At 31.7% G+C, this 57,139-nt stretch carries 63 protein-coding genes, 3 tRNA genes and 1 pseudogene (2 of these 67 only partly in view); 53 read left to right on the top strand and 14 right to left on the bottom strand.

Features of this window, described 5'->3' with window-relative positions:
- On the bottom strand, positions 1-822 hold the 5' end (the start) of the coding sequence (locus ACFQZW_RS13115; RefSeq protein WP_298264063.1) for an ATP-dependent Clp protease ATP-binding subunit. Its footprint begins 1,719 nt before the window's first position; the window shows 822 of its 2,541 coding nt (coding positions 1-822); the start codon lies at positions 820-822; the stop codon falls past the left edge of the window.
- Between the two features lie 259 nt (positions 823-1,081).
- On the opposite strand from ACFQZW_RS13115, the gene gyrA reads away from it, so the two are divergent.
- Both gyrA and ACFQZW_RS13105 read left to right on the top strand, forming a co-directional pair.
- Positions 1,082-3,595 carry a DNA gyrase subunit A gene (gyrA, locus tag ACFQZW_RS13110; protein WP_298286914.1) on the top strand — a complete coding sequence of 838 codons (2,514 nt, stop codon included), beginning with the start codon at positions 1,082-1,084 and terminating at the stop codon, positions 3,593-3,595.
- A gap of 10 nt (positions 3,596-3,605) precedes the next feature.
- Positions 3,606-4,886, top strand: coding sequence for a tetratricopeptide repeat protein (locus tag ACFQZW_RS13105; protein ID WP_298264066.1), 1,281 nt, complete (start codon positions 3,606-3,608; stop codon positions 4,884-4,886).
- Positions 4,887-4,937: 51 nt separating this feature from the next.
- Here the strand turns inward: ACFQZW_RS13105 and ACFQZW_RS13100 are convergent, their stop codons facing one another.
- Positions 4,938-5,708, bottom strand: coding sequence for a C40 family peptidase (locus tag ACFQZW_RS13100; RefSeq protein WP_386783596.1), 771 nt, complete (start codon positions 5,706-5,708; stop codon positions 4,938-4,940).
- Positions 5,709-5,724: 16 nt separating this feature from the next.
- Positions 5,725-6,903, bottom strand: coding sequence for an acetyl-CoA C-acyltransferase (locus ACFQZW_RS13095; protein ID WP_298288136.1), 1,179 nt, complete (start codon positions 6,901-6,903; stop codon positions 5,725-5,727).
- A 149-nt stretch (positions 6,904-7,052) separates the two neighbouring features.
- Between ACFQZW_RS13095 and ACFQZW_RS13090 the strand changes: the two genes are divergently transcribed.
- The 6 genes from ACFQZW_RS13090 to ACFQZW_RS13065 all read left to right on the top strand — a co-directional run bounded on the left by ACFQZW_RS13090 (position 7,053) and on the right by ACFQZW_RS13065 (position 12,396).
- Positions 7,053-8,450 carry an NAD(P)-binding protein gene (locus tag ACFQZW_RS13090; protein ID WP_386783594.1) on the top strand — a complete coding sequence of 466 codons (1,398 nt, stop codon included), beginning with the start codon at positions 7,053-7,055 and terminating at the stop codon, positions 8,448-8,450.
- A gap of 38 nt (positions 8,451-8,488) precedes the next feature.
- Positions 8,489-10,543 (top strand): HD family phosphohydrolase, encoded by a 2,055-nt coding sequence (locus ACFQZW_RS13085; protein WP_386783592.1) that lies wholly within the window; start codon positions 8,489-8,491, stop codon positions 10,541-10,543.
- Between the two features lie 101 nt (positions 10,544-10,644).
- Positions 10,645-10,728, top strand: a tRNA-Ser gene (locus tag ACFQZW_RS13080).
- A 21-nt stretch (positions 10,729-10,749) separates the two neighbouring features.
- A tRNA-Pro gene (locus ACFQZW_RS13075) sits at positions 10,750-10,824 on the top strand.
- A 42-nt stretch (positions 10,825-10,866) separates the two neighbouring features.
- A tRNA-Arg gene (locus ACFQZW_RS13070) sits at positions 10,867-10,940 on the top strand.
- Positions 10,941-11,124: 184 nt separating this feature from the next.
- Positions 11,125-12,396 carry a phage integrase SAM-like domain-containing protein gene (locus ACFQZW_RS13065; RefSeq protein WP_386783590.1) on the top strand — a complete coding sequence of 424 codons (1,272 nt, stop codon included), beginning with the start codon at positions 11,125-11,127 and terminating at the stop codon, positions 12,394-12,396.
- Here ACFQZW_RS13065 and ACFQZW_RS13060 read toward each other — a convergent pair.
- The gene (locus ACFQZW_RS13060) at positions 12,374-12,838 is read right to left on the bottom strand and encodes a DUF4468 domain-containing protein (RefSeq protein ID WP_386783587.1); all 465 of its coding nucleotides are present in this window, start codon (positions 12,836-12,838) and stop codon (positions 12,374-12,376) included. The genes ACFQZW_RS13065 and ACFQZW_RS13060 overlap by 23 nt on opposite strands.
- Positions 12,839-13,038: 200 nt before the next feature.
- Positions 13,039-13,461 (bottom strand): helix-turn-helix domain-containing protein, encoded by a 423-nt coding sequence (locus ACFQZW_RS13055; RefSeq protein ID WP_386783585.1) that lies wholly within the window; start codon positions 13,459-13,461, stop codon positions 13,039-13,041.
- Between the two features lie 194 nt (positions 13,462-13,655).
- Between ACFQZW_RS13055 and ACFQZW_RS13050 the strand changes: the two genes are divergently transcribed.
- From ACFQZW_RS13050 to ACFQZW_RS12850, 41 genes are all read left to right on the top strand, one after another.
- Entirely contained in the window at positions 13,656-13,988 is a 333-nt protein-coding gene (locus ACFQZW_RS13050) for a helix-turn-helix domain-containing protein (RefSeq protein WP_386783583.1), read from the top strand.
- On the top strand, positions 13,988-14,314 hold the full coding sequence (locus ACFQZW_RS13045) for a hypothetical protein (protein WP_386783581.1): 327 nt from the start codon (positions 13,988-13,990) through the stop codon (positions 14,312-14,314). The genes ACFQZW_RS13050 and ACFQZW_RS13045 overlap by 1 nt, the downstream gene beginning before the upstream one ends.
- Entirely contained in the window at positions 14,315-14,482 is a 168-nt protein-coding gene (locus ACFQZW_RS13040; RefSeq protein ID WP_386783579.1) for a hypothetical protein, read from the top strand.
- A 126-nt stretch (positions 14,483-14,608) separates the two neighbouring features.
- Positions 14,609-14,800, top strand: a complete 192-nt coding sequence (locus tag ACFQZW_RS13035; RefSeq protein ID WP_386783577.1) for a hypothetical protein — start codon at positions 14,609-14,611, stop codon at positions 14,798-14,800.
- Positions 14,801-14,868: 68 nt separating this feature from the next.
- Positions 14,869-15,225 (top strand): hypothetical protein, encoded by a 357-nt coding sequence (locus tag ACFQZW_RS13030; protein WP_386783575.1) that lies wholly within the window; start codon positions 14,869-14,871, stop codon positions 15,223-15,225.
- An 11-nt stretch (positions 15,226-15,236) separates the two neighbouring features.
- Complete coding sequence (locus ACFQZW_RS13025; protein WP_386783573.1) at positions 15,237-15,614, top strand: hypothetical protein; 378 nt, start codon at positions 15,237-15,239, stop codon at positions 15,612-15,614.
- Positions 15,614-16,417, top strand: a complete 804-nt coding sequence (locus tag ACFQZW_RS13020; RefSeq protein ID WP_386783571.1) for a hypothetical protein — start codon at positions 15,614-15,616, stop codon at positions 16,415-16,417. Before ACFQZW_RS13025 ends, ACFQZW_RS13020 begins: the two co-directional genes overlap by 1 nt.
- A gap of 1 nt (position 16,418) precedes the next feature.
- Positions 16,419-17,837, top strand: a complete 1,419-nt coding sequence (dnaB, locus tag ACFQZW_RS13015; protein WP_386783569.1) for a replicative DNA helicase — start codon at positions 16,419-16,421, stop codon at positions 17,835-17,837.
- Positions 17,837-18,166 (top strand): hypothetical protein, encoded by a 330-nt coding sequence (locus ACFQZW_RS13010; RefSeq protein WP_386783567.1) that lies wholly within the window; start codon positions 17,837-17,839, stop codon positions 18,164-18,166. The genes dnaB and ACFQZW_RS13010 overlap by 1 nt, the downstream gene beginning before the upstream one ends.
- A gap of 106 nt (positions 18,167-18,272) precedes the next feature.
- Positions 18,273-18,785: a P27 family phage terminase small subunit gene (locus tag ACFQZW_RS13005; RefSeq protein WP_386783565.1), complete on the top strand. Its 513-nt coding sequence runs from the start codon at positions 18,273-18,275 to the stop codon at positions 18,783-18,785.
- A 1-nt stretch (position 18,786) separates the two neighbouring features.
- Positions 18,787-20,538 (top strand): terminase large subunit, encoded by a 1,752-nt coding sequence (locus tag ACFQZW_RS13000; protein ID WP_386783563.1) that lies wholly within the window; start codon positions 18,787-18,789, stop codon positions 20,536-20,538.
- Positions 20,539-20,544: 6 nt separating this feature from the next.
- Entirely contained in the window at positions 20,545-20,802 is a 258-nt protein-coding gene (locus ACFQZW_RS12995) for a hypothetical protein (RefSeq protein WP_386783561.1), read from the top strand.
- A 296-nt stretch (positions 20,803-21,098) separates the two neighbouring features.
- On the top strand, positions 21,099-21,614 hold the full coding sequence (locus ACFQZW_RS12990) for a hypothetical protein (protein ID WP_386783559.1): 516 nt from the start codon (positions 21,099-21,101) through the stop codon (positions 21,612-21,614).
- 139 nt (positions 21,615-21,753) lie between these two features.
- Positions 21,754-22,485: a ParB N-terminal domain-containing protein gene (locus ACFQZW_RS12985; protein WP_386783557.1), complete on the top strand. Its 732-nt coding sequence runs from the start codon at positions 21,754-21,756 to the stop codon at positions 22,483-22,485.
- A 13-nt stretch (positions 22,486-22,498) separates the two neighbouring features.
- On the top strand, positions 22,499-22,714 hold the full coding sequence (locus ACFQZW_RS12980; RefSeq protein WP_386783555.1) for a hypothetical protein: 216 nt from the start codon (positions 22,499-22,501) through the stop codon (positions 22,712-22,714).
- A gap of 209 nt (positions 22,715-22,923) precedes the next feature.
- Positions 22,924-23,244, top strand: coding sequence for a hypothetical protein (locus ACFQZW_RS12975; RefSeq protein WP_386783552.1), 321 nt, complete (start codon positions 22,924-22,926; stop codon positions 23,242-23,244).
- Between the two features lie 163 nt (positions 23,245-23,407).
- Positions 23,408-23,761, top strand: a complete 354-nt coding sequence (locus ACFQZW_RS12970; RefSeq protein ID WP_386783550.1) for a hypothetical protein — start codon at positions 23,408-23,410, stop codon at positions 23,759-23,761.
- A 54-nt stretch (positions 23,762-23,815) separates the two neighbouring features.
- Complete coding sequence (locus tag ACFQZW_RS12965; protein ID WP_386783548.1) at positions 23,816-24,178, top strand: hypothetical protein; 363 nt, start codon at positions 23,816-23,818, stop codon at positions 24,176-24,178.
- Positions 24,169-24,435 (top strand): hypothetical protein, encoded by a 267-nt coding sequence (locus tag ACFQZW_RS12960; protein ID WP_386783546.1) that lies wholly within the window; start codon positions 24,169-24,171, stop codon positions 24,433-24,435. The genes ACFQZW_RS12965 and ACFQZW_RS12960 overlap by 10 nt, the downstream gene beginning before the upstream one ends.
- 155 nt (positions 24,436-24,590) lie before the next feature.
- Entirely contained in the window at positions 24,591-24,950 is a 360-nt protein-coding gene (locus ACFQZW_RS12955; protein ID WP_386783544.1) for a hypothetical protein, read from the top strand.
- A gap of 149 nt (positions 24,951-25,099) precedes the next feature.
- A complete protein-coding gene (locus ACFQZW_RS12950) occupies positions 25,100-25,372 on the top strand; it encodes a hypothetical protein (RefSeq protein ID WP_386783542.1) in 273 nt (90 codons plus the stop codon).
- Positions 25,373-25,453: 81 nt separating this feature from the next.
- Entirely contained in the window at positions 25,454-26,686 is a 1,233-nt protein-coding gene (locus tag ACFQZW_RS12945; protein WP_386783540.1) for a phage portal protein, read from the top strand.
- A complete protein-coding gene (locus ACFQZW_RS12940; protein ID WP_386783537.1) occupies positions 26,679-27,320 on the top strand; it encodes an HK97 family phage prohead protease in 642 nt (213 codons plus the stop codon). The genes ACFQZW_RS12945 and ACFQZW_RS12940 overlap by 8 nt, the downstream gene beginning before the upstream one ends.
- Before the next feature lie 2 nt (positions 27,321-27,322).
- Entirely contained in the window at positions 27,323-28,627 is a 1,305-nt protein-coding gene (locus tag ACFQZW_RS12935; protein WP_386783535.1) for a phage major capsid protein, read from the top strand.
- A gap of 91 nt (positions 28,628-28,718) precedes the next feature.
- Entirely contained in the window at positions 28,719-28,922 is a 204-nt protein-coding gene (locus tag ACFQZW_RS12930; RefSeq protein ID WP_386783533.1) for a hypothetical protein, read from the top strand.
- 6 nt (positions 28,923-28,928) lie between these two features.
- Entirely contained in the window at positions 28,929-29,510 is a 582-nt protein-coding gene (locus tag ACFQZW_RS12925; protein WP_386783530.1) for a head-tail connector protein, read from the top strand.
- The gene (locus ACFQZW_RS12920) at positions 29,510-29,842 is read left to right on the top strand and encodes a phage head completion protein (RefSeq protein ID WP_449284323.1); all 333 of its coding nucleotides are present in this window, start codon (positions 29,510-29,512) and stop codon (positions 29,840-29,842) included. Before ACFQZW_RS12925 ends, ACFQZW_RS12920 begins: the two co-directional genes overlap by 1 nt.
- The gene (locus tag ACFQZW_RS12915) at positions 29,842-30,339 is read left to right on the top strand and encodes a hypothetical protein (RefSeq protein ID WP_386783526.1); all 498 of its coding nucleotides are present in this window, start codon (positions 29,842-29,844) and stop codon (positions 30,337-30,339) included. The genes ACFQZW_RS12920 and ACFQZW_RS12915 overlap by 1 nt, the downstream gene beginning before the upstream one ends.
- A gap of 4 nt (positions 30,340-30,343) precedes the next feature.
- Entirely contained in the window at positions 30,344-30,691 is a 348-nt protein-coding gene (locus tag ACFQZW_RS12910; RefSeq protein WP_386783524.1) for a hypothetical protein, read from the top strand.
- Between the two features lie 5 nt (positions 30,692-30,696).
- The gene (locus ACFQZW_RS12905; protein WP_386783522.1) at positions 30,697-31,113 is read left to right on the top strand and encodes a hypothetical protein; all 417 of its coding nucleotides are present in this window, start codon (positions 30,697-30,699) and stop codon (positions 31,111-31,113) included.
- 72 nt (positions 31,114-31,185) lie between these two features.
- Positions 31,186-31,575, top strand: coding sequence for a hypothetical protein (locus ACFQZW_RS12900; protein ID WP_386783520.1), 390 nt, complete (start codon positions 31,186-31,188; stop codon positions 31,573-31,575).
- Between the two features lie 47 nt (positions 31,576-31,622).
- Positions 31,623-31,910 carry a hypothetical protein gene (locus tag ACFQZW_RS12895; protein ID WP_386783518.1) on the top strand — a complete coding sequence of 96 codons (288 nt, stop codon included), beginning with the start codon at positions 31,623-31,625 and terminating at the stop codon, positions 31,908-31,910.
- Complete coding sequence (locus ACFQZW_RS12890; RefSeq protein WP_386783516.1) at positions 31,910-33,916, top strand: hypothetical protein; 2,007 nt, start codon at positions 31,910-31,912, stop codon at positions 33,914-33,916. The genes ACFQZW_RS12895 and ACFQZW_RS12890 overlap by 1 nt, the downstream gene beginning before the upstream one ends.
- Positions 33,916-36,132: a hypothetical protein gene (locus ACFQZW_RS12885; protein ID WP_386783514.1), complete on the top strand. Its 2,217-nt coding sequence runs from the start codon at positions 33,916-33,918 to the stop codon at positions 36,130-36,132. The genes ACFQZW_RS12890 and ACFQZW_RS12885 overlap by 1 nt, the downstream gene beginning before the upstream one ends.
- Entirely contained in the window at positions 36,125-36,265 is a 141-nt protein-coding gene (locus ACFQZW_RS12880; RefSeq protein ID WP_386783512.1) for a hypothetical protein, read from the top strand. Before ACFQZW_RS12885 ends, ACFQZW_RS12880 begins: the two co-directional genes overlap by 8 nt.
- A gap of 12 nt (positions 36,266-36,277) precedes the next feature.
- Positions 36,278-37,414, top strand: coding sequence for a hypothetical protein (locus ACFQZW_RS12875; protein WP_386783510.1), 1,137 nt, complete (start codon positions 36,278-36,280; stop codon positions 37,412-37,414).
- Between the two features lie 2 nt (positions 37,415-37,416).
- Positions 37,417-39,909, top strand: a complete 2,493-nt coding sequence (locus ACFQZW_RS12870; protein ID WP_386783508.1) for a hyaluronate lyase N-terminal domain-containing protein — start codon at positions 37,417-37,419, stop codon at positions 39,907-39,909.
- 39 nt (positions 39,910-39,948) lie between these two features.
- Positions 39,949-40,143 (top strand): hypothetical protein, encoded by a 195-nt coding sequence (locus tag ACFQZW_RS12865; RefSeq protein ID WP_386783506.1) that lies wholly within the window; start codon positions 39,949-39,951, stop codon positions 40,141-40,143.
- A gap of 2 nt (positions 40,144-40,145) precedes the next feature.
- Positions 40,146-40,415, top strand: coding sequence for a hypothetical protein (locus ACFQZW_RS12860; RefSeq protein ID WP_386783504.1), 270 nt, complete (start codon positions 40,146-40,148; stop codon positions 40,413-40,415).
- Entirely contained in the window at positions 40,415-40,855 is a 441-nt protein-coding gene (locus ACFQZW_RS12855; protein WP_386783502.1) for a DUF5675 family protein, read from the top strand. The genes ACFQZW_RS12860 and ACFQZW_RS12855 overlap by 1 nt, the downstream gene beginning before the upstream one ends.
- Before the next feature lie 53 nt (positions 40,856-40,908).
- Positions 40,909-41,514 carry a hypothetical protein gene (locus ACFQZW_RS12850; protein ID WP_386783500.1) on the top strand — a complete coding sequence of 202 codons (606 nt, stop codon included), beginning with the start codon at positions 40,909-40,911 and terminating at the stop codon, positions 41,512-41,514.
- Between the two features lie 37 nt (positions 41,515-41,551).
- On the opposite strand, the gene ACFQZW_RS12845 is transcribed toward ACFQZW_RS12850, so the two are convergent.
- Positions 41,552-41,815 (bottom strand): hypothetical protein, encoded by a 264-nt coding sequence (locus ACFQZW_RS12845; protein ID WP_386783498.1) that lies wholly within the window; start codon positions 41,813-41,815, stop codon positions 41,552-41,554.
- Positions 41,816-42,373: 558 nt separating this feature from the next.
- Here ACFQZW_RS12845 and ACFQZW_RS12840 point away from each other — a divergent pair.
- The gene (locus ACFQZW_RS12840) at positions 42,374-43,567 is read left to right on the top strand and encodes an exodeoxyribonuclease X C-terminal domain-containing protein (RefSeq protein ID WP_386783496.1); all 1,194 of its coding nucleotides are present in this window, start codon (positions 42,374-42,376) and stop codon (positions 43,565-43,567) included.
- 186 nt (positions 43,568-43,753) lie between these two features.
- Here ACFQZW_RS12840 and ACFQZW_RS12835 read toward each other — a convergent pair whose 3' ends face one another.
- Entirely contained in the window at positions 43,754-44,071 is a 318-nt protein-coding gene (locus ACFQZW_RS12835) for a hypothetical protein (RefSeq protein ID WP_386783493.1), read from the bottom strand.
- A 606-nt stretch (positions 44,072-44,677) separates the two neighbouring features.
- On the opposite strand from ACFQZW_RS12835, the gene ACFQZW_RS12830 reads away from it, so the two are divergent.
- From ACFQZW_RS12830 to ACFQZW_RS12820, 3 genes and pseudogenes are all read left to right on the top strand, one after another.
- Positions 44,678-45,523 carry an RteC domain-containing protein gene (locus tag ACFQZW_RS12830; protein ID WP_386783491.1) on the top strand — a complete coding sequence of 282 codons (846 nt, stop codon included), beginning with the start codon at positions 44,678-44,680 and terminating at the stop codon, positions 45,521-45,523.
- 329 nt (positions 45,524-45,852) lie between these two features.
- Positions 45,853-46,083 (top strand): annotated as a pseudogene (locus ACFQZW_RS12825) (helix-turn-helix domain-containing protein); the annotation flags it as partial.
- Positions 46,070-46,300: a HipA N-terminal domain-containing protein gene (locus tag ACFQZW_RS12820; protein ID WP_386783489.1), complete on the top strand. Its 231-nt coding sequence runs from the start codon at positions 46,070-46,072 to the stop codon at positions 46,298-46,300. The pseudogene ACFQZW_RS12825 and the gene ACFQZW_RS12820, both read left to right, overlap by 14 nt.
- A gap of 263 nt (positions 46,301-46,563) precedes the next feature.
- Here ACFQZW_RS12820 and ACFQZW_RS12815 read toward each other — a convergent pair whose 3' ends face one another.
- The 7 genes from ACFQZW_RS12815 to ACFQZW_RS12785 all read right to left on the bottom strand — a co-directional run.
- Complete coding sequence (locus ACFQZW_RS12815; protein WP_386783487.1) at positions 46,564-47,058, bottom strand: hypothetical protein; 495 nt, start codon at positions 47,056-47,058, stop codon at positions 46,564-46,566.
- Positions 47,059-47,132: 74 nt separating this feature from the next.
- Positions 47,133-50,198, bottom strand: coding sequence for a hypothetical protein (locus ACFQZW_RS12810; RefSeq protein WP_386783485.1), 3,066 nt, complete (start codon positions 50,196-50,198; stop codon positions 47,133-47,135).
- A 19-nt stretch (positions 50,199-50,217) separates the two neighbouring features.
- Positions 50,218-50,802, bottom strand: coding sequence for a hypothetical protein (locus tag ACFQZW_RS12805; protein ID WP_386783483.1), 585 nt, complete (start codon positions 50,800-50,802; stop codon positions 50,218-50,220).
- A 9-nt stretch (positions 50,803-50,811) separates the two neighbouring features.
- Positions 50,812-51,555: a hypothetical protein gene (locus tag ACFQZW_RS12800; protein ID WP_386783481.1), complete on the bottom strand. Its 744-nt coding sequence runs from the start codon at positions 51,553-51,555 to the stop codon at positions 50,812-50,814.
- Between the two features lie 29 nt (positions 51,556-51,584).
- Positions 51,585-52,547 carry a DUF4412 domain-containing protein gene (locus tag ACFQZW_RS12795; RefSeq protein WP_386783479.1) on the bottom strand — a complete coding sequence of 321 codons (963 nt, stop codon included), beginning with the start codon at positions 52,545-52,547 and terminating at the stop codon, positions 51,585-51,587.
- Between the two features lie 68 nt (positions 52,548-52,615).
- Positions 52,616-52,750, bottom strand: coding sequence for a hypothetical protein (locus tag ACFQZW_RS12790; protein ID WP_298288074.1), 135 nt, complete (start codon positions 52,748-52,750; stop codon positions 52,616-52,618).
- Positions 52,751-52,900: 150 nt separating this feature from the next.
- On the bottom strand, positions 52,901-57,139 hold the 3' portion of the coding sequence (locus ACFQZW_RS12785; RefSeq protein WP_386783476.1) for a two-component regulator propeller domain-containing protein. Its footprint extends 219 nt past the window's final position; only the last 4,239 of its 4,458 coding nucleotides appear in the window; its start codon lies off the right edge, out of view; it ends in the stop codon at positions 52,901-52,903.

Genomic DNA, 57,139 nt, shown 5'->3' with positions numbered 1-57,139 from the left:
TAAACTTGCTAAATCTAAAGAAACAATTCGTTTGTTGAATAAAATTCTGGATACTTTACGTTGATTTATTCTTAAAGCTAAACCTTCTGCAATAGCAGACTTTCCAACTCCAGGTTCACCAATTAAAATTGGATTATTCTTTTTTCTTCGACTTAAAATTTGTGAAACGCGTTCTATTTCTTTTTTTCTTCCTACAACAGGGTCTAACTTACCTTCTTCAGCTAAGCGTGTTAAATCTCTTCCAAAATTATCTAAAACAGGTGTTTTAGACTTCTTAGGGGGTGTTTGACCTGACTTAGGTTGTTCAAAAGGATTTGGCTTTGATGTATCAAAATCGTCATCCGATGTGTTTTCAGCTTTTGGTAAATCAATTTCTTCATCCATAAATAATAATTTAAATTCAGCTTTAACATTTTCATAAGTTGCATCAAAATTATTAAGCAACTTAGTTGTAGGATCATTTTCATTACGTAAAATACATAAAAGTAAATGTGCTGTATTTACAGATGCACTTCTATATAATTTAGCTTCTAAAAAAGTAGTTTTCAAAGCTTTTTCGGCTTGTCTTGTTAAATGTAAATTTTTCTTTTCATTGGTAAAAAAAGTAGCAGAGTTTAAAGGACTTAAACCTTCAATTTTTTTGCGTAAATGATCAAGATTTATATCTAATGAATTTAAAATTTCTATAGCTTTTCCATCTCCTTTACGCAACAACCCCAACATGAGGTGTTCCGTACCAATAAAATCATGTCCTAAACGTAAAGCTTCTTCTTTACTATAGGCTATTACATCTTTAACTTTTGGTGAAAAATTATCGTCCATTTCTATGAGTTTAATATGTAAATTTAACTGATTTTTTTCTTTTTGATGCACAAAAACAAGACCACTTTTTTATAAATCAGTAAAATTGTCATATATGATAGCTTAAAATTATTGAATACCAGTCATTTACAGTTGTTTGGTGTGTGTGTATTATTGTTAATAAAAAATATAAAAACTACCTGACAAATAGGTTGTAAAAAAGTGAAAAATTGTATATTGCTTTGTTAAAAAAAGACAACTAAAATAAATTAAAAAACATATGGCAGACGGAGAAAAACTGATACCAATTAACATTGAAGATGAAATGAAATCTGCATACATTGATTATTCAATGTCAGTAATTGTTTCAAGAGCATTACCAGATGTACGTGATGGTTTAAAACCAGTACATAGAAGAGTATTATATGGAATGCATGAATTAGGAATAAAAGCAACAGGATCTTATAAAAAATCGGCTAGAGTAGTTGGGGAAGTTTTAGGTAAGTACCACCCACATGGTGATACTTCAGTATATGATTCTATGGTACGAATGGCTCAGGATTGGAGCGTACGCTATATGATGGTAGATGGTCAAGGAAACTTTGGTTCTGTTGATGGTGATAGCCCTGCAGCAATGCGTTATACAGAGGTACGTATGCAAAAAATATCAGAAGAAATGTTATCTGATATTGAAAAGGATACCGTAGATCATAAATTAAATTTTGACGATACCTTAAATGAACCTACTGTTTTACCAACAAGAATTCCTAACTTATTAGTAAACGGAGCTTCAGGTATTGCAGTTGGAATGGCTACAAATATGGCTCCCCATAATTTAACTGAAGTTATAAATGGAACTTTAGCCTATATTGATAATAAAGAAATTGAAATTTCTGAATTAATGCAGTACATCAAAGCCCCAGATTTTCCAACAGGAGGAATCATTTATGGCTATGATGGAGTAAAAGAAGCCTTTGAAACAGGTAGAGGTCGAATAGTGATGAGAGCTAAAGCGACCATTGAGGAAGTAAATGGGCGCGAGTGTATTATTGTAACCGAAATTCCATACCAAGTTAACAAAGCAGAAATGATTAAAAAAACTGCTGAACTTGTAAATGAAAAAAAATTAGAAGGCATTGCCAATATTAGAGATGAATCGGATAGAAATGGAATGCGTGTTGTATATGTACTTAAGCGTGACGCCATACCTAATATTGTTTTAAATAAATTATACAAATACACAGCACTACAAACCTCTTTTAGTGTTAATAATATTGCTTTAGTTAATGGTCGTCCACAACAATTAAACCTAAAACAACTAATTCATTACTTTGTTGAACACAGACATGAAGTAATTGTAAGAAGAACTGAATTTGAGCTTAAAAAAGCAGAAGCAAGAGCACATATTTTAGAAGGATTAATAATTGCAAGTGACAATATTGATGAAGTAATTAAAATTATCAGAGCATCTTCCAATGCTGATGAAGCAAGAGATAGTTTAATAACTCGTTTTGAATTAACTGAAATTCAGGCAAAAGCAATTGTAGAAATGCGTTTGCGTCAGTTAACAGGATTAGAGCAAGACAAATTAAGAGCTGAATACGATGAAATCATAAAATTAATAGCCGATTTAAAAGATATCCTAGGTGATGAATCAAGACGTTATCAAATTATTAAAGATGAATTAATTGCAATTAAAGATAAGTATGGTGATGAAAGAAGATCTGTTATAGAATACGCAGGTGGAGATTTATCTATTGAAGATATGATTCCTAACTCTCAAGTAGTAGTTACCATTTCACATGCTGGATATGTTAAACGTACCAACTTAGATGAATATAAAGTTCAAAATAGAGGAGGTAGAGGTCAAAAAGGAGCTACCACTAGAAATGAAGATTTTCTAGAACATTTATTTGTTGGAACCAACCATCAATATATGTTATTCTTTACTCAGAAAGGAAAAGTGTTTTGGATGCGTGTTTATGAAATTCCTGAAGGAGGTAAAAATTCTAAAGGAAGAGCCATTCAAAACCTTATCAATATAGAACAAGATGATAAAGTAAAAGCTTTCTTAGTTACTGAAGATTTGAAAGATGAAGACTATATAAATAACCATTATATTATTATGGCAACTAAAGGAGGTCAAGTTAAAAAAACTTCTTTAGAACAATATTCTCGTCCTAGAACAAATGGTATTAATGCAATTACTATTAAAGATAATGATGAATTACTTGAGGCCAAATTAACAACAGGAAATAGTCAAGTAATGTTAGCACTAAAATCTGGTAAAGCAATTCGATTTGAAGAAAGCAAAACTAGACCTATGGGAAGAAATGCTTCAGGTGTAAGAGGTATTACCTTAGGAAGTGAGAAAGATGAAGTAATTGGAATGATTGCTGTTGATGATAATGAAAGTAATATTTTGGTAGTTTCTGAAAATGGGTATGGAAAGCGTTCAAGCCTAGAGGATTATAGAATTACAAATAGAGGTGGTAAAGGAGTAAAAACAATTAATATTACTGAAAAAACAGGTGATTTAGTTGCTATAAAAAATGTTACAGATGATGACGATTTAATGATTATAAACAAATCTGGAATTGCAATTAGATTGGCTGTGTCAGATTTACGTATTATGGGAAGAGCAACTCAAGGAGTTAAACTTATTAATATAAAAGATAATGATTCTATTGCAGCTGTAGCAAAAGTAATGCACGAAGACGAAGAAGAATTTGATGAAACTGAAAATGGCACGGAAATTGAAAATAATAATGAAGAGAATACAAATCAAGAATAAAATAAATAAAATGAAGAAACAAATATTAATACTGTCTGCTTTTTTATTAAGTATGACTGTTTTCGGACAAAAGAATGAACTTAAAACTGCAGAAAAGGCAATTAAATCAAATGACTTTACTGCTGCTATGTCGGCTATAAATCAAGCTGAAGGGTTGATTGCCAATGCTGATGAAAAAACTAAAGCAAAATACTATTATTTAAGAGGTTTAGCATTGTACCAAAATGGTTCAAATCAAGCTGATTATGAAAAAGTAGGAGCTGCTTTTAATAAGTTAATTAGTTATGAAAAAGAAATTAACAAAGCAAAATATACCAACGAAGTTGCTGGTTTAATCAATACCTTAACATCTAATATTGCTACAGCAGCATCGTCAGATTATCAAAACGCTGTTACTACCAAGGCTCCTGAAGACTATTTAAAAGCTGCAAAAGGATTTGCTCAAGTATATGCATTAAGTCCAAATGATACCGTATTTTTAGATAACGCGGCACTACTTTACTATTTTGGGGAAGATTATGATACTTCTATAAAATCGTATCAAAAACTTTTAGATTTAAATTACACAGGTATTGCTACAGAGTATATTGCAACTAACAAGTCTGATGGTAAAGACGTTACATATGCAGATAAAAAAGCAATGGATTTGCAAGTAAAATTAGGTTTAGCTGAAAATCCAAGAGAGGAGAAAAAAGAATCTAAAAGAGATATGATGTTTAAATATTTATCTCAAAATTATGTGAAATTAGGAGACACAGACAAAGCTCTTGAAATTATTGCCAAAGGAAGAGAAGAATTTCCAAGTAGTTACTCTTTATTAATTGATGAAGCTAACATTCATTATCAAAAAGGAGATGAAGAAATGTTTAAGCAACGTTTAGAGGAAGCTATTGAGCTAAACCCAACTGAACCTACATTATATTACAACGTTGGTGTAATGAATATGAATCAGAAAAAAGTAGATGAGGCGATTAAATATTTTGAAAAAGCAATTGAATTAAAACCTGATTATGCTGATGCTTACAATAATATTGGAGCAGCTATTATTGATAAAGCTAACCCAATTATAGAAGAAATGAATAAAAGTTTATCAGACTTTGCTAAATATGATAAATTACAAGCAGAGCAATTAGAGATATATAAGAAGGCAGTTCCTTATTATGAAAAAGCTTTTGAATTGAATAAAACTAATATTGGAGTTGTTACAACATTAATGGGTTTATATGAAAACCTTGAAATGACGGATAAACTAAATGAAATTAGACCAGTTTATGAAGAATTAAAACAATAAAACTTAAAATTATTGTTATATAAAAAGCTCACTTTTAAGTGAGCTTTTTTATTATATAATCTTTTTTATAACTCTTAATTTATGAGTATGTCTTTTTGTGTCAATATTAAAAATGCCGCTATGATCTATTCTATCAATTCGAACTTTTCCATATGCATGAATGATATAATTATCTTTCATAATAATTCCAACATGAGTTATAATACCTTCATTGTTATCAAAAAAAGCTAAATCACCTGGTTCACTTTCTTCAATAAAGCTTAAAACTTCGCCTTGAGTAGCTTGTTGCGATGCTTCACGTAGTAATTTATATCCACAAAGTTTATAAACCATTTGTGTAAACCCGGAGCAATCAATTCCAAAAGGAGTTTTACCACCCCATAAATAAGGGGTATTTAAATATTTTTGGGCAAATTTAACAATGTTTTCTTTGGCTTTTTTCTTAGAATAAACGCAACCTTCATAAATAAAATTAGATTGATTAATTTGTAATTTTTGATTAGAGTAAAAAGGTAGGTTAGATCCTAAAATTACTGTGGAAAAATGATGGTTTTCATCTGTTGCAAAATCAATTAATTCACCAGCTAAAACAGTAGGTTCTTTTACTATATTATTAAATGTTTCTTCAGAAATTTCTTGATATTGTTTATGATCAATCCATCCTTCATATTTATCAAAAGTAAGACGTATTTTACTCCAATGTTTACGTATTTCTAAAATTTTAAAATAATCACCAAATAAAACCTGTGAAATCATTTCACTTGTATCGTCGGGGTCTATTCTAAGAGGCACAATACTTAAATTACAAATTCCGTAATTCATTTAAAATGTATTAAAATTATGAAATTCGTTCAATCACAATAGCACTTGCTCCACCGCCACCATTACAAATACCAGCAGCACCATATTTAGCATTATTTTGTTCTAAAATTGAAGTTAAAGCAATTACAATTCTTGCACCAGACATTCCTAAAGGATGACCTAATGATACGGCTCCTCCATTAACATTTACTTTTTCAGGGTTCAATCCTAAGATTTTAATATTCGCTAATCCTACTACAGAAAAAGCTTCATTTAATTCAAAATAATCCACTTCATTTTGTGAGATTCCAGCTTTAGCTAATGCTTTTGGTAATGCCTTAGCAGGTGCCGTTGTAAACCATTCAGGTTCTTGAGCAGCATCTGCATATCCTTTAATTTTAGCTAATGGTTTTAAATTTAATTCGTTTGCTTTTTCTAAGCTCATAAGTACTAATGCTGCAGCTCCATCGTTCAAAGTAGAAGCATTTGCAGCTGTTACAGTACCTTCTTTATTAAAGGCTGGACGTAAAGTAGGAATTTTTTCTAAAATTACATTTTTATATTCTTCATCTTCAGAAAAGATTATTGGATCTCCTTTTCTTTGAGGGATTTCTACGGGTACGACTTCGTTATTAAAGTTTCCTTTTGCCCAAGCATTAGCTGACCGTGTGTAAGATTCAATTGCAAATTTATCTTGATCTTCTCTAGTGAAATTGTACTCAGAAGCACATAAATCACCACAAGTTCCCATATGTTTTTTGTCGTATGCATCTGTTAAGCCATCAATTAATAAACCATCAACAACATTAATGTTTCCAAATTTGGTTGCTTTTCTTCCAGCAATATAGTGTGGAATACTACTCATGTTTTCCATACCGCCAGCAACAACAATTTCAGCATCACCACTTTTAATCGCTTGAGCTGCAAACATAATAGCTTTCATTCCCGAAGAACAAACTTTGTTGATAGTTGTACATGGAACCGTTTTAGGAATTCCAGCAAAAATTGCAGCTTGTCGAGCAGGTGCTTGACCTAAACCAGCAGAAACAACATTTCCCATAAATACTTCATCAACAAGTTTTGTGTCTAAGTTTATTTTATCTAACGCGCCCTTTATAGCTATTGCTCCTAATTTTGGAGCCGAAATATTGGATAAACTTCCTAAAAAACTTCCTATAGGTGTTCTTGCTACAGAAACAATGACAACTTCTTTCATAATTTTATAAACTGTTTTTTCAAATGCGAATTTAGGCATTTTTAGACAATTTTTTAGTTTTTAAAATAGAGTTTATTATTTGTAATAATTATTACTTTCAAAAGCTAAAGGTTTTATAATTTTCATGAACTATTCAAAATCTGATTATTATGATTGAAAATGGCACATTTAAAAAACATTATATAGCAGTTATTGGAGGGTCAATTTCTGGTTCTGAAGCAGCAAGTTTGTTGGCTAAAAATGGGTTTAGAGTGGTTGTTTTTGAAATGAATAAATTACCGTATGGTAAAATTGAAGATGGTTTGCCAAATTGGCATTTTAAGTTAAGAGATAGGCAAATTGAAGAAATTGATAAGAAACTTAACCACCCAAACATTAGGTTTGTTCCAAATACAAAAATTGGAGATGATATTGATTTTTTAGATTTGGTAAACAACTGGGGTTTTTCTGCAATAATTTTAGCAAATGGTGCTTGGGTAGATAGGAAATTTCCTGTTAAAAATATGGAGAGATTTAGAGATAGAGAACTAATTTATCAAAATTCATTGGTTAATTGGTTTAACCATAAACACGAGAGAAACTATTTAGGGAAAAATTATTTCATAAAAAATAATACAGTGGTTGTCGGTGGAGGCTTAGCTTCATTAGATGTAGTTAAAATTGTAATGATTGAATTGGTAAAAAAACAATTATACCTGAAAAAAGGAATTGATGTTGATTTATTTACCATAGAAAAAAAAGGAATTGATAGTGTTTTAAAAGAATATAATATTGACTTTGAGGAACTCAATATTGGTAAAGCCAAATTAGTATACAGAAGAACGGCAAGGGAAATGCCTTTAAAATCGTCAAATAGTGATAGTTTAGAAAGTATAGAGGCGGCTAAAAAAGTATCAGAAAAGTTGCTTAACAAATATGTTGAAAAATATTTATTTGAGTTTATTCCATTAAGTATTCCTTATGGTTTTACTGAAGAAAATGATAAATTAACAGGTGTAATTTTTCAAAAAGTGAAGCTTAATAATCATAAAATTGTCCCAATTGAAAATAATTTTTTTGAAATAAAAACCAATTTGTTAATTTCATCAATAGGAAGTATTCCAGAGCAGATAAGTGGGTTAGAGTACGAGTATTCTTCATTAAAAATGAAGGGAAACGGAGATTACCATGTAGCAGAATTTGATAATGTATTTGCCATAGGAAACGCAGTAACTGGTAGAGGAAATATACAAGAATCTAAACTACATGGAAAGCATATGACGGAAGTAATTATAGACAAACACTTAACAGAAGATAAATTTGAAGAGTGGTTGATAAATCATAACAATCAAATAAAGGCAAAGGTGAAAGAACAACTAGCCTCTATTGTATTAGAAGTTAATGACTTTAAAATTCAACCAAAATCAATTATTCAACAAATTTTAAACAAAACCTCTCAAATACACAAAGCTCAAAGATATACTACTTATAAAGATTGGGTTAAAAAAAATATACCTATTAGGTTGGAAGAAACTTTAAAAAATACTTATTCTTGCAAACACTTATAAAATAATATTGTTATTTTTGAATTGCAAATAACAACTTCGTGAAAAAACTCATCAATAAATTACTTGTAAATCATTCCTTAATTTATAAGTTGTTTTTATACATAGCAACTATCATACTGGTAGTTTACTTATTTCCTAAAGGAGGTCAGTTTAAATATGAATTTCAAAAAGGAAAACCTTGGCAGTATGAAAATTACTATGCACCTTTTGATTTTGCAATCCAAAAAACGGAGACTGAAATAGAGAATGAAAAGCAGCAAATCACTCAAAATTCAAAACATTTTTTTGAATATAACGAAGAAATTGTTGAACGTGTAAAAAATGAAGTCACCCAAAAATCAACCGAAGTTTTTCAAAACTCAGAATTATCACAAGAAGAAAAACTTGATTTAAACACTAGAATAGCAACAATACTTGCAACAATATACCAATATGGCTATATAGAAGCTTCAAGTGAATCGAAAATAGAGAAAGCAGCAATTACCTTACGCAAAGGAAATAAAATTGAGGAAATTCAGCCATATAAACTTTTTACTTCCTCACAAATATTAAATTTTCTGAATTCTAAAATTGGAACTCAACCCTATACTGAAGTGCAAAACCAGCTTCTCAATATTTTATATGATGCTATAAAGCCAAATGTAAGTTTTGATGAAGTTTTTACGCAAAAAACACTCGAAGAAAATTTAAATAAAATTTCATATACTAAAGGTTTGGTTTCAGAAAATGAACGAATTATTTTAAAAGGGGATATTGTAGAGGGTGAAAATTTAAGAGTATTAAATTCAATAAAAAATGAATTTGAATCTCAAATATGGAGTAAATCTAATTACAACTGGATTGTTTTTGGATACACTATTTTAGTTGCTCTCGCATTTTTAATGTTATTCTTATTTTTAAGAAAATATAGGTTAGATATTTTTGAAAATAATAATAAAGTGACTTTTATTTTTTTCAATATTATTTTAATAGTTCTTTTAATAACCATTATTGTAAAATATGATGCACAATACGTATATGTAGCTCCAATTGTGATATTACCGCTAGTTTTAAAAGCTTTTTTTGATGCCCGTTTAGGACTGTTTTCACATGTTTTAACCGTGCTTTTGCTTGGGTTTATTGTACCTAATAGTTTTGAATTTATTTTTCTTCAAATTATAGCTGGTATTGTAACCATTTTAACCATTTCAGAATTGTACAAAAGAGCTAATTTATTTATTTCGGTATTACAAATTACCTTTGTGTATTTTATAGCTTATTTTGCTTTTTCTATAATTCAAGAAGGTAATGCAAGTAATTTAAATTGGGAGAAATTTTTATACTTTGCTTTAAATGGTGCTGCTACTTTATTTGTTTTACCTTTAATTTATATATTTGAAAGATTATTTGGATTAATTTCTGATGAATCATTAAAAGAGTTATCAAATACCAATTCTAAATTATTAAGAGAATTGGCAGAAAAAGCTCCTGGAACATTTCAACATTCATTACAAGTTGCCAATTTAGCTGAAGCATCCGCAAATGAGATCCATGCCAATGCCATGTTGGTTAGAACAGGAGCCTTATATCATGACATAGGAAAAATGGATAATCCTATGTACTTTACAGAAAATCAATCTACTAATGTAAATCCTCATAATGAACTAACGCCTAGAGACAGTGCTCATATAATTATAAACCATATTATAAAGGGAGTTGAATTAGCTAAAAAACATCATTTACCAGATAGAATTATTGACTTTATTAGAACTCACCATGGAACCTCGTTAGTTTATTATTTTTATAAAAAGGAAGAAGAATATACTGGAGAAGATGTAGATGAATCTTATTTTCAATATCCAGGTCCAATTCCTTTTTCAAAGGAAACAGCTATTTTAATGATGTGTGATGCTGTAGAAGCCGCTTCTAAAAGCATTAAAGAGCCAACAGCACAAGCATTTGATGCTTTAGTGGAAAAAATTGTAAATAAACAAATGGAAGATGGGCAATTTATGAATGCAGATATTACATTTAAGGAACTACAAATAATTAAAAAGGTGTTAAAGAAGAAGTTAAAGAATATTTATCATTTACGAATTGAATATCCTGAATAAAATTGTATAAAATTTATGTAAAAAAAGTAAAAAAATGTTGTTTAAATGTAATTGTAATGTTACATTTGCACTCGCAAAAATAAGTTCATACACATATTTTAGGAGAGGTGCCAGAGTGGTAATGGAGCAGATTGCTAATCTGTCAACGCGTAAGTGTTGCCAGGGTTCGAATCCCTGTCTCTCCGCAAAAATTTAAAGAAATACTTCGGGGTGTAGCGTAGCCCGGTTATCGCGCCGCGTTTGGGACGCGGAGGTCGCAGGTTCGAATCCTGCCACCCCGACTACTTTAAATTTTAATATTTAAGAATTTAACTAATTCTGATGGTCGCGTAGCTCAGCTGGATAGAGCATCTGCCTTCTAAGCAGACGGTCACAGGTTCGAATCCTGTCGCGATCACTTCTTTATAAAGCCTTATAAACATTGAGTTTGTAAGGCTTTTTTATTGTTTTATATTTTTTAGTTTAGTTGCTAAAAGTGCTTAAAAGTGTACAAAAAGCAACAATTTTAGCACAAAAGTGTACGAAAAGTGTACAAATATTACTACCTTTTGTACTATATTTGTAAAACAAAACACTACAAAATGGTTGCTAAAATAATTTTATATACCAATAAAAAAAATAAAAATGGGTACCCAGTTGTATTTTATTTTAGCTATAAAAAGATAAGAAAACGTATTGCTTTAGGTTGGTATTTTTTTAAGCACCAATGGAATTTTGAAAAAGAAGAGCCTTTCCCAGATGCACCAAATTTTAATTTTGTTTATCCGCAATTATTGAATTATAATCATAAAATTAAGCATTTAATTTTTAAGTCTGAAACTAATTTAAGTGTTTATTTAGCTTTATTTAATAAAGATAAAAACGTTGAATTATTAGATTTAAAAAAACGAATGAATGAATTATTAAATGAATCTAATGTGGGTGTTTTAGAATTTTTTGATGTTATTATAGATGAAAAAATTAAAAAGGGTGAAAGCACTCGTTTTTATATAAAAACTAAAGATCAATTTAAACAATTTTTAAGTGAAGATACGCCGTTAAATTTAATAGATTATACTTGGATGCATAATTTTATTTTATATAAAAAAAAGCAAGGCACTGGAGATTCTGGTATAATGGCTTATTTACGCACATTGCGTGCTGTTTACAAAGAAGCTCAACGCAGACCTTTATTGAATATTAAAAATGAAAATCCATTTTTAGGAATAATTAAAACCATAGATTCTAATAAAATAATAGAGTTTACAACCGATGATTTTATAAAATTACTGCATTTTAAACCTCATAAGTTTACTCCAAAATCTATTCTTTTTTATAATACCAGAGTGGTTAATTTATGGTTATTTCAATTTGTAATTGGTGGCCACGATTTTATTGATATAGCACTGTTGAAGTGGCAAAATTATAAAAATGGACGTTTGCAATTTAAGCGATATAAAAATAGAAATAAACCTGGCGGTGGTGTTATGGTAAATAATGTAGTTATGCCATTTGCAAAATGGGTAATTGACACTTATGGAACTAAAGATAATGAGCGTATATTTAGTTTTATAACAAACCCTAAAAATGAAACGCAATATACTACTTATCGTAATAATTACAATCGTAGTTTAAAGGCAGTTAGTAAGCATTTAAAATTAACTACAGTAATTACAAGTAAAAGTACTAGATATATTTTTAGAAGTTATGGTGGAGAATTATTGTTAAATGATTTAGTTATAATGCAGCTTCAGGGCCATAAACCTAAACAAATAACTTTTAATTATCAAAATAGTTTGCCAACTGCTATTATTGACGTGCAACATCAACTTATTACAGATAAAGCAGGGGTTACCAAGAGTTTGAATTTATAGAGCTTATTTTATTTTCAAAACTTATAATTAAATTATTAATTTTATCTTTAATAGTTAATTTGTGTTGCTCTTTAAAAATATTAATAGCTGTTGTTGGTGTTATGTTAATTTTTGCTTTATTATCTTTTACTTCAATTTTAATTTTGGCAAAAATACGAGTATCATTTGTAATAATATCAGCAATTATAAGTTCGCCTTGTAATAAATATTTACCTATAACAATACCTTCTTCTTTATCGGTAAATTGAATAACGCTTTCTGCATCATTAAAAGTATCAACCATCCAATCGTTAGATATAACATAGAGTTTATCTTTTTTTAAATTTAAATTTTCAATAATTTTTTCTTGTGAAAACTCTTCTGCTGGCACTTTTGTAGCGACTAATGATCCGCAATTGATAATTGTAAAAGATGTTATAAAAATAAATAATAGCCTTTTCATAGTTAAAATTTTATAAATACTTGTAAATGTACTATTTTTTTGCTAAAAATTATCAGGATATAGGTTATAAAATGATAGTATATTTAATTTTTTAATTATAAAGTAATGAAAAAAACTAACCCTACTAAACAAATGTATAACGCTTATTTATTGTATTTATATAAAAATAAATTTAAAAAATTAAAAAAACAGCGTAAAAATTATTGTAATAAATCAAGTTCTTTTTGAATTTTCTTTTTTAAATCGAGGGCCTCATCAAGTTGTTGTAAGTCTATTAAATCAGGTTCTTCTATAGCTTCTAATTTTTTTATATACCTATTAACTTTAGCTAATAAGGTGTTTTGATGTGTTGCAATATTTTGTTTATTTTTTTTATAAATTAGACCTTCTTCTTCAAAATTATTTGAAATTAAAGGTTTCCCTTCTCCATTTATTAACCAATTCTCATTTAAATCAGGTATAACTTTTTTTATACTATATATAAATTTATTATTTATTTTTTCAGGGTTTTTTATTAAAATAGATATATAATTTCTACTTAATTTCATTTTTTCAGCCAATTCTTTATTTGTTATACCTTTTAATTTTAAAAGTCTTTTAAGTCTAACTCCTTGATTATCCATACTATAAGAGATTTATATTTATAAAATATAAAAAAAGATATATATTAATTTGTAAAATATAAATAAAGTTATACTTTTGTTATACTTATTGATGTTTAAATATTTATTTGCTATAACAAATGTATAACATTGTGTAAAGTTATGCAAAAAAGCAATTTAAAATACAATAAAAGTAGTACTAAAAAACCCAAGTTATGAAACCTTTAACCAAACAAGAAAACCGTATTGCGCATTTAATTGCGCAAGGTTGTATAGAAAAAGAAATAGCTGATAAATTATTTATTAGTCAACTTACTGTACATACGCACTCACGTAATATACGTGCAAAAATTGGAGCTAAAAATATAGCAGATATAACGCGTATGTACATTTTAAGCTTGCCTAAGGCAAGTGATGTTTTAAAAGCTGTATTGTTTTTAGCAATTCAGCTACATATGGTATTGAACGTAACAGATATTGATTTACGTAGACCGCCGCGTATTAGAACGCGTGCAAAAATTTCTCGTACAATAAAAACTAAAAAATAATGGTACAAGCTGTAGTTGATGTTAACGATTTTATGAATCACTTAAAAGATAATCAATTGGTAATTATCCATAAAGATGATCTGCGTATTAAAGATTTAATTGCCGAACGAGCACTTGAAAAAGTGCAAAAAAAACTATTAAAACAACCTGCATTAAAGCCTAGTGAGGTTATTAAATATAAACTTACTAAATACAAAGTAGTTCACGGTTTAACTGGCTTTATTAAAAGAAATTATCCAGAGCATTTGTATAAAGGTAAAGACGGTGTTAAAATGGTTACTAGAACTGTAATTGAAATTATTAGAAACCTTCAAAATTTAGATTAAATGAAATTGATACCTCACATATTAATTGGCTTGTTAATGGCTGTTATTTTTTTAAAGCAATTTGAAGCATATAAAGCTAAACCAACTTTAAAACAACGATCAAAATTTATTAATTTTTTAATTGGGTATGTAGTACTAGTTATGTTGCTATTATGGTCGTGGAATTAAAAAAACAAGTGTTTGGCAAGGTTGCTAAAACCTATAGTAAAAGTTGTATTACTGGTAAATTATGTAAGCCTACAGCTTTTTTTGAAAAATTAGAACAATGTAAAATATGTAAAAAAATTTGTTGATATGATTTATACTGAAGATCAAAAACCGCCAATTAGTGATAATTTAAAAAATAAACGAGCTGTATTTTATAAAAATAACGTGCATCCAATAACAGGTTTTGTTGAAAATAATACCGTTAGAAAATCAAAATTTACCAGTGTAGTAAGTTTGGTTAGTACTGAATATAACCAATTTAAAAACTTTCAAGTTTAAATGTTTCTTTTTATCTGCCGCTGTGGGTGTTAGGGGTTTCACCTGCGGAGGCTTTAAAGTATTGTAAAATGACTGATGATATAAGATTAAATAGTTTAAAAGTAGTATTGCTAGCTCAATTACTTGTAGAAGCTATTGATGATGTTAGAGCAACTAACCTTTATAATGGAAAACTTAAACAGCACGCTAATACAGTGTGTAATATTTTAACTCCAATGTTAAAAAAGCAAGTTTTTGAAGTGTATAAAGAAGATCCTGAATTAACTACTAATTTGTTTAATGAGATTGATAATTTAATTCAAAAACTTTCAAAATTAAATGTAGTTGATTTAACTATAATAAACCAAATTACCCAAATGTATGTGCAAAATCCTGAAAAAGCACAACAACAATTTCCTATTCAATTAAATACTTTATTAACCTAATATACCAAATTATGCAAGTAACTAATAATGCTTCTACTATTGAATTAAATGAGCAAAAATTATTGAATTTAATTATTGATCCAAAAATTGCTGCTATAGAAAAAGTGGTAAAAAAACATTACAACGTAGCTACAATAACTAAACTTACGCCTAAAGCATTTAATGTATTAATTTATTTAGCAATAGTAAGTATTAGTGGCTCTAAACGTGATATTATTGGCTTGTTAACGGATGTTTACGAGTTAACTGAAGATGAAATTATGACCTATGCCAAAGAAGTGTTTATGCGCTCGCAAATTGATAAAAAATTTAATTTAAAAGTGTACAAATTGTATATAGAGTATAAGCAAGAAATGAAGCTAAAAAACTTAAAAAAATCGGTGGCGTAATGAGGTATAATATAATAATAAATCAGCTACAATGTGTAAAGTATGGTTTAAATGAAAAACAAGGTGCGTTAATGGATCTAATTGGACAATTAAATACTTGGGCAGATAGTGAAATTATTGCTAATAAAGTATACTATAATTTATCTTATTCTAAAATTATTGCTGAATTACCATTGATTTTTAAGGTGAAAGATACAGTGTACCGATCTGTTTTAATTTTAAAAAAAATAGGGTTGATTGAAGTGAAAAAAATAGGTAGAAGTAATAAAAATTATGTTCGATTAACACCTAAAGGAAAATTATATTTTAGGGTCGGAAATAAATCCGAACCTAAACAAGGGTCGGAAATAAATCCGAGTAGGGTCGGAAATAAATCCGAACCTCAAAATCAAAGCTTAAAACCTGATTATAAGTATGTTGCTGAACAAGGGTCGGAAATAAATCCGACGTATAATAATAATACTACTAATGATAAACACAAAAAGGGCGTGTGTGAAGAAAATTTAAAAGATTATGCAAAGAAGGTTGGTAGCTATTTTGGGAAAACTTCAGAAGTCCAGCAAATGAAAGTTTATGGGTTTTTAAAATCAATAAATCTTACAGAATTTAAAATACAATTTGAAGCTTACAAAAAATATAAAGCTGAATCAAAAGAAAAAATACATCGTTTTGAAAGTTTTTGTTATGAATGGGATCAGCAAGATTGGAGTGTGCTTTTTAAAAATTGTAGTGTTTTAAATAATAATTTAAAAGTCATTAAAAACGAAGTAAAACCTACCTACTTAAAAAACTATTCAGCATAATATGGCTAAAACCAAACCAAAATATAATAAAAAAACAATTGATGCTAATTTGTTACTGCCTCAAGATAATGAAATAGAGTTAGCAATTGTTGGGGCAATGTTGCTTGATAAACGTGCTGTAGATGAAGTAATAATGCTAATAAAAACAAGTGAAGTATTTTATAATAAAACAGCAAAAGTTATTTATGAAGCTATTTTAGATTTAGTAAGAGAAAACATTGGAGTTGATTTATTAACTGTAAGTAACAGATTGATAAAAAATGATACAATGAGCATTGTAGGTGGTGATTTAATACTAACTCAAATAATGGGTAAAATATCATCTACAGCGCATATAGAATATCATTGTAGAATTGTATTAGAAAAATGGGTAAGGCGAGAAATTATTGATAATTCTCGCACTCAAATAAACAGCTCTTTTGCAGAAACAGTTGATATTTTTGATTTGCTAGAAGAAGCTGAAAAAGGCTTGGATAAAGTAACAGAAATGTTAAGCACTGGAAGTGATCAAATAAGTTTTAGTGCTGCGTTACAAAAGGTTGTTAATAGAGTTGAAATGTTGAGTAATCAAAAAGATAATGAATTAGCAGGGGTAACAACAGGTTTTAAAACATTAGATAAGTTTACAGGCGGTTGGCAAGCAGGTGATTTAGTTATAATTGCAGCACGCCCAGGAATGGGAAAAACAAGTTTAATACTTAAAAATTTAAGTGAAATAGCATTTAACAATGAAGCAGTTGGAATGTTTAGTTTAGAAATGAGTATTGAACAATTAACAGCTCGTTTAGTCGCAATAAATAGTGAGTTTCATTTATCACAATTAATTAAAAAAGGTTTTGAACACGATCGATACTTTCAAACGTTGCATCTAGTACAAAATGAAATGAATAATTTACCTATTTACATTGATGATACAGCAGGTATGGATATTCATCAAATGCAAATGAAAGCAAGGCTTTGGAAACGAAAATATGACATAAAGGCATTATTTGTTGATTATATTCAATTAATGAGTGGTGATGGTAAAAATGGAAATAGAGAGCAAGAAATATCTACTATTAGTAGAAAATTAAAGACAACTGCAAAAGAATTAAAAATACCTGTAATAGCACTATCACAGCTAAGTAGAGCAGTTGAAACAAGAGGTGGTAATAAGCGCCCAATGTTATCAGATTTAAGAGAGAGTGGCTCATTAGAACAAGATGCTGATACTGTAATATTTATATATAGACCTGAATATTATGGATTTGAATTAGAGGAACACTTGATGCAATCAGGTGCAAACACCGAAATTAATTTTGCAAAGTACAGAGCAGGGAGTTTGGCAACTAAAGGTTTGTATTGGCAAGGAGATAAAACAAAGTTTATGGATGTAGAAGATAAGTTTGATCAAGTAGAAACTAAAGAACATTTTATATAATGCCAACAGCACCAAAGAAACGTAAAAGACCATGGGTATCAGAACGTAAACCATTTGAACGAGAGCAGGATAACAGTTGGTTTTATAACAATTGGAAGTGGCGTAAGTTTAGTAGTTGGTTTAAGAAGAAGCATCCACTATGTGAGATGAAATGTAAAGAAGATGGGATAATTACAGCATCAACTGTAACAGACCATTTATATCAATATGGTAAAAATGTACCTGGCTGGGATTTAAATGATTTAAAAGAAGAATATTTTCAAGCAGGTTGTGATAAATGTCATAACAGTAGATCAGGTAAGCAAGGTCACGGTTATAAAGGAAAATAGGGGTATGGGGTAAAATCCGTAGATAGGTGTATCTCCCTACATCGTCTGCTAGTTAGAATTTTACTCATAGTAAATATTTAGATAGGGGGGGTAAACAATTGAAGTTATGAAAGATAGTAAAATGGAAATAGTACACAGTTCTTCAGGAAGTGTTAAAAAAGATGCTACTCTAGAAGAGAAACAATTGTATGAAATTTTAGAGAAACTTCCATCTCCAAAAAATGAGATGAACTTAACTAAGGACCAACGTAAATGGTGGTATTGGTTTGGAAAACAATTTTTAACTACAAAACAATTTACTCAATTAGATTTAATGCATCTACAAACAGCCGCTGTTAGTATGGATAAAAGATCTAAGATTATAGCTAAAATAAATAAACTGAATTTATTAGATAAGGAAGATGGTGTTGCTGGATGGGTGCAAGTTTTTGAAAATAAAACAAATAATGTTACTGGGTATTCAACAGTATATAAACAAGCCACAGAAGAACTAGATAAGGTTTCAGCGCATTTTGGTTTATCAATAAAAGACCGTCAAAAATTAAAAGTAACAGAAGCCGATAATGGGCAATTATCACTATGGGATAAAGTACTAGAGCAATTAAAGCCAGCGCAATAAAATGAAAATAACCAAACAACAAAAAAACTCTATTCCATTTCAATATGCTTATGATGTATTGGAAGGAAATATTGTTGTTGGTAAAAGAGTTAAGCAAGCGGTTAATCGTTTTTTTGATTGGATTGAAGATGCTTTAGAGGATAAATTTTATTTAGATCATCAAAAAGGAATGATGGTAATTAATTTCTTTGAAAAATTTTTAACACATACTAAAGGTAAAACAGCAGGCGAACCATTTTTATTATCACCCTTTCAACAATTTACATTGTATAATCTATTTGGATGGATGGAATATAAACCTACAGGGGCAATTAGAAGAATAAATGTAGTTTACGATAAACAAGCAAAAAAAAATGGTAAAACAGCATTAATGGCTGGGGTAAATTTATTTCATTTAGGTTTTGATTTTGAAGAAGGTGCAGAGTGTTATGTTGGAGCAACCAAAGAAGAACAAGCAAAATTATGTTTTAATCAAGCAGCAGAATTTATCAAAGCTTCAAGTTTATTGCAAAAATTAGGATTTAGAGTTCTTCAAAAAGAAATTAAATTTTTACCAACCAATTCATTTTGTAAACCTTTGGGTGGCGATAGTAAAACACAAGATGGTATTAATAGTTCTCTTTCAATAATTGATGAATATCACGCACACCCAACGGATGCAGTAAAAGAAAATTTAGAAAGTTCTTCGGCATCACGTAAGCAACCATTAATTTATCACATAACAACAGCAGGTGTAAATGTGGCAGGAGTTTGCAAAAACTTTGAAGATAGTATGATTGCTATTTTAGATGGTATTGCAAATGACGATCACGCATTTATAATGATTCACGATTTGGATGAAGGCGATGATTGGGAAGATGAAAATAACTGGGTAAAAGCAAATCCAAATTTAGGAGTAACAGTAACTTTAGATTTTTTAAGAAAAGAATTTCAAAAAGCAAAAAACCAACCTAGTAAGGCACCAAATTTTAAAACCAAACATTTAAATATGTGGGTAGATGCTCCTGAAATTTGGATACCTACTGAAATATGGCGCAAAAACAATGTTAATTTATCTGAAGAAGATTATTTAAAATTATTTATAAAAAAAGCACAAAAATTTGGTTGTTTTTCTGGAAATGATTTAAGTACAAGAACAGATTTAAGTGCGCACGTATTATTAACAGAACCTGATGAAGAAGGTATTAGATATTTATTACCATTTATATTTTGTCCTAAAGATACAATTGATGTTAGAAGTAAAGAAGATAGAGTGCCGTACAGATATTGGGCTGATAATGGATTTTTAATTGCAACACCAGGTAATAGAATAGATTTAAAAGATTTTAAACATACACTTCAAATAAATAATAAGCAATTTAACATACATACAAATGAATTTGATCCGTGGGGTGCAGATTCTTTATTCGCTGAATTAGAAGAAGATGGTGTTACTAATGTTTCAACATTTAGTCAGTCTATAGGTATAATTAGTTATCCAACAAAGCAATTTGAAATATTGATTTATGCTGGATTGATAAAACATAATGGGCATCCAATTATGGAATGGGCATTAAGTGGTTGTGTAATTATTGAAGATCCAAATTCAAATATAAAAGTTCATAAAGGGCGCAGCCACTCAGGTATTAAAAGAATTGATCCAATTATAGCTGCAATTATAGCTTTAGGAGGTTCATTAACACCTGAAGAAGAAACTAAACAAAGTGTTTATAACAATCCAAATAAAGAAATTTCTTTTGGAATAGAAAATTAATTTAAAATGCAAAAAACACCGTTACAAAAAGCTAATGATAAAGAGTATTTAAAATTAGCAACAGAGTTTAATTTATTAAAAAAATTAGTAACCGTAAAAGGATTTCATAACGAGTGGTTTAATAGTTTACCAAAATTTAAAACTAGAGAAGAAGCATTTGATTATTTAAATGAAACCTATTATCAACTAGTAGGTGTACAACGCTATAGTAGTTATAAAGCATTTCAAAATGTAAACAGAAAATTAAGAAAAAATGAGATGTGAAAAGTTTAATTGCAAATTAAAATTGCAATGTAAATACTACCTATCTAATAATAAATATAAAATAATAATTACAAATCCAAACGCAGAACAATGTCTTTTCAATCCAAACATAAAAACACAAAAATTATAATACTTTACATATTACTTTTTTTGCTTCCATTTTTAACAACTATGTTGTTAGATATACCATTTGTAAAAAAACAAATAGCTAGAATTGTTATTGTTTACTTATTTATTATTAGTCAAATAGTAGCTTTATTTTTTTTGTTATATCAACAATTTAATTCAAAAAAACTATGAAAAAATTACTTTACCTAATATTACTATTAACAACGCTAGCAAAATCACAAGAAACCTATTTTGCTACTATTGGATTTGACCCAAAATTAGCAATAAAAGGCGCTTATAAAAATGATGCAACTCCAGTAGTAGATATTTACTTTAATGTTGGAACCAAATTATCTAATAATATAGAAGTTGCAATAGGTGCCGAGTATGCAAAATTAAAGCCTCACTACTTTGCAACAACCTACTATATAAATTATGTACTTACAAGCTATCATAAAAATTGGTCGCTTTCCTTTGGTCCAGAGCTTCATTTAATAAGCCGTGGCAGATTTTTAAATCAACAAAAAATAAATCCAAAACTATCACCAGGAGCAAACTTAACTATTGGATATTCTCCTTTTACAAAATTTGAAATTCGTTTAAAAGGAAGTTTAGTAAATCGGTTAGATTTAAAAGCAATGTATGGGTCCTCAAAATTAAAAGAAAACATTGGAATTGAAATTAGGTATCAAATAGAAAGGTAATTGAATTTTTATAAACACCTGTTGGGTGATGAATAACAGGTTTTTTCTAACAAAAGCACATTTTAAAATAAAAACAAAAAAAGCGTGGGTAAATGGCTGCCGTAGAAAGCTAAATATTAATAATTAATAATTTTTAAAAATGGAAAAAAGTTTAAAACCAATGACTAATAGTCAAGTTTACACTACCAAAGATTATATGCTATTTAAGCATATTGAAGGTAATAGGAATAAAAATCTATTGCACACAAATAGATTAAAAAAATCTATAGAAAAAAATTATTTGTTTAATATAATTATTGTGAATGAGCATTATGAAATAATTGATGGTCAGCATCGATTTGAGGTTATTAAAGAATTAAAGTTGCCATTAAATTATGTTGTTTGCAAAGGATATGGTTTGAATGAAGTGCATATACTTAATCAAAATTCTAAAACTTGGACTTCTGATGATTATTTAGATGGTTATTGTAAATTAGGTTATCCAGACTATATTAAGTATAGAGATTTTAAAGACACTTATGGTATAGGCCATTATGAGTCTATGTGGTTATTAAATGGTGCTCAATTAAATAAACCAACAGAAGTTTTTTTTAGTGGAAAATTTAAAATTAAATCATATAGTGAAGCTTGTAAAATTGTAGAAAAGATAATGCTTGTATCTAGTTATTATGATGGTTGGAAAAGGCGTTCATTTTTTTTAGCAATGTTAGGTTTGTTAAAAAATGAAAATTTTGAATTTACAGAGTTTTTGCAAAAACTAAAATTACAGCCTACGGCATTAGTTGATTGCTCAACGTCAAATCAGTATGTTTCTTTAATTGAGGAAATATATAATTACAGACGCCGAGAAAAAGTGAATTTAAGATATTAAAAAAATAAAAAATATGACAAATTCAGAAAGGTTTAAAAACGAAGAAAATGTTTTTAATGAAATTATAAGACTTGAGGCTATTTATAAAAAAAATGGAAGCGTTATAGCTAGTTATGATTATGAATTTACAGATCAGATAATTGATATGTTTGAATCTATGAATTTTGATTTTGAGCATAAAGAGGTGAATGGTATGTTTTATTCAGTTGTTTCTAAAAGCAATGGTTAGAGTTTGAGTAATCAAAGGAGCTTTGATAAAAGCGATTGATTACGCCCGAAGGCAATTGTGTATGAACGGCTCCGTATAAAAATTGAAGCCTTAAAACAATAGAGAAACTTTGAATTAAAAACTAAATATTAAACAGACAAAAGCTTTAAAATTAAGCACCTTAACAGGCTTTTGTTTTTATACTTTGTTAGGGTGCGTTACTTGATAATATGAAAGCAATAGAATACTTTAAAAAATACAAAGAGAAACTAAAAGAACCAAACGAAATGGATAGTGAATTAGACCACAAATACTATTGCGTTGTTTCTAGTTTGATGGATTTCTTTAATGAAGTTAAAACAATACAGTTAGCAAGAAAAGCCAAAAGTGATTCTGCTATGATTGCAATAATGAACGAACAAAACTTAAAAGCCAACTCGTTTGTAAAAATGGTAAACCTTGAATACAATCTAGGAATTAGAAAAGATGCTTTTAAAGACTTCATTAAAGACCAAATGCCAGACCTAGCAAAAATGATAGCTTGGAACTAATGCACCCTAACGTTTTGCGTGTATAAGAAGTGGCGGATTAGAACACCAAAACTTTCAGCAAACGCAGAACTTAATTAGATTTAAAAAACTTTAAATTAATCGAGAAACCCGCCATTTTTTATACACGCTGTTAGTGGCAGTGTTTCTCACAAATTTCAATACAATGCGAAAAATAGAAGTAAAAATCAGACAAATTTTTTGGGCTTTTAAACAATCATTTAAGCCAACAACTTACGATCTTGTTATTTATCAAGGCAAGGAGTATTACATCAAATCAAGCCTTACTGGTGAAAATATTTGGAATCTTTTTGAAAAGGGAGAAAAAGAACCAACATATAGATATATCAAAGGTCAAGATTTAAAAGTGGTTCAATCATTTAAGCGATTTATTAACGTTTTCAAAAAGCATTTAATATTCCAAAAACAAAGTTGGGGCTTAATTGATTGCGGTAATCCGATTGGAACGAGATTAAGCTATAATAATTCGGAGGACATCTATTTTCGGAGGTCGTTCTAACATTGCCACTAACTGAAATGTTTAAAATTAGTTTAATTAAATACAAAAATAATTATGGATAAAGAAAATAACTTAATAGATTTTTTAATGTGGTGGGATGAAAAAATAGATTTTACATCAGCTTTTCATATTACAGGACTTTATTTAGAAGAAAAAGAGAATGAAAAAGTTAAATTAATTTTAAACGGAGTTGGCGGTAGTGTTTTTTCTCGAACTCAATTAATAATACTTGGTCTTTGTAAAAATTATGGTGCGGAAATTCAAGTAGATTTTGAAAATGGAAAATACACTTACACTTTAGTTGAAAGTACAGGTGATACCAAAACTATAAGGAAAGATACTTTTAATAAATTGAAAGAAAGTGGTCAAATATCCTTAAAGTGGCGACCAAGCATTGACGTTGAAAGATGGTCTTAACATTACCGCCAACGGAAAGTATAACAGTAGTAACGGAAAAATTAAAAATAAACTTAATAAATATGGCAAAATTTGAACGAACTAAAATAGGAAACCTAGCACTTGTACAAGAAACGAAAGATGGACGTATAAGGCAAATAGGATTAACGAAAGAACAAAGCGATATGTTGCAGGTGTATTGTGCTATGTTGAGTAAAGACCAACCCTTAGTACAAATGGGTGAAGAATACGACCTTGTTTTAAAAAACAGTAAGTAGTTATTACTGTTATACATAGTTGTGCGTCCGTTGCAAAAAAATTAGCTTCTGGCTCCGCTCCAGATAAACGAGCGTTCGCTATCTTTAATTAAGCATCGGCTTTTTGCAATTGCGACACAACGGAAAATTATATGAATTGTTAAATATTATTAGTTATGGATGCAAAAATGAACTACAAAAAAAACAAAGATAGAATTGACGTACAGTTTTTTATTGATAGACGAGGAAATATACACAAATATAAAGGTTGTATGTTTAAGGAGGTTGTTAGTATGCACTATGAAATAGCTAATAATTTATTCCAAAATATAAAATACCCAAGAAAACCAGACGATGTTGTAATGAATTTAGGGTGGATTTTAATTGGTAGTAGTGTATATGGTTCGGCTATAATAAAAAAGAAACCTACACAAGCTCAAATAAAAGCACTTACAAGGATAGGCTTGTATGATAGGCTTTGTTTTGAGCATAAAGGATATTGGATAAATTATGATAAGTATAAAATACTGCTTTAATAATTTATATGATTAGTTATACGATGTTTGGCGTTTCCACAACAATTTCGCAACGCCAAGCATCCGCCAAATGACTTATAACTATGTATAACCCAAACCTAAAATAAATTAACTATCTAATAATCAAACTATAATAGTGCCAAACCAAAATGAAAGATTATACCTATGTTTATATTCCTAAATGGAAAATAAAGGGCTTTCCTAATTATGCTTTTACTGTAGATAAAAAGTTATTTAACTATAAAACTAATAGATTTAGTAAAAAAAGAGTTAAAAATTATTCTGTAGGTTACACCTTAAATGGCAAATTTTATACACTTCAAAAACTAAAAAAAATAACTTCATTAATTGGTACAGTAAGTAATAATAATTTAACAAAATCTTCAGTTCAAAAATTATATAATTATTTAATAGCTGCATAAATAAATTAAAACTATGCCAACATTGTTGGCAAATTTATCTTCACAATAGCATCAATTTTACACTAAAATAAAGTTTTTAGTGTGGATTTAGCAACAACATTTCAACCATTATTCAATTTGCGTAGCTCGCAACCAACTACATTATCAAGTAGTTGGTTTAGTGGGTTGTTTGGTGCTACTTCTAAAAATGGAATTCCTATAAATACAAATTCAGCGCTAACATTGTCTGCATTTTATAATGGAATAGAAATTATTACAAACGATTTTGCAAAACTACCAAAAGCAGTATTTCAAAAGCAAGATAAAAACCGTATTAAAAAAACAGATCATCCAGTTCAATACTTAATTGGTACTAAACCAAATCAGTATATGACTGCAATAATGTTTCATAAAACTATTCTACAGCACGCTTTACTAAAAGGGAATGGATATGCAGAAATAATTAGAAATAATTATACCTCACAACCAAGTGCTATTCAGTTAATAGACCAAGATAAAACGCCAGTAGAAGTTGTAAAATTTAATGATAAATTATTTTACAAGTTTAATAATAAAGTGGTGCCAGCAGATAATATGTTGCATTTACCTGGTTTTTCATTTAATGGCATCACAGGTATAAGTGTAATTACACACGCAGCTCAAAGTTTAGGTATTGCACTTTCTTCGCAAGAATTTGGAACTGAATATTATGTAAACAAAGGTATAGGAATGGGTGTAGTTACCGCTGCACAACCTATGGACCCTGATGCTAAAATTAGATATGGTAAAGCAATGGGTGAGGCACTTTCCTCTAACGGTTCTAGCTTTAAAGTTGCAGTAGCAGATGAAGCAAAAGGTTTTACACATTTAAGAATTTCTCCACAAGAAGCTGAATTTTTAGCTACCAATAAATTTGGTATTGAGGATGTTGCAAGATGGTTAAATGTGCCTTTACACAAATTAAAATCTACCGAAAACATTAATAATTCTATTACAGAACAATTAGAAATAGCTCACGTGGCAGATTCTATTGTGCCTTGGGCTTTAAAAATGGAAGCTGAATATAAAGCTAAACTATTTACATCATTAGAGTTAAAAAATGGGTATTACGTAAAATTTAACGAAGCTGCCTTATTGCGTGCGGATAAAAAAACGCAATCAGAATTTTGGAGCAAACTAATATATGCTGGTGTATATACGCGTAATGAGGTTAGAGGCTTATTAGAAATGAATCAATTAGATGGTTTAGATGAACCATTAACGCCAGTAAATACACAGTTAATGGAGCAAATAGAGCTACAATTAAAATTATTAAAAAATACGAGTAATGAGTAAAAAAGAAGATTACATAAAAATAATTTCTGAAGATGCAGAACGTAGATTTTTTGTTGCTCCAGTAACAATAGAAAAAAGAGAAGAAGGCGATGAAAATAAACCAGCAGTAATTGAGGGTATTGCAGCGCGATTTAATTCTAGAACCAAAATAGGTAATTGGTTTGAAGAAGAAATTTTACCAGGTGCTTTTGATGATGTATTAAAAGACGATGTTCGATGCTTATTCAATCACAATCCAAATTATGTATTAGCCAGATCTGTAAATGGCGAAGGTACACTAACATTAACCGTAGATAATGAAGGGTTAAAATATAGATATGAAACACCTAACGTAAGCTATGCAAATGATTTAGCAGAAAATATACGCTTAGGCAATGTATCACAATCTTCATTTGCATTTAAAGCAAAGGAAGTTGTATGGAGAGAATTATCAGAAGAAATGGATTTACGCCAAATAGTAAAAGTTGAAAAATTATACGATGTATCTCCAGTAACCTACCCAGCCTATCAAGATACTACAGTAGCAAAGCGTAGTCACGATGCTTATGTAGCCAAAACCTCAAATAACAATTCTGAAAAAAGAAAGCTTAGTGTTTATGAAGCACAAGTATTAATTAATAAAAACAATTCATAAAAATGAAAACAAGTAAGCAATTAAAAGAACAACGTGCTTCATTAGTAACGGAGCAACAAGGATTTGTAACCTTAGCAAAATCAGAAAAAAGAGAATTTACTCCTGAAGAAGAAACACGTTTTGATGCTATTCAAGAAGAATTAAAAACGTTAGATGCTCAAATTAAAAGAGCTGAAGCAGCAGAAGCTTTAGAATTAAGATTGGCAGCAACAAATGGCGAAACCGTTGGCGAATCTGAACAAAAAGAAAAACGTAAAATGTTAAAAGATTACTCTTTACACAGAGCATTACGTTCACAATTACAAGGCGGTAAGTTAGAAGGTGTAGAGGCAGAGTATGATCAGGAAATGAGAGCAGCAGCAAAAGCCGCTGGTGTAGCAATACAAGGAGTGGCGATACCTAATGGAGCTGAAAAAAGAGATACAGCGCAAACAGTAACGCAAGATGCTGGTGCTTATGGTGCAAATTTAGTTGGTACTCAAACAATGGGTATTATAGATCAGCTACGTCCAAAACCAATTTTAGAACAAATGGGGGCAACCTATTTACGTGGCTTAACAGGAAAAGTAGAATTTCCTACAAATGACGGTGGTATTGTAGCAACTTGGGAAGGTGAGAGAGATACAGTTGCGCCTACTAAAAATGCGTATGGTAAAATTTCAATGGATCCAAAACGTTTGTCTGCAACCGTACAAGTGTCATTACAAAATTTAATACAATCAACTCCAAATTTAGAAGCTATGACAGCTTCAGATATTCGTTTAGCTACGCAGTTAGCTATCGATATTGCAGGTATCAATGGTTCGGGTGTTGGTAATGTTCCTTTAGGTATTTTAAATGCTCCAGGTACTTTTGCAGTAGTTGGTGGAACAGATGGTGCTGCGCCAACTTGGGCAAATGTTGTAGGTATGGAAACTGGTATTTACAACGTAAATGCAGAAGCTGCTAATATGGGTTATTTAATAAACCCTGTAACTAAAGGAAAATTAAAAACTACTAAACACGAAGCAGGTGATTTAGGTTATTTAATGACACCGGCAAACGAAATTAATGGCTATAAAGTTGGGGTATCAACACTAGTGCCATCTGATTTAGATAAAGGCACATCAGTAGGTGTATGTAGTGCTGCAATTTTTGGAAATTTTGCCGACTTGTTAATTGGTGAATGGGGATTCTATGATATGGTAGTAGATAATATTACAGGTAAAAAAGCTGGAATTATTGAAATTACAGTAAATCAATTTATAGACATTTTAGTTAAACGTGCAAAATCTTTTGCAGTTGTAAAAGATTGGTTAACAGCGTAAAATTTGTTTCATAGTAATAGTTTGGTTAGGTAGAAAGGGTTGTGTTGCTAACGTGGCCAACCCTTTTAAATCAAATATTAATTTTTTAAAAATGAAAAATTCAGAAAGAATATCAGGTAATAAAAAGGATGTTAAATCAAAAGCATCATCCGTAGGTAAAACACTTAAAATTAAATTTTTATTGTCGCCAACAGGTAAATATAATTTAGCATACAATGAAGGTGAAGTTGCTGAACTTCCTGAATTAAAGGCTAAAGAATTAATTGATGACGAGTACGCAATTAAAGTAAAATAGCAAGCAATGGCAGTATATATATTTAAACAAGCACATCCATCACCAACTTTAATTTCGTTGGTAGATGCTGGTAAGCAACTAAAATTTGAAAAAGATTGGGAAGTTGCTGATGAATTAAACGAAAAAAGTTTAGTTGAAGTATATATACAAGCTGCAATAAAAGCCGCTGAAAATTATATTGGTTTAAGTATAAATCAAGCAAAATTTAAACTAACTACCAATCAATTTACTAATAATTTAGCTTTTACACGTGGTCCAATTTCAGCAATAGAAAGTATTACTTATAAAGATGAAGCTGGAGATGTGCAAACTTTAGATAATTCATTATATGAATTACGTCCATTAGACCGCTATCAGCAAGAGTTATTTTTTGAAAATTTTGACGAACTACCAACTGTAATAAGTGGTGTAAGCAATGCGGTTACAATTAATATTACAACAGGTTATGGCGCAGCAGATGAATTACCTGAAGATATTAGAAGTGCTATTTATTTAATAATGACATCGCTCTATGAAAATAGACAAGATAGTGTAGAAAAATTACCAAAAGCATCTACAGTGTTATTGCAACCATATCGAATATATTAATGAATGATAAAATTAAAATAGGAAGTTTAAACCGTTCTGTTATGCTAAAGACAATTAGTATTACAGAATCTGATACAGGTGAAGATGTACCATTAGAGGTAAATTTTAAACAAGTATGGGCAAGTTTAGACGATTTATCAGGAAGCGAAGATGCAGATGGGAAAATTATTGCATTAAATGTTAGAAAATATGTGATAAGGTATATTAAAGAAGTGGTAATAAGTGGTGTTGAAATGTTGGTAGTAGATGAAGATGGTACCTATAATATTACTAGTGTACAACAACTTGGGCGTAAAAATTTTTTACTGTTAAAATGTAGAAAGCGTGAATAATGGCAAAAGATTTATACGAGATAAAAGGTTTTGATCAATTACAATTAAAATTAAAACAATTACCAGACAAGGTTAAAAAAAAAGAAATTAATAAAATATTAGGTCAGGTTGCTAACCCAACATTAAAAGCGGCACAGCAACTAACGCCAAAAGGAAGTGGAAGTATTGAAATTGGAAGTAAAAAATTTGCTCGAAAAAAAAGACAAGTTGGTAAAACGGTAATTGCTACAACATATACACCTGGTTATGGTAAAAAAACAATTGCAAAAAAAGCAATGACAAGAACAGATAATGCACTTGTATATGTTTCGCCTAGAAGTAGGAAAAAAGCAGATGGTTTTTATTTAAGGCAGTGGGTAATACGAGGTACTAAATTTTTTAAAGGAAATAATTTTATACAGCGAGCTTACGAACAAACAAAAGGTTTAGTAACGGCCGATGCAGAAATAAAAATAACAAAATATATACAAAAACAAATTAACAGATTATCAAACTAATAAAATGGAAGAAGCAAGTAAATTAATATTGTCAATTTTAAAAGGTTATGCGCCTTTAATGGCTTTAATTACTAAAATTTCTCCTGTAGTATCGTCACAACAAACAGAGTTCGATTTTATAAATTATACCTTAGAAGAACAAGGACCATTTACTAAAGATGGTGTTCATAATTATATACTAACTATTGATAGTTGGTCTAACTCTTACGATAATACCTTAAAAATTGCCGATGCTGTTAAGCAGGCATTAATACAAGCACCTACACCAATTTTTAACTATAACGGTAGTAAACCAGCATTTTCTGAAGAAGGTATCTACTACACATCAAGTAATTATTCATTTAAAAAATAAAAAATATGGCAGTAGCATTTTACGAAGGTAAGTTATTTAGAATTAAAGTTGGTGGAAAAACAATTTTTCACGAAACTGATTTCAAACTTTCTTCAACATTAGATTTTAAAGAGTTAGCAAGTAAAGATTTAACTTCTAAACAACGTACTCCAGGCGATTTAGATTGGAATATTAGTTGCTCATCATTAATAGGTAATACCATATTAGCAGCACAAGAAGATGCGGCAACTTTATATGCTAAACACGTAGCTAAAGTACCTGTTGATATTGAGTTTACAACCGATGCAACAGGAGATATGGTATTTACTGGCGAAGCATTTGTTTCTCAATTTGACTTAGATGCTACAAATGATGATGTAGCTAAAGGCTCTTTCTCTTTTGTGGGTAACGGAGATTTATCTCTAGGAGTAGTAGGACCATAATTAATAATTAAAGTTTCGCACTGGGTAAAATATTATCAAAGCCTTTTGCGAAACTTTTAAAAAAATAACCAAATGAAATATCCAACAATTACAATAGAAAGTAAAAATTATAACGTTGCATTTAATTATTCAACTATTAGAGCTTTAGCAGAGCTTTGGAATGTAGAAAAGCCTAGTGAAGTAGAAAAAAGAATAGTTACAGTAATGAATAAAGCAGTGCCAAAAAAAGGCAAAGCTGCATCAGAACTTAACTTTAAAGATATTGATGTTTTAGAAGATTTGTTTTTTACAGCAATAAACACTGTAAATGAAAACTTTAAATACACCTCTAGAGAATTAATGACTATTATTTTAGACACTCCAGAAGTTATACAAAATTTAACCAAACATTATATTAATAGCTTGCCAAAGCCTGTAAATGATGTAGTCCCAAACGTACAAAGGGATCGGAAAAAGAAATAATTTTCGATCCCACATTTGATGAGTTAGAGCAAATAGCGTTGGGCGAAATGCAATTAGAGCTAAATTATTATTACAGTTTAACGCCTAGAGTATTTGTAAACACTTTAATAGGCTATAGAAAAAAAGAAGATGAAAAATTAAAAACAAGCTGGGAACAAACAAGGATAAACGCATATCATTCTGTAATGTGGAATAAAAAACCGCCAGAATTATTAGAATTTATGAAGTTTACTTGGGAACAAAACCCACAACCTAAACTACCTAAACCAACTAAAAAAGCAGTGTATAACACTTTTAAAAAGTGGGATAAAATTAAGTTTAAAAAACAAGAATAATGGCAGGTAGTTTAGCGACCATTAATATAAAGTTTGCAGCAGATTTAAAACAATTTTCTACTCAAATGCAAAATGCAAACCGTGCATTAAAACAGCACGGTAAAGAAATGCAAAAAGTAGGAAAAGGCTTTACTACGTATATAACGGCACCTTTAGCTGCCTTAACAGCAGTAAGTTTAGTAAGTTATAATAAACAGGCACAGGCTTTAGCGCAGGTTGAAGCTGGTTTAAAAAGTACTGGCGGCGCAGTAGGTTATACTACTGCGCAGTTAGAGCTAATGGCAACAGAGTTACAAAATAATACCCTGTTTGGTGATGAAGAAATATTGCAAGGTGCTACCGCACAATTATTAACTTTTACCAATATTGTTGGTGAGCAGTTTGCACGTACACAACAAGCTGCTTTAGATTTAGCAACACGTTTAAATGGTGATTTAAAATCGGCTTCCATTCAATTAGGAAAAGCTTTAAATGATCCTGTTGCTAATTTAAGTGCATTAAGTAGAAGTGGTATTCAATTTTCTGAAGATCAAAAGAAAACTATTAATGCCTTAGCAACAACTAACCGTTTGGCTGAAGCTCAAACATTAATTTTAAATGAGTTAGAAAAACAATATGGTGGTTCTGCTGCTGCTGCCGCAGAAGCTGGTACAGGTAGCTTAAAGCAATTAGGTAATATTTTAGGAGATATTACTGAAGATTTTGGAAAAATAATTAATGAAGCTTTAAAGCCTTTTGTTGCTAAAATAAAAGAATTGGCTATTGCTTTTAAAAATTTACCAGAACCTACAAAAAAAATAATAGCAGTTATTGCTGGTTTAGCTGCTGCTATTGGTCCTTTATTAGTAACATTAGGTTTTTTAATGACAACCGTTATACCTGGTTTAATTACTGCTTTTGGTTTTTTAAAAGCTGCTACTTTAGCTACTGCAACTGCTTTTAAAAGTTTAACAACAGCAATGTTAGCAAATCCTATTGCTTTAGTTGCTGCTGCTGTAGGCTCTTTGGTTTATGGGTTTACGGTATTAATTCAAAAAATAACTCCAGCTGTAAGTAAGCTTAAAACTTTTTTTAATTTAATTAAAAGTGGTGGTAATCAAGCGCAGTTTATGGTATATCAAATGCAAGATGTAGCAAATGCAATGCAAGAAGAAGAAGAAGCTGCTGAGGCTGCGGCAGCAGAAACTGCAAAATTTAAAAAAGAGCAAGAAGAAGCTGCTTTGGCTGCTAAAAAATTAGCAGATGAGTTAAAAAATCAACAAAAAATTATTGTACCTACAGCAGATGGTAGAAGTAAAGTTGCAAATGTAGTTGGTACTGAAATAGTTACAGATGCTAGTGGTTTTACTGCTGGTTTAGACGTTGATGAAGGATTTTTAAATATTCCTGAAAAATTAGCCAATGCAAATAATGAAATATCTACCCAGTTAGAAAGTGCTAAAGTAAAATTTAATGAGTTTCAAGAAGCTTCTTCAGAAATTTTAACAAATGTAGCTAATAATTTTGCAGTTGGTTTTGGCGAAGTTGTAGGTAGTATTATTTCTGGAACAGCTGGTATGGGAGATGTATTTGCTTTATTGTTAGGTACTATAGCAGATTTAGTTACATATTTAGGAAAAGCTGCTATAAAAATAGGTATAGGTATGCTTGCAATAAAACAAGCATTTACCAATCCTTTTACAGCTATTGCCGCAGGTATTGCTTTAGTTGCTATGGGTGCTTTTATAAAAAGTGTTGCTAGCAATTTTAGTGGTGATAGCGGTGGTAATACCAGAGCTTTTGCAAATGGCGGTATTGTTTACAGTCCTACAACAGCTTTAATTGGCGAATACGCAGGCGCAACTAACAATCCTGAAATTGTAGCGCCTTTAGATAAATTAAAAAGTTTAATAGGTGATCAAAGTAATAATAGTGTTATAGAAGTTACTGGTAAGTTTGATGCAAGTGGAGAAACTATGCAGTTAGTTTTAGATAGATATGCTAAGCGAAAAAACCGTATAAGTTAATGGCGCTACTTAATTTAAACATATTAATAAATGATACTACTACAGGCGAAACCGTTTTAAATATAGAGCGTACGCAAGCTCAAGCGCCTACCTTACAATATAAGGGTGGAGATGATGAGTTTCAATCGTTAATAGCTTCTACTTTATCATTTAATATGTTAGTTAACAATGCTGCTGATGGCTTTTTTTTACATTTATTTACAGGAAATGAAACACATTATCAGGTACAATTAGAAGAAGCTAGTACAAATAATTTACTTTGGCAAGGTCATTTATTGCCAGATCAATACAGTGAGCCATATGAAAACGGAGCCTTATTTGTAAATTTTACAGCAACAGATGGTATCGGTCGCTTAAAAAATAAATATTTACCAGCTTCATTTTATACTGAAATTAAATCAGTTGCTAAAATTATTGCAGCTTGTTTAGAGTTAACAGCAAATAAATTTAACATTATTATTGCACCAGCAATTACTTGCGCTGTAAAAGATATTACTTTTTCTGATATAGAAATTGATACCACTTCATTTTTAGAAAATAATAAAAAGAAAAATGCATATCAAATTTTAGAAGATGTATTGGTAGGTTATAACTTATTTCAATATGGTGGATATTGGTATGTTATAGGTGTGAATAGAAAACATACAAGTTTAGTAAATGTGGAGTTGTATAATGTTTTGGGAGAACCTATAAATACAACTGCAACTTTAACGCGTACTATTAAAAGTGTAGTTTTTGAAACTACACCGCAAGTAAGTGTAATTGCACCATTTAAAACGGTAAGTGTTAATTGGAAAAAAAACAGTAGCAGTACTATTCTACCTACAGATGTAGTATATCAATTACCTATAAATCAAGGTTATTTTGATTATGTTCCACGTTATTGGCAAGTTGCAAGTACAATTCCTGAATTTGATATTTTATTAACTAGTAAATCGTATTGGCGTGGTGTTATGCCTTTATATTTTTGGGGATACCCAAATTGGGGTACACCAGTAACATCAAGTAGAGATCCGTTTTATTTAGCATTAACTGGCGAAGTTTTAGAGGCTTCAATAGAAAATAATTATGCGTATTTAAATAATGGATATTATATAGAAGGTGGTTTAGGAATTGAAAGTACTATTGATGTATCAATGGAATTTACAGTGTGGATTTTAAACAATGCTAGTGATAATATTGTTATTGATGATTATAAGGGAAAAATATTGTATGAAATTTTAATTGATAATCAAACTGTAGTTAGTAATAAAGCATCTTTTGATGTGAATGATGAGTTTGATTTTGAATTAACTACAGATAATTATATAAGTATTACTGGCCGTTTAAATATTAAAGATTTTCCTATTAATAAAAGCGGGTATGTAAATGTAAAGTTGCATCCTGTTATTGAAGTTGCTCATTCTGGCACCTATGCAATTGATAGAATTGTGTACACAAAATTAGAGATAAAGTATAAATCGGCTAATAGCAATGCTTCAGAAGTTATAAAAAATAGAAATATTGACTTTACAACTATTAAAGAAGTAGATGTTGTATATGGAAGTGAGCGCAGTGATTTAACATTAAATAAACTATTAATAAATCCAGCTATAACATTAGGAAGTTATCAATATACAATACCAGCGCAAACCGTTGGTATAGCAATTGAAAATTATTTACATTATTCATTTACTACCTCTGGAGTATTTCTTGAAACAGTATGGGAAACTGTTTTATACATTTCAGAAGCTACTTACCAATACTTAAATAAAAATCGAGAAAATATTTATGTAAAACGTGTGGCTACAGGCAATTTTGAGTTGTTAACAGATTTTTACTTGTATAATAATGATGTGCGTGGTTATGTATTAACCCAATACAATGCTGCAGAACCAATTTTGCAAGAAGATGAAATATATGTAAAAATAATAGAAACTACTATTACAGAAACAGACGATAGTTATTTGCGTGCTTCTTGGAAAAGAGTTGGCTATACAGAGAATGTAAGTTATATAGAAGCAATGGCGCGTATGTATCATTCAACAGTACAAGCTTTAAAGTTTAAAATAGAAGGCAGTGTATTTGGCTTAGTAACTCCTTTAGATATTTTACAGTTTAGGTATTTAGCTGTAAAAAATTACAATGCTTTAGACGTAACATTAAAATTAGATATAGGAATGTCGAGCGTAATTATGATTGAAAGTGTAAACAAACAAATTAACGATTATGAGTAAACCTAACACCTTACATATAATTGGATTTTCGGTAAAACAACATACAGTAATTGCGCCGCCTGTAGTTATTGATGCAGAAGAAAAAGAAAGCTATGCTTTTAAAGGTTATGTAACAGAAGATTATTGGGTATAAAATTAATAAATAATGGCATTAACACTAAGAAGAAATAAGGGAAGTGAATTAACTTGGGATGAAGTTGATGATAATTTTGAAGGCTTAAAAACCGATATTGATAAAATTAAATTACAAACACCCCAAGATACAGATACCGCTTTGTATGATGGAGATGCAATTTGGACTGGAAGTGGTTTAACGTATTACGTGTATGTAGAGGAATTTAAAATTGATGGTGTTTATCAAGATTTATTTATTTCGGCTGAAAAAACATTAGCTCCTTTAGATGCTGGTACTTATCCAGGAATGAAACGTAAAGATGTTTTTGCGGTTGAAACTGATGGCGCTGGAAATTACTATATAATAGTAGTGCAAGGTCCAATAGGTGTAGTACCAATTGAACCTACATTAGATGCTTCAACGCAGTTAAAAATATCATCAGCAACTATAAGTGCTGGAGCAACTACGCCTGATGGTGTTAACAAAACAATTATATATGCTGAAGGTGAACCAGCAGAGTGGTTTGTGAATACCTCAGACCCTGCAAAAGTTGTATTAGCAGATACAACGCATATAATATCAGGATCACAAAGTATTTATTGTAATGGTCCAGATCAAGACACTACTATTTTGTTTAGCGCGCCAGGGAGTGTTTTTACAAGTAGCGAAATACTGTTAACATTTGATATTAAATTAGATACTGTTTGGGAATGGAAAAGTAGTAAACGAACAACTATAGATTTGTATTTGTATGACACCAGTGATCGATTTGTAGATAGGTTACGTGTAGGTTCTGATTTTGGCTTTGGCTTTGATGGTTACAATACTACAGATGTTCAAAAAGTAGTAGTACGTTTAAGTAGATTCCCTGGTTTTTTTACTAAAAATACTTTTGATAGAGTTGAATTTAAATTTAAGCGTACAAGTAATGATATTTTTAAAATTGATAATGTAGCCTTGGTAACTGGGGTAGAATATAATGGCATTGTTAAAGTACCAACAACCACAGCTGATTTAATTAATAAAGGTACTAATTTATATGATAATAAAACCTTTATAGAAGCCGATTACACCAGCCCAGCTATAGGAGATATGGCATATTGGAATGGTACCGAATTTATAGTTGACAAAATACAAATAGGAGGAGGAAACGCCCAAAATTTATAATTATGACAAAGATATTACCTGTACAATATAGATTAGACACTGCTGCTAATTGGGCAGCTGAAAACCCTGTTTTGCTGAATGGAGAAGTAGCAAAAGAAACCGACACAGGCAAAAAAAAGGAAGGCGATGGCGTTACCGCTTACAATAGTTTACCGTATTTAGGTACTGATAAAGAAGACTCATCTAATAAACAAGACAGTTTAGCTGTAGATGGCACAGGAACAAAATATCCAACTGTTGATGCTGTTAATAGTGGTTTATCAGCAAAATTGGACGCATCAGCATATAACGATAGATTTAAAGGTAAATACACATCACTCGCTAATTTACAAGCAGCACACCCAACAGCAAATGCAGGTGACTATGCGCAGGTAGATGCTGGAGCTGCCAACCCAGTAGTAAATTATAATTACGATATTGAAGATGGTTGGGTAATAGGTAATAGCGGATCAGGCGCAACTACAACCGACGAACTTCCTGAAGGCAGTTCTAATCTTTACTTTACAGCTACAAGAGTTTTAGCAACTGTTTTAACAGGAATTTCATTTTTAACAGGCACCGCAGTAGTAGCAACTGATACTATTTTAGTAGCAATAGGAAAATTGCAAAAGCAAATAAATGATTTAAAAACACTTACAGCATTAGACGCTTCAACATTTAATAACAATTTAGCACCAACAGATAATACGCTGCAGAAAATAGCAGATAAGTTTGATGCTTTTGCGGGTGGCACATCTGGTGAAAATATATCACCTTATGTTTTTTCAACAACAGCTTATGGAGCTATTTCTGATGCTGATATATCTTTAGGTTCTACAACTTTTGGAACAGATAATACAACTGTATTACAAAATTTATTAGATGAGGCATTAACTAAACCAATAACAATTATTTGGGATGGCAAATATTCTTGTACTGGGTTAACAATCCACTCAAATACACATATTATTGGAAGTGGTGGAAGCGGTGTAATATTGAGAAATGCGTCAAATGTTCCAGTTTTCCAAAATTCAAATAGGGTTTTACCATCTGCTACTGGTGGTTATGGTAGTAATATTATTGATGAAAACATAGTTATTGAAGATTTAATAATAAACGGTAATGGGTATAATACTGGCATTGGTGGTGACGCTATTTTTGACACAGCCAACAACGGAAGTGCGGTAAACGGTTCAGCTCAAACCAAAAGAATACCAATTATTGATTTTTTAGGAGCAAAAGAAGTTTATTTAAATAACGTTAAACTTTGGGCTGGTAGATATTGGGCAACATCTTTTTGCAATGTGGAACAATTACATATAAAAAATTTAGATATTGATTTTGGTCTAAGTTCAACAAGGGATGATATTAATTACGATGGTATACATTTTAATGGATACGCAAGATGGATTTCAGCAGATGGCGTTAGAATAAAAGGAACGGCAGATGATGCGATTGCTATAAATGCAGATGCTATCGCTACTTATTATCCAGGATATACAGGACCTATAACTGACGGATATTTTAAAAACTTCTATTTTTACGAAACTACAAGAGGAATAAGAATTTTATCTGACACAAGCAGAATTGATAGATTAACATTCGATAATTTTAAAGGTTATGTAGGCGATTTATTTTGTTTAATTCAGGGGGCTTTTTGGGCTGGTTCAGGAATGGGGGCTACTTCTGATTATGGAAGTATATATTTTAATGATATTGATATTGAACTTTTTGACGATGCATATTATACTTTAAATACATATATTTATGTAGATAATGTCGTTTTACAAAATTTAAATATAAATAATATAGTAAGAAAAGATTATTCTATTTCAGCTCCATATGTTTACATATCAGGCACTAACACTAACATTACACACATAAATATTACAAATATTAGAGAAATTCCAGATGTTGCATTTTCAACACCTTTTATTAAAATTGTAGAAGGTCTTATTGAAACGTTTAATATAGATAATATTAGAAGAAACTCAAGTGGTGGTAATTTTAATTCACCACTTATTGAAATTTCATCAGCAGGGCAAGTTAGATATTTAAATATTAATAATTTAGTACATAGAGATGTGACATCCAAAATTAATGCAGATGTAATTAAATACACAGGTACTTTATTGGCAAATGTTTTTTTATCAAATATTGCATTAACAAATATAGCAAAAATTGTAAATGCGACAAGTGGGATTTCAAATATAAAAGCGTTAAATATTACACATTTAGGAAGTGTTGATGCTTCATTTACAACCACATATATAATATCAGATTTAAATTTATCTAATTACTCAAGTGCAAGTGTAAGTGCATTAATAACATCTGGAACTTTTACTAATAAATGGGGTGATGGGTTTACTTTTAGACCTTGTGTTGTAGCAGACTTACCATCAGCATCTCAATATTTAAGTATTTCATTAGTAACAAATGAGTCTGGTGGCGCAGTACCAGCTTTTTCAGACGGAACAAATTGGAGAAGGGTAACAGATAGGGCAATTGTAAGTTAAATTTTTGTTTATAGCCGACAAATTAAAATAATAATAAATATGACTCCAATTATAGATAAAATATTATCGTTTACAATTAGTAAAAAGTTAAGTGTTTTCATTATAGCAACATTTTTAATTTTTGCTGAAAAATTATCGGCAGAACAGTGGGTAAATATTGCTATGATGTACATAGGTACCCAAGGTGCTATAGATATTTTAGTAGAATTAATAAAAGCAAGAAAAACTAAATAAAAATGACTGTAGAACAAAAAAATTACTTAAAAAATAATTGGTTAACACTTGCTAATTTATTAGTGTTACTAACATTGGCGTATAATTTAGGAGTTTCTCAAACTAAAATTGAAAAAGACATTGATGTGTTAAAATTACACGCTAACGATATAAATCTTCATATGCCATTTGAAAAAAAAATTGAAGTTTTTGTGCCAAGAGTTGAGTTAGATAGTAGATTAAAGAATATGGAAACTATGTTAGAGCGTATAGAACAAAAAATGGATAGATAATGGGAAAGCCTGTAGTTGAAATTATTAGAAGAAACCAAAACGAAACTCAAACATTGGGTACGTGTACAGTATTGATAGATAATGATATACCAATGTTTACAAGTTTAAGTTTAGAACGTGGTTGGCGTAATAATATAAAAAATGTGAGTTGCATACCTATTGGTATATATAATTTAGAATTAGAATATTCGCCAAAGTTTAATAAGCTTCTTTGGGAAATTAAAGGAGTACCTAATCGAAGCGAAACAAAATTCCATATAGCTAACTATTGGAAGCAGTTAAACGGTTGCATAAGTTTAGGAACAGATCCAATGGATATAAATAAAGATAATTATTTAGACGTTACTAATAGTGAAGCTACTATAAAAAAATTCCATAAAGCATTAAATGACTATACCAAAGCTATTTTAATTATAAAAGGTAAAATAGGAATTAATTAACTTATAAGTGAAATGCAATTAAATTCATAACAAATAAAATTATTACTGATAGAATGGAACTAAAAAAATCATTTCCATATATATTAATAGCCGCATTGCTTGTTTTACTATTTTTAAAAGATGGTAAAAAAACGCCACAGAAACCAGTATTTATAAAAATACCTGAAATTGTTGGCAGTTTTGAAAGTTCACAACCAATTCACTTACCAATAATTCAAAAACCTTTAGGACAAATTTTGTCCAAAAAAGAAACTATTTACATTAAAGAAAATGAAAACCTTTTAAAGGAATACCAGGAGCAAAACGATAGTCTAAAAACTGAGCTGTTTAAAAAGGTTATTCAACTTAATAATTTTACATCAAACTTTGAAGATGAGCATTTAAAACTTTCCATTAAAGGTATTGTACAAGGAGAAGTAAAAGAATTGACACCAACATATACAATAAAACAGCGCAAAGTAGCTATACACCCTAAACAGGTTAAATTTAGACTATTAGCTGGTGCCGAAATTGGAAATAATCTATTATTTAACAAACCTTTATTTAAAGCAAATGTAGGCTTTCAAAATGCAAAAGGAAACATCTTAAAATTTAGCTATGATACTGAAGAACGTATTTTTATAGGTTATGACTTTGCCCTTTTTAAAATAAAAAATTAAGTGCTAAATACTTCCATTGCTTTTATGCTAAGCCACTCTAAGGAGTGGTTTTTTTATGCTTTTTAACAAAATTTAAAGCTATTTCAACTGCTAAATCCTGATATTGTTTTATTAATTGATAATCAATTTCAATATTTTCTTTCATTAAATTTTTTATAATTTTTTGGCTTATTTCTTCCTTTAGAATTTTGATACAATCATTAATAACAGCTTCATTTAATTCATCAAAATGAGAATTGAGTAAGTTATGTTTGAAATCTTCAAACGCATTTCTAGTTTCTTTTTGGTAAATTGATTTCATAAAAACACAAAATTAGTTAAAAAACTGGTAACTTTGTTTAATAGTTTTTTTATAAAATAGTGTACTAAAAGTGTACAAAATAAAATAATAATAATTTTAAAATACTGATAATTAGTTTTTTAAATATATCAATAAGTTGCCTTCTAAGCAGACGGTCACAGGTTCGAATCCTGTCGCGATCACATTAATAATCAAGCACTTACATGTATTATGTAAGTGCTTTTTCCGTTGCTGTAACATATTTGTAACACAAATACCAAATTAGGACGTGAAATCGTGTTTTTTATTATTGGTTTTCAATACAAAAAGTAATAAACAATGAATAACAGCACGCTACCTTTATAAGGTTCAAATAAGGTACAATTTTGCATCAATGATAATAAATAATAATCAGTAAATTGGTTATCAAATTAACTGCATTTAGTCTAATAAACTAATCTCAGATATTTGAATTTATTTCATTAATTTTGATAGTCTTTTAGCCGGCTTACATTTTTAATGTATTCTAATGTAATTATTGATAAAAGATGTGGAGTATAATATTTAATAAATGTTTTTGTGATTAAATTAGTAAGCCTTGAGGAAAAATTAGACGAAGTAAATTTCAGAAAACAATCAATAAAGCAATTTGTTCATAAGATTACCACTAATGGTAGTTATAGTGGTTGGCAAGATTTCTTTAGTAATTTAATTCTCCGAAACTCTGATTATTGTTTTTCGAACGAAATAGTGGAGTATATTAAATCAAAAGGACTAATTATTACTGATAAAGCTGAATTAGTAAATAGGTTAAATTTATTAAAATTTTTTCCTGGATATGACTGTCTGCAATGTATTAAGAAATATTCTGATTCTTATAAGGAAGGATTTAGGAGTGAAAGAATTGAATCAAGGTATAATATCATAGATGTTGGGTTACAGGATAAATTATACTTTGGAAAATATAAAGGCTTTAGTTTAAACTATGTTGCTCACAATGACCCGTCATACCTTAGATGGTGTATTGACAATGTAGACCACTTCTTACTTAATAGAAAAACTGTTTCAGAGCTTTTCTCTATTTTTAGTGTTAATTCAAAGCATAAAATTGATTACCTTGGAAAAAATTTTAGTTATAAAAATACACTTAAAAAAGTTGCTAAAGTACAAGAAGAAATATTAGAATTTAAGTCGAGTTATGATGTTGATTTATTCCAAATATTTTATGATAGAGTTAACTTAAAACAATGTTCTTGGCTAACAAAAACTGAAGATAATCAATCTTATAGAGAATTGATTGACGAATGTATGGAGGCTGAAAAATATGATGATTTAGATGCGGAAGATTTTGGTTTGGCGTTATCTATAATAACAAGTGAAATCAAAAAAAATAATGACAAATTTATGACTATCTCTTTTTATAATGAATTACTAAAATACCAGGGATCTAAACCCGTATCAGCAGATGGTAATACAATATTCTTATATGATTTAAGGTCTAAGTCGATAAGATGGAACGCAGTTCAAGAATTTCAGACTTATTTTGAAGATAATTTTTCCAAATACGATGTCTATGTTGATCAATTTGGATTGGTGTTTGACAATGAAACAGGCCTTTCCTACGTTTCTGAAAAAGAATTAAAATCGCTACAGGAAGAATTATATTCCAAAAAAAATCCCACATATTACAATCAAATTATTGATAGAATACATTGGAATGGTTATTGTGGAGCTTGTCATGAAAACCCATGTATGTGTAGCGATCCATATTAATTTTAATAATTCATATTATTATATGTTATTTTTTAATTATATTGACTAACCTCAAATATCTCTTAATCGGTTTCCCGGCATAAGGCTTTTTAAAGTGTTCCTGGTAGAACTGGCCATAAAGTTTTTTGGACCTAAAATATGGATCTATTGTACAGTTCAGGCTTAATAAGAATGATTTAATACAAATTAAGCTATCTGATTTCTTCTGATCTCATTATGATTTGTTCGAACGTATGATACCGACAAAGTGGTGCTAATTGGTGTTGAAATACCGAGCCCACCTGAACTTACAGATGTTTCTACTGATCTATATTTAAAATCTTTTAGGGTAACTCTATACCTATTATCTTTAAAATCAATGGTTATGAACATAGTAAAGTCAGAAAACGCCCAAGCAAAGTTTTTGATTGGCGAAGCTTTTGTAAGCGTACTTGTACCAATTAAAGAGCCATCAATTAATTCAATATTTTTAGTAAGAGGTTGTTTTTTAAAATACTCATGCACCTCTTCTTTAGTTTTGTTAGTCTCATAAATTTTTTGCCAGATTAGAACTCTGTCGTTTAGTTTGAAGTGTTCATGCTGAATCTTACTCTGCTGACTGAAACTAAAAACAGAAAAAAGTAAAAATACTATAAGGAGGTATTTAATTCTAATGATACTTTCATTTTCCATAATTAAAACATAAAATTAACAACTAAAATTATTGAATTACTGGTTAGAATCTTATGACTAATATCATTAATCAAATAATTCCAGTTGTTGAGGTAGGTAAATGAATTAAAAAAGGTTCTCAAATTAATGACACCAAACAAATATTAAAATATTCTTCTAAAATTTGATTATATTATTCTAATGTTGAGTTGTCAGAATAAATTATTTTTTCAGGCTTCCAAATAATTTTTAAGTCATCAATGTCTTTACTTCTAAAAGTAACATCTTCATCAATAAATTGGTTATAGTCAGTTTGAGTGTTATAATTTATTGTGCTATTCGCAGGTATCCCATCATCATAGGTTAATTCTATGTTATTTAAATAATATATTCATTTTCAGTGTATTATATTTGGTGTTTCGGTTTTTTTACAAAATTGAGGTGCTAAAAAACTATGAAATGATGTCCCCTTCAATTGAGAACTATGAGTCTCAACAAAAAAGAACTGCCCAAGAGGTAGGTTCTAAAGTAGAAATACTTAAAAAGCATATACATAAAGCAAAGGTTTTTCTGTATGAACTTAGGCTTTTTATACGTGAAAATCATTTTGAATCTGATAAAGATGAAGTTCATTTTTTTAAAAATGTAAAACCAAAGATTTGTGCAGATTTAACTTTTTATTCAGAGCAACTAGAGTATGAGGTTTTAAAACCGAATTCATCAATAAGTGTTCAAAATCAATATGTAAAGTCTGTATTGAAAAAGCTGGAATCTCATAAAAGGAAGAATATAGTCTTCTATAAATACTACAAGCAAAAAGAGACAGTGTTAGATCATATTTATTTTCTAAGAGGAAATGAGCAACTAGAATTATTCAATGTGAGTCTAATCCCATCCTTAGATCCTGAGTTTTTTACGAGTCATTGTCTTTTAGCATCTAAGGTGTTGAGTTATGATTTATTGACAGAGTTTTACAAAAAAGAGCTTTTAAACTTTAAGAAAATTGAAAGCGGTCATTTCAATACCTCAGCAGAATCATCTATAGATTGGAATATCAATTGGACAGCATCTAAAACCGATTTAATAGAATTAATTTATGCGTTAAAAGTTTCTGGAGCTATAGATGGCGGAGTAGGAAATATCAATCAAATCTCTAAGGTCCTTTCAGAACTATTTAATGTAGAATTGGGTAATTTTTATAAAACCTATTCAGAAATCAAGAATCGAAGTAAAGACAGAACTAAATTTCTCAACAAATTAGTCCAGAGTTTACAAGCTAAACTCGATTATGATGATAGTTTATAGCTATTTGTAATACATACGTAACTACGATAGTAGTTTTTAGGTGAAATTATAGTGCTAGAGTTAGCTTTATAATGCTTGTTTTATTCTAAAAACTACACTAATACTCTTGAAATATGTAAAAAATATTTTTCGTTACTACCTAGTACATATCGAAATAGTTCAAAAAAACACACTCACATTTGCAATACAAAAATCAAATCAACGATTCACGAACACTAGTTTATCAAAATAGTAAAGTTCGTGAGCTAAATCAACAAGAAGAGGCTGTATGAATTGTGGGGGCATTCTGCAGCTTCTTTAATTAAAATGAATTTTACAAATGCCAACATCAATCATTACAAGAGTTTGTTAAAGAGCGTAGGAAAGAAGTTCACTTGACTCAAGAAGAGTTTGCAGAAAGGGCAGGAGTTGCCTTAACGGTTGTTCGGAAAATAGAACAAGGGAAAAACGATTTAAATTTAGAAAAAGTAAATTTAGTATTAAAAATGTTCGGGTATGTATTAACTCTGGTAGATGAGCGCTTACTTAATTCAAATATAGGTTATGATGAGAAAAGCTAAAATCTATTATAATAACATTTTGGCAGGAGTTTTAACAGAAACCAATGATGGTGATTATACTTTTCATTATGATACAAATTATATAAGTAAGTACCCCAATCAATTTATCACATTTACAATGCCGATCAGTGATAAAGTATATAGAGACAAAAGGCTATTTCCTTTTTTTGAGGGGTTAATTCCAGAAGGTTACCCATTGTCGCGATTAGAAATTTAATTCCACGATTACTTTTTGATACGGGTTCCACGGTTGTAGAAACTGCAATTCCCTTTAAAACATTACAGGCAAGTTGTTGCATTGCAGCTGTAAGTTGTTCGTCCATTTTTTCTGTTGACATCAAGATGATGTTTTCAGAGGCTATGGCTTATAACCGTACCAAGGTAAAACTATATGCATCACCTTCCTTGAAAGCCCGACACCTATCGTATCGGGCTTTTTTTTGTAATGACTAAGATTATTATAGACCGTATAAGGGTAGGTTATTTTAACTTTAATACCACTTGCTGGCTTTTTTTATCAAACATTATAACAAATTGATCACCAGGAATGAATGTATCACCAGGAATGAATGTATCTCCCGGAATGAATGTATCACCAGGAAGGAATGAATCACCTGGAATGAATGTATCTCCCGGAAGATAGGGTTTTTTTACATTGGCTGTAATAAGGGCATTCTGTAAGTCTATATTAAAACTCCGTGCACCTTTAAGCGGTAAAGATTTTGTCTTCCTTGTTGATCTTGCGCCATTCTTATATAGTTTACCGGAATAAAAGGTACTTTTTGGATATTTCCTTGCTAAGTTTTTAGCATTGCTTTTATCAAAAGGTATAATGTCCGTCAATTTTTTATTGGAATTATCTACTACCAACAATACGTCTTTTCCATTGGAAAGTTTGGTTTGGGCGTTAGCATTTGGATTTACAGCCCATACCAATAGAATCAAAAAAATCATTGTTTTCATCTGTGTTTTCATAGTTATATTATTTAAAAGTTAATATTTATTCATTATTAGGTTCAACATCAATTTTAGAATTGGACTTTTAATATTCAGGAACATGAAACTGAAAATCCTGCGATAAGTTTTTCAATGGTGCTGTTCCCCGGAGAAGCTGCATTGATATTTTCAAGAGTACTTATGGCAGTGCCGATTCTCCCCATGCTGGAATAAAGGATTTCTTTGTAAACATCGCATGCTAAAGCTCCCAGGGCTTCGTTTATTTTTTCATCCATACCACCCGCATCCATTATTATGATAGCTTGTGAGGCCAAAGCATATAACTTGACAAGGGTAATGCTATATGTGGCAACTATTCCAATGGGCATGGTACCAATTCCCGTCATCGTCATACCAAGGTTCATTCTGGCAACCAATTTTGAATATTCCTGTACAACGACCTGTAACGCCTTCAGCTGTTCTTCTGTAGTGCTGCCTCCCCCTCCCGTTTCGTCGGGCAATATACCATAGAGTTCTCCATTCGTACGGTCTATCTTCCAAATAGATTTTGTCTGTAGTGTGGTATCTACAAATTTCAATTCCGAACGGCCCAGTAGAATAGAGTAATAGTGAAGAAAGTTTTCCTTATAGGCCTTTTTTACAAATTGTTCATCACTTCCGCTATCCATGTTCAATAGTAAGGGTTTTCCTTTCAAATGGGAATAAGCACTATCATCAAACATATGACCCTCCAAAATGGCCAGTTGTGCCGTTTTTTTAAGGGTTTCCCTAAAACCTCCCTCTCCACTCCGTGTTACCGAGAGATATTCTGAGGTGGGCAGATAATCGAAGGATATTCTAGTTTTTTTATTGTAATAGCCTGGTATGGCCTTTATAATGCATGTTCTAAATCCTTTGGGGTAGGTAATGGCTTTTTCTGTGGCCTGATCTTGTAAAGGCTGCATCATGGACAATAGAATCTGAGGATAACTTAAAGTACCCTTGCCCAATTCCTCCAGTGCCTTGGGTATGTTGTTGTCCTGATATGCCTCAAACCATTCCCGATTGCTCAACAGGGTTTGTAAGTATTCGGTAAGTTGGAGCGAAAGGGTGGGAGCTTCCCGTTCAAAGGACATGACTAGACCGCCTAACAACGTTTCGTGCACTTCATGTATCATTTGACGGTTAGGTTTTATGTGGGCTCCGTTGCGGTCCAAATGGGGTTCATACCCGGCCAACACTCTTTTAATTGTACCCATACCTTTTCCCTTGATGGTCAGGTAGAGCCCGATCATACGGTTTCCCAGAACATTATCGTTCATAGGGAAGTTATAAGGTAGTTCAATTTGGTGCTCGGTCCCTTTGATTTTTACGATGAGCTTGTGATCTTTATCCTCTTCAAAAGAATTGTAGGTGAGTACATAAGTGGGAAAACTTAACTGATCTACGTATTTTTTAATTTCTGCAATGGTCGTTTCCTGATCATCCGCAGCTATTTCCGTAAAGTCTATATTTTCTCTTAAACGCTTATAATGTATTTCTTTGTTATATACATTCAGCAGGATGGCTGGTGGTCCGGCATTATATATGGACTCATATGAGGTATCGTACTCATCACTGTTCTCTCCGTCCGTAGCATAAAGAATCAAATCAGCATCAAATTGCTTTCCATTTAATAAGGAGGTATAGAGTGTTGAATCTGTTTCTTGTAGGAATACTTGAGCCGAAGGGTAAGCTTCCCGTATCATCCCCTCGGTTTGTGTCAAAAACTCCTTGATGCCATCTCCCCGATATGCTTTAGGCATACTACCGGAGGTATCGTACATCAAAAGTATTTTTGGTGAAATGGAGTTTTGTTTCATCCAACCTACAATGGGTTGCCCATTGTCCACAAGCTCAAAATTGCCTATGGAAAGCCCCCCGACAATATTTCCCTCGGCATCTTTTGGTTCCAGCTCCAGTCTCACCTTTGGAAAAGCTTGCGGATAAACCTTTCCTTCCAATGAACGAATATTGTTTAAGGCCACCGTCAACTCCTCTTCGGACGGTACGATCGGTGTGTAGCGTTCCAATACTTTTTCGCCCTCCAAAGTAATGGGCTCGCCCAAAAAGGAGCGTTTCTCTACATAGCTAACATCTTTATGGATATCCTGAAGAGCCAAACACGGGGTAAAATTGGATATTTGGGAAACTGATTTTGTGGCCTGGTCCCCGAACGTCATATTGTTCAGAAATTGTACCTGTAGCTGATTGCCCAATAATTCTGATAATTTCCAAGTTCCTGAAACCAATGTGGTTTCGTTCCATTTATCCATAACGTTCCTGCAAGAGAGGGTAACTGTAATGTCCTGTTCCTTGGGTTCCTTAAATTCTCTGGCGTCTTTGAGCTCTTTATTTTCATTGGTAGGGTGCAGCTGGCCAAAGGGGACTTCGGGGTCAAATATGTGCGCATATTTTTCTTCTTCGTTTTCATAAAAGACCACCGAAGGAATGCCTTTTTCATCAAATCCTTGTTCGGTTGGTTTCTCACGGATATATTCTTCCTTGATCTGCCCCAATAGGTCATTGGCCAATGCCTCCGTTTTTTGTTGAAAATCCGGAATGGTTTCAAAGCTCCTGTTTGTTTCCGTAACGCCCAAAGCTTTATGCCATTTACGCATTTTACGGTTGGAAATGGGCGGGTCAAATTCCGGGATGTATTGTCTAAAAGTAATGTCCTTGACCTTGTCCAACGAAATAGTGGTGGTTTCCCAAACCACTCTGGCCTCAAAACCGGCTTCTACCAACATGTTTTTCAATATTTCGGCCTTTTCCCTAGGTGTGGCGAGTCCACAACGCAAAGCCATTTCGGTACCATACTGGGTTTCGGTGGCGATGTATTTATAAAAATCACGTTTGGATGGCAGTATTTGGAAACTGTCCCTTACGAATTCCGTCATGGCCTTAGGGTTTTTGGAGGCTACAAGCACTTTGCGCCGGCCGACCAAGTGATCCGGACTCTGCTCCAACATTTTGATCATATCTTCCCAAACCCCAAAGGGAGGTCTGCCCAAATCTTCGGTATTGCAGCTTTGAAATAGCAAGGGCGATAGGTACAGTCCTGAACCGGCCAATACCAATTGTTTGAAAAAATCCCTGCGGGAGGTATTGGAAACGAATGGTGTATTATGGTCTTTCATACAGATAAGGTTGGTTGGATTAGTGAAGTTGCTCTAAATTCAAATCCTTTACGATTTGCTCCAATTCATCATGGCTCACTTCATAGGTTTCCACATCAACGGCAAATCGGTTGTTATAGAACATGGACAAGCTAAATTTACCACTCTTCAAGCCGGACTCCTTTACCTTGATGCCGTTGATCATGTTACTTTTGGTATAGCCCCAGGAACCTTTTTCATCGTATTCTCTAGTGCTGGAAAACCGGTAGGTGCTCACGGCGTTGTTTCCCTTTTCGCCAGCGCCATCAATGACCATTACCCTTACCCTTCTATTGTTTACACTGTAGGTACCACCACAGGAACCCATTCCCGAAATCACGTTAATGGCGGAAGAGGTCAAGGGCATGCCCAACACCGTTTTGGGCATCCAAGCTTCAAACTGTTCTTTGGTAAGCGGTGTTTCATTAACCAGTGTTCTCTTATTGTCTTGGATGTCCTCAACTGTTTTGACCAAATCATTGGTGCTAGAGGTTTTTGGTTCTGTTTTATTATCTTCTTTACTCCCACAAGAAATAATTAGAAGCAAGACCATTGGAATAATGAATGATGATATAATGATTTTCATAGGAAAAGGTTAATGCGTGGCCTGGGCACAAGGTTTAATTTTGTCCATTTGTTTACTTATTTCAGCGGTGCTACGAAGAAGGCTTATGGGATGAAAGTGTTTCAATAGTACTGCCAAGATGGGTTTAGAAACCTCATTCTCCCTATCGGAAAATTTTGCGGAATCGTCTGAAATCTTTTCACCTTCTGCATAAAACATAAGAAACGTTCGCTCAATGTCAGGTATATTTTTCATGTCCTTTCTTCCAGCAAATATATTAGACACCATCATTCTTCCTCCCCTGTCGAGTATTTCAGCTATGTCGGTTGTTAATTGATTTATTTTTTCCTTTTCTTCTTTTGTATTTTCTGACGAAAACAGATTATATAAATCCTCTGTACAGTACATTATACTAGTGGAGGATATCTTAGACATAAGTTGCATGCCGTATAAATCATATTTTCTTTTACAATTCTTTTCTGCTGCGGTTGTTGCTATCAAAGAATCGACTGACATTTGATATTTAAAGATCATATAGGTGCATTTGGTCTCGGCAGAATAGTTATCCAGTTGTTCCAAGTATGCCCCCATTCTTTTGAACTTGTCTTTAAATGCGGCCTCAAACTTTTTCTGGGCCTCAGTATCTGCTTTTTTCTGCGCCTCTCCAAAAAATTCCTGCGCTTCGCCCATGATGTCACCGAGGTTAAGTTCTTGTGCCTTTGTTCCAGTACTTATGAGCAGAAAGAGTATTGTGTAAACTAATATTTTTTTCATGTGTTACATTTTATAATGGTTCAATTTTATTAAAACCCGCCCATGGTGGTGTATTCTTCTTTCTTTATGGTCATACCTTCTTCCTTGAGTTCGATGCATACCATACTAAAGTTGTCCTTTTTCTTCTTGGCAGACTCAAAATGCATTTCCATGAACATGGTGTTCTCACCAAGCGGCAATATGCTAGATGGAAGATTCTCGGCATTGGCTATGCCGCCTAAATACCCCACCGGGGTATCATTGGTAATCCATACTTTGGAGATGCCATCTTTACTGGTAATCTGATAGCCTTTGCATACGTAGCCCAAAATAACCTTATCGGCAATGGGGGTAATCTTAATGTCCTCCATGGCTTTTTGGTTTTTTTCCTCCATTTTTTTGGTCAGTTTTTCAATCATTTTTTTACTGGAAGGAATTTTCATGGCGGTCTTACGTTTCCCATCGTCGTTGAACATGACCATGGCTTGGTTTTCCAAGTCCATAACGGCAATGCTATTGGTCTGGCCCTGATCGTACTTGTTGCCAAAATAACGTTGGCCCGGTTCCATCCAATATTGGATTTCTGTCTCCTCTTTTTGGGAGGTGATTTTCATGGTGGCCCTATAGGAGAATTCATAAACATCGGGAATTCCTTTTAATCCAGAAGCACCTGCAAGCATACCTGTCATTTTTTTCTGAATAGCAGCTTCTTTAGCCTTATTTTGCTTTTGCTGATCTAGGTTTTTTTCGGTCTCGCCTATGTTCTTGGAGGTGTTTCCGCCTATAGTGCTCCCTGTGGTTTTGTTCTTAGTTGTTTTGTTCCCTTTTTTTCCTTGGGTAATGGAGTCTATGGCCTTGTCCGTTCCTTTTGAAACCTCTTCATCCGTACGGTTTAAGATGGTCCGCTCAACTGCTTCCTTTGCCTTTTTCTTCAATTTCTTCAGAAACTGAGCCTCTGCTGAATAGGATACTGCAAGTCCACATATCATCAGTAATAAAAATCTTTTTTTCATAATAGTAGTATTAATTATTCTTTATATTTCATTGAGATAACAGACTGAGAAGGGGCTGTGTCTTTCCGTTACATTTTTGATGCGATATTTTCTTCTTTATTGATTACTAAGGTCTGTACAACTTTGTTTTCCAATAGAATGTTGAGTTGGTATTTCCCATTTTTCAGATGGTCTATACTCATATAAATCTTATCGTGTTCCATTCTCTTGTCTCTTGTTTATGTTCTTTAGGAATATCCTAAGTTGATGTGATCATTTAATGGAATACTAAATTAGAACGGAAAATACTTTATGGATAGAATATATGTTTTCAATGATAGAACATATGTTTACAACAGTTTTAAACCATTTATTTACTGTGGTTTACAAATATATTCATTAGGAGTACAGCCTTCTATTTCCTTAAAACATTTGTTGAAGTAGGAAGGCGTGTTGAATCCAACTTGATAAGCAATTTCAGAAATGGAGGCATCAGATTTGCGTAATAGTTCCTTAGCCAGGTTAATGCGCTGCATCCGAACAAATTCTGTGGTCGACATTCCTGTAATAGCACTAAGTTTTTTGTGTAATTGTGAGCGGCTTATGTGCATGAGTTTAGAGAACCTTTCGCTCGTAAATTCAGGAGAAGTAATGTGTTTATCCAAAACCTGCTGGAGACGTGTTAAAAATTCGGCTTCTATTTTTGTGGGAACAAGTCCGGGGTCTACCTTAAAAGTTTTGGAGTAATGCTCCCGAAGCCGTCTTCTGTTCTCCAAAAGCTTTTCCACCCGAACCTTTAAAATATTAGGATTAAAGGGCTTTGTTACATAGGCATCAGCACCAGTTTCAAGACCCTTCAACTGGTTTTCTTCACTGGCTTTTGCAGTCAGTAATAATACAGGTACATGACTGGTTAATTGATTACCCTTTATTTGTTTGCAGAATTCAATACCATTTTGCACGGGCATCATGACATCGCTTATAATGAGGTCGGGAAGGTTCTTCAAAGCCATTTCAAAACCTTCTTTTCCATTTCTGGCCTTCATGACCTTATAATCATCATTAAAAATAGACATGGTATATTTTAAAACATCCTTATCGTCTTCTACAATAAGTAAAGAAGCTTTTTGGGCTGGCTGCAATATGGCTTCGACGGAGTCTATGGGGTCACTATCCGGTATAGGGAAATGTTTTAATGTATTTGTATCATAGCTCTCCTGGGTAATGGGTATGGTAAGGGTAAACTGGATTTTGTCTTCTCCAATATTGTTTGCAATAATACTTCCCATAGACAGGTCCACGAGTTCCCTGACCAGAGCCAGACCCACCCCGACTCCTTCGGCTGACTCATTGTTCTGGTAAAAACGTTGGAACAGTTTGCTCAAATCTTCAATTTCCATCTCGTTGGTGGAATTCAGAATGGAAAAAACAAAACTGTCCTCTGTCCGCTCCGCGTTCACTAGGACTTCACTATTCTTCGGAGCGTATTTTACGGCATTTGACAATAGATTGGATATTATTTTTTCAATCACGTCCCTATCAAACCAAGCATTGTCAATCTTTTTGAAGCTGTAGGTAATGGTGATGTGTTTTTCCTTGGCGATATATCCAAAAGCTTCTATCAGCTGTACCAACAGTCCCCTTAGATCTCCCTTGGCAACATTGAGCTGTAGATGGCCAGAATCTATCATGGATAGGTCCAACATTTGATTGACCAGCCCTAGTAGTCTTTGGGCATTGTTTTTAATGAGGGAAAGTTCTTTTTCATCCTCATCGGAAAGATCTGTTCGGCTCAATTGATGCTCTATTGGCCCCGAAATAAGGGTGAGTGGGGTTCGTATTTCATGGGAAATATCCGTGTAGAGTTTTGTCTTTAGTTCATCAAGCTTTTGAAATCTGTTTTTTTCCATTTCAATATGGTAAAATTTGTGGCCCAGTCCCATGGAAAATACAAGTAGTTCCAAGAAAACTCCTAATTGGGAAATATTGAAACTATAAAAGCCAAAAACGTTGTTGGATTCCACACCCCCTGAAAATGTATCCTGATTCCCTAAATTTAAAGCAACCATGCTAAATCCTATAAGGAAAAAATTTCCAAGGAAAATATAATACCGTAATGGAGATTTTACCACAATGAAGGCTCTGATCACGGCATAAATTCCATATAAATGTAAGGGTAGTAAAAGCAAGTTTAAGTGTCTTTTTACCAATAAAAAATCTTTGGTCAGGAGTACATAAAGGAATATAGAAATTGCAGCTACATAGGTGGCAATGGAAAACCACTTGAGTTCTCGTGAAAATTTGGCATGATGTTCCCGAATTTCCGCAAATGAGTCTACAAAAGCAATAAAAATTCCTGATATTAAAAATAACAGTGGAGCCAAAAAATAATAGGTGGTATTATAATTTTTAAAAAACAGCTGCAATTCTAATTTAAGGTCTATTCTTAAAAAGAAATAGGTGGCAAATATCAAAATATAAACACTGTACAATACATAATCCTGCTTCCTTAATCTAAAATACAGCAGTAGCATAAAAATACCAATGGCAATAAAGCATCCTTGGAAGATAAATGTGATAAATACGGCCACGGCCATATTTGTAAAGTGCCACGGCTGTTCAATTTCAAAATCATAGACAGCAGGTACATTACCCCAAACCCCATCATAGTTACTAGAAATCACTTGAAAATTATATTTGCCGGGGGGTAGATTGGTATAGCGTACCTCATTGTTGTTCCCCGCATAAACCCAGCCTTCATCATGGCCTGCTAAACGGTATTTATACTCATTCAATTTGGGTTGAGAAAACTGCAGAGATGAAAAGGTGAAGGTGATAGTGTTTTGCGTGTGCTTTAAAGGAACATTTTCTGTAAGGTTACGACTTGTATTGAAAACCTTTACATTGGTGATTACAGTTTTGGGTTTGAAAGGATTGGTCTTCAGTTGCTCCGGCTTGAACCAGTTTAGCCCTTCCAGTCCACCGAAGTAGAGTGTGCCATCGCTTCCTTTAAAGTAGGCCCCGGTATTGAATTCATAGGATTGCAGGCCATCATAATTTTCATAATTCTCAATAGAGGGTTTCCCGTTTATACTGGAAAATTTAGAAATCCCCTTATTGGTGCTCAACCATAAATTATTTCCTATATCCGGTAGAATACCATATATGACATTATTAGGGAGGCCGTCCCGAGTGGTAAAGTGCTGTATGTTCCCATTGGATGGGACATAAGATTTCAGTCCGTTCCCATTAGTGCCTATCCAAAGGGTATCTGCTTTATAATACAGAGATTTAATTTTATCAGGCACCGATTTGATTTCAGTAATGATATGGGTTGTCATATCCAAAGAAAAGAGGCCGTTTTGTTCGGTTCCTATCCAGAGGATATTCTGCTTTCCGGGTTCGGCGGTTCGTATATTGTTAGATGTCAGTGTTGAGTTATGCGTGGTATATTGGATCGTTTTTCCTTTCGATTTGTCATAGAGAATTAATCCCTGATTACGGGTACATAACCATAAGCGATCTTTTGGGGCATTTAGAATTTTCCAAATGGTCATGTTTTGCGTTTCCGGGGTAGTGGTTATCCTACCGTCGGAATCCATCATTTGCAAACCATAACCCTGATGACCGATCCAAAGAGTCTTACCATCGTAATAGAGGGACATAATCCGATTTCCCAATAAATTGGAGGTTTCAGCTTTGATGGTTTTGTATTCCCGGGTATCCAAACGGGCTTTTGTTAACCCCTTTCCCGATGTTCCTAGCCAGATAGTACCATTCTCCTCTGCAATAGCCCTGATAACATCCACATGGATATCTTGTGGGAGTTGTTTACTGATAAGCGTGTTAAATTTTGTAAGGTATTGGTCAAAATAGCTTAGACCTGCCCCGTCTGTACCCAGCCAAACTGTTCCTGAATTATCTTCAAATAAGGATAGTATGTCGTTATAGTGAATGGCGTTCGGGTTATTCTTGTTTGCCATAAAATGGCTGATACTTTCTGAAGAGAAATCAATAATGTACAGTCCTTGACCATAGGTGGCTACCCAAAGCCTACTATTTTTATCCACCAATAGATCCAGGATGACTAAATCTTTTGGGAATATTTCCTGACCGAACCCCTTGAACTGTTCTAGACCATCATCATATGAGGACATAAAGAGTCCATTTCCATAGCTTCCCACATAGATTTTATCGTCTTTTTGACTAAAGGAACTAAAATTGATTCCAGACATGCTATGAACCTTGTCCAAGGTGTTTTCTTTTGTATTCAACTTGAACACCCCTCCCGAAGCGGCGATCCAAATGTCTTTTTTGTATTCTATGAGGTCATAAATACTCAGACTTTGGTCTACTTTATCCAAAACCTGTAAAGTGTCCTCTACATTATAGGGTATCCTGTAAAGGCCATTTCCAAAAGTGCCCACATAAAGACTTTTCTCAGCATCTTCATAGATGATACTAGCACTATCAATGGCCTGCACTTTTTGAAACTTCTCATTTCTTGAGTCATAAAATTGTAAGACTCCAGGGTTGGTAATGGCCCACAAGGTGTTTTTTTTATCAATGTAGACTTTGCCCAGTTTACTATACGAAGGTCTGGTTACGTCTTC

This window comes from Lutibacter aestuarii, assembly GCF_042676885.1.
Taxonomy (GTDB): Bacteria; Bacteroidota; Bacteroidia; order Flavobacteriales; family Flavobacteriaceae; genus Lutibacter; species Lutibacter aestuarii.
The sequence above is the reverse complement of the archived record's forward strand: the minus strand, read 5'-3'. Positions and strand labels throughout refer to the sequence as shown.

What these genes read in the sequence shown, in the direction of transcription:
- ACFQZW_RS12795 (WP_386783479.1), bottom strand. Translation starts at nt 52,547, where the DNA reads ATGAAAAAAAGATTTTTATTACTGATGATATGTGGACTTGCAGTATCC.
- ACFQZW_RS12880 (WP_386783512.1), top strand. Translation starts at nt 36,125, where the DNA reads ATGAGTAAACCTAACACCTTACATATAATTGGATTTTCGGTAAAACAA.
- ACFQZW_RS12905 (WP_386783522.1), top strand. Translation starts at nt 30,697, where the DNA reads ATGGCAGTAGCATTTTACGAAGGTAAGTTATTTAGAATTAAAGTTGGT.
- ACFQZW_RS12815 (WP_386783487.1), bottom strand. Translation starts at nt 47,058, where the DNA reads ATGAAAACACAGATGAAAACAATGATTTTTTTGATTCTATTGGTATGG.
- ACFQZW_RS12995 (WP_386783561.1), top strand. Translation starts at nt 20,545, where the DNA reads ATGCAAAAAACACCGTTACAAAAAGCTAATGATAAAGAGTATTTAAAA.
- ACFQZW_RS13055 (WP_386783585.1), bottom strand. Translation starts at nt 13,461, where the DNA reads ATGGATAATCAAGGAGTTAGACTTAAAAGACTTTTAAAATTAAAAGGT.
- ACFQZW_RS13060 (WP_386783587.1), bottom strand. Translation starts at nt 12,838, where the DNA reads ATGAAAAGGCTATTATTTATTTTTATAACATCTTTTACAATTATCAAT.
- ACFQZW_RS12920 (WP_449284323.1), top strand. Translation starts at nt 29,510, where the DNA reads ATGAATGATAAAATTAAAATAGGAAGTTTAAACCGTTCTGTTATGCTA.
- ACFQZW_RS13020 (WP_386783571.1), top strand. Translation starts at nt 15,614, where the DNA reads ATGAGGTATAATATAATAATAAATCAGCTACAATGTGTAAAGTATGGT.
- ACFQZW_RS12895 (WP_386783518.1), top strand. Translation starts at nt 31,623, where the DNA reads ATGCAATTAGAGCTAAATTATTATTACAGTTTAACGCCTAGAGTATTT.
- ACFQZW_RS12940 (WP_386783537.1), top strand. Translation starts at nt 26,679, where the DNA reads ATGAGTAAAAAAGAAGATTACATAAAAATAATTTCTGAAGATGCAGAA.
- ACFQZW_RS12910 (WP_386783524.1), top strand. Translation starts at nt 30,344, where the DNA reads ATGGAAGAAGCAAGTAAATTAATATTGTCAATTTTAAAAGGTTATGCG.
- ACFQZW_RS13045 (WP_386783581.1), top strand. Translation starts at nt 13,988, where the DNA reads ATGGTACAAGCTGTAGTTGATGTTAACGATTTTATGAATCACTTAAAA.
- gyrA (WP_298286914.1), top strand. Translation starts at nt 1,082, where the DNA reads ATGGCAGACGGAGAAAAACTGATACCAATTAACATTGAAGATGAAATG.
- ACFQZW_RS12990 (WP_386783559.1), top strand. Translation starts at nt 21,099, where the DNA reads ATGAAAAAATTACTTTACCTAATATTACTATTAACAACGCTAGCAAAA.
- ACFQZW_RS13105 (WP_298264066.1), top strand. Translation starts at nt 3,606, where the DNA reads ATGAAGAAACAAATATTAATACTGTCTGCTTTTTTATTAAGTATGACT.
- dnaB (WP_386783569.1), top strand. Translation starts at nt 16,419, where the DNA reads ATGGCTAAAACCAAACCAAAATATAATAAAAAAACAATTGATGCTAAT.
- ACFQZW_RS12820 (WP_386783489.1), top strand. Translation starts at nt 46,070, where the DNA reads ATGAGAAAAGCTAAAATCTATTATAATAACATTTTGGCAGGAGTTTTA.
- ACFQZW_RS12885 (WP_386783514.1), top strand. Translation starts at nt 33,916, where the DNA reads ATGGCGCTACTTAATTTAAACATATTAATAAATGATACTACTACAGGC.
- ACFQZW_RS13000 (WP_386783563.1), top strand. Translation starts at nt 18,787, where the DNA reads ATGAAAATAACCAAACAACAAAAAAACTCTATTCCATTTCAATATGCT.
- ACFQZW_RS12950 (WP_386783542.1), top strand. Translation starts at nt 25,100, where the DNA reads ATGAAAGATTATACCTATGTTTATATTCCTAAATGGAAAATAAAGGGC.
- ACFQZW_RS13025 (WP_386783573.1), top strand. Translation starts at nt 15,237, where the DNA reads ATGCAAGTAACTAATAATGCTTCTACTATTGAATTAAATGAGCAAAAA.
- ACFQZW_RS13065 (WP_386783590.1), top strand. Translation starts at nt 11,125, where the DNA reads ATGGTTGCTAAAATAATTTTATATACCAATAAAAAAAATAAAAATGGG.
- ACFQZW_RS12890 (WP_386783516.1), top strand. Translation starts at nt 31,910, where the DNA reads ATGGCAGGTAGTTTAGCGACCATTAATATAAAGTTTGCAGCAGATTTA.
- ACFQZW_RS12810 (WP_386783485.1), bottom strand. Translation starts at nt 50,198, where the DNA reads ATGAAAGACCATAATACACCATTCGTTTCCAATACCTCCCGCAGGGAT.
- ACFQZW_RS12930 (WP_386783533.1), top strand. Translation starts at nt 28,719, where the DNA reads ATGAAAAATTCAGAAAGAATATCAGGTAATAAAAAGGATGTTAAATCA.
- ACFQZW_RS12860 (WP_386783504.1), top strand. Translation starts at nt 40,146, where the DNA reads ATGACTGTAGAACAAAAAAATTACTTAAAAAATAATTGGTTAACACTT.
- ACFQZW_RS13035 (WP_386783577.1), top strand. Translation starts at nt 14,609, where the DNA reads ATGATTTATACTGAAGATCAAAAACCGCCAATTAGTGATAATTTAAAA.
- ACFQZW_RS12915 (WP_386783526.1), top strand. Translation starts at nt 29,842, where the DNA reads ATGGCAAAAGATTTATACGAGATAAAAGGTTTTGATCAATTACAATTA.
- ACFQZW_RS13010 (WP_386783567.1), top strand. Translation starts at nt 17,837, where the DNA reads ATGCCAACAGCACCAAAGAAACGTAAAAGACCATGGGTATCAGAACGT.
- ACFQZW_RS12980 (WP_386783555.1), top strand. Translation starts at nt 22,499, where the DNA reads ATGACAAATTCAGAAAGGTTTAAAAACGAAGAAAATGTTTTTAATGAA.
- ACFQZW_RS12925 (WP_386783530.1), top strand. Translation starts at nt 28,929, where the DNA reads ATGGCAGTATATATATTTAAACAAGCACATCCATCACCAACTTTAATT.
- ACFQZW_RS12790 (WP_298288074.1), bottom strand. Translation starts at nt 52,750, where the DNA reads ATGGAACACGATAAGATTTATATGAGTATAGACCATCTGAAAAATGGG.
- ACFQZW_RS12850 (WP_386783500.1), top strand. Translation starts at nt 40,909, where the DNA reads ATGGAACTAAAAAAATCATTTCCATATATATTAATAGCCGCATTGCTT.
- ACFQZW_RS12830 (WP_386783491.1), top strand. Translation starts at nt 44,678, where the DNA reads ATGATGTCCCCTTCAATTGAGAACTATGAGTCTCAACAAAAAAGAACT.
- ACFQZW_RS12845 (WP_386783498.1), bottom strand. Translation starts at nt 41,815, where the DNA reads ATGAAATCAATTTACCAAAAAGAAACTAGAAATGCGTTTGAAGATTTC.
- ACFQZW_RS12960 (WP_386783546.1), top strand. Translation starts at nt 24,169, where the DNA reads ATGGTCTTAACATTACCGCCAACGGAAAGTATAACAGTAGTAACGGAA.
- ACFQZW_RS12900 (WP_386783520.1), top strand. Translation starts at nt 31,186, where the DNA reads ATGAAATATCCAACAATTACAATAGAAAGTAAAAATTATAACGTTGCA.
- ACFQZW_RS13005 (WP_386783565.1), top strand. Translation starts at nt 18,273, where the DNA reads ATGAAAGATAGTAAAATGGAAATAGTACACAGTTCTTCAGGAAGTGTT.
- ACFQZW_RS12965 (WP_386783548.1), top strand. Translation starts at nt 23,816, where the DNA reads ATGGATAAAGAAAATAACTTAATAGATTTTTTAATGTGGTGGGATGAA.
- ACFQZW_RS12970 (WP_386783550.1), top strand. Translation starts at nt 23,408, where the DNA reads ATGCGAAAAATAGAAGTAAAAATCAGACAAATTTTTTGGGCTTTTAAA.
- ACFQZW_RS12870 (WP_386783508.1), top strand. Translation starts at nt 37,417, where the DNA reads ATGACAAAGATATTACCTGTACAATATAGATTAGACACTGCTGCTAAT.
- ACFQZW_RS13030 (WP_386783575.1), top strand. Translation starts at nt 14,869, where the DNA reads ATGACTGATGATATAAGATTAAATAGTTTAAAAGTAGTATTGCTAGCT.
- ACFQZW_RS12805 (WP_386783483.1), bottom strand. Translation starts at nt 50,802, where the DNA reads ATGAAAATCATTATATCATCATTCATTATTCCAATGGTCTTGCTTCTA.
- ACFQZW_RS13095 (WP_298288136.1), bottom strand. Translation starts at nt 6,903, where the DNA reads ATGAAAGAAGTTGTCATTGTTTCTGTAGCAAGAACACCTATAGGAAGT.
- ACFQZW_RS13050 (WP_386783583.1), top strand. Translation starts at nt 13,656, where the DNA reads ATGAAACCTTTAACCAAACAAGAAAACCGTATTGCGCATTTAATTGCG.
- ACFQZW_RS13040 (WP_386783579.1), top strand. Translation starts at nt 14,315, where the DNA reads ATGAAATTGATACCTCACATATTAATTGGCTTGTTAATGGCTGTTATT.
- ACFQZW_RS12975 (WP_386783552.1), top strand. Translation starts at nt 22,924, where the DNA reads ATGAAAGCAATAGAATACTTTAAAAAATACAAAGAGAAACTAAAAGAA.
- ACFQZW_RS12800 (WP_386783481.1), bottom strand. Translation starts at nt 51,555, where the DNA reads ATGAAAAAAATATTAGTTTACACAATACTCTTTCTGCTCATAAGTACT.
- ACFQZW_RS13100 (WP_386783596.1), bottom strand. Translation starts at nt 5,708, where the DNA reads ATGAATTACGGAATTTGTAATTTAAGTATTGTGCCTCTTAGAATAGAC.
- ACFQZW_RS13090 (WP_386783594.1), top strand. Translation starts at nt 7,053, where the DNA reads ATGATTGAAAATGGCACATTTAAAAAACATTATATAGCAGTTATTGGA.
- ACFQZW_RS12955 (WP_386783544.1), top strand. Translation starts at nt 24,591, where the DNA reads ATGGATGCAAAAATGAACTACAAAAAAAACAAAGATAGAATTGACGTA.
- ACFQZW_RS12935 (WP_386783535.1), top strand. Translation starts at nt 27,323, where the DNA reads ATGAAAACAAGTAAGCAATTAAAAGAACAACGTGCTTCATTAGTAACG.
- ACFQZW_RS12985 (WP_386783557.1), top strand. Translation starts at nt 21,754, where the DNA reads ATGGAAAAAAGTTTAAAACCAATGACTAATAGTCAAGTTTACACTACC.
- ACFQZW_RS12865 (WP_386783506.1), top strand. Translation starts at nt 39,949, where the DNA reads ATGACTCCAATTATAGATAAAATATTATCGTTTACAATTAGTAAAAAG.
- ACFQZW_RS12875 (WP_386783510.1), top strand. Translation starts at nt 36,278, where the DNA reads ATGGCATTAACACTAAGAAGAAATAAGGGAAGTGAATTAACTTGGGAT.
- ACFQZW_RS12855 (WP_386783502.1), top strand. Translation starts at nt 40,415, where the DNA reads ATGGGAAAGCCTGTAGTTGAAATTATTAGAAGAAACCAAAACGAAACT.